Annotated in this window: 58 protein-coding genes (1 of these 58 running past the window's edge); 21 read left to right on the forward strand and 37 right to left on the reverse strand. The window is 35.7% G+C overall.

Annotation, left to right across the window (positions count from 1 at the left end; translation table 11 throughout):
- Positions 1–187: 187 nt before the first annotated feature.
- The 4 genes from FFX44_RS08125 to FFX44_RS08140 all read right to left on the reverse strand — a co-directional run bounded on the left by FFX44_RS08125 (position 188) and on the right by FFX44_RS08140 (position 4748).
- Positions 188–1006, reverse strand: a complete 819-nt coding sequence (locus FFX44_RS08125; protein WP_289979853.1) for an SPFH domain-containing protein — start codon at positions 1004–1006, stop codon at positions 188–190.
- 23 nt (positions 1007–1029) lie between these two features.
- Entirely contained in the window at positions 1030–1374 is a 345-nt protein-coding gene (locus FFX44_RS08130; protein ID WP_289979854.1) for an Arc family DNA-binding protein, read from the reverse strand.
- 76 nt (positions 1375–1450) lie between these two features.
- Positions 1451–4342 carry a DEAD/DEAH box helicase gene (locus FFX44_RS08135; RefSeq protein ID WP_289979855.1) on the reverse strand — a complete coding sequence of 964 codons (2892 nt, stop codon included), beginning with the start codon at positions 4340–4342 and terminating at the stop codon, positions 1451–1453.
- Positions 4335–4748 (reverse strand): (deoxy)nucleoside triphosphate pyrophosphohydrolase, encoded by a 414-nt coding sequence (locus tag FFX44_RS08140; RefSeq protein WP_289979857.1) that lies wholly within the window; start codon positions 4746–4748, stop codon positions 4335–4337. Before FFX44_RS08140 ends, FFX44_RS08135 begins: the two co-directional genes overlap by 8 nt.
- Positions 4749–4971: 223 nt before the next feature.
- Between FFX44_RS08140 and lepB the strand changes: the two genes are divergently transcribed.
- Positions 4972–5568 (forward strand): signal peptidase I, encoded by a 597-nt coding sequence (lepB, locus tag FFX44_RS08145; protein WP_289979858.1) that lies wholly within the window; start codon positions 4972–4974, stop codon positions 5566–5568.
- Between the two features lie 4 nt (positions 5569–5572).
- Here lepB and FFX44_RS08150 read toward each other — a convergent pair whose 3' ends face one another.
- Positions 5573–5950, reverse strand: coding sequence for a MerR family transcriptional regulator (locus FFX44_RS08150; RefSeq protein ID WP_289979860.1), 378 nt, complete (start codon positions 5948–5950; stop codon positions 5573–5575).
- A gap of 87 nt (positions 5951–6037) precedes the next feature.
- Here FFX44_RS08150 and FFX44_RS08155 point away from each other — a divergent pair, with 87 nt between their 5' ends.
- On the forward strand, positions 6038–6403 hold the full coding sequence (locus tag FFX44_RS08155; protein WP_289979861.1) for a carboxymuconolactone decarboxylase family protein: 366 nt from the start codon (positions 6038–6040) through the stop codon (positions 6401–6403).
- 148 nt (positions 6404–6551) lie between these two features.
- On the opposite strand, the gene FFX44_RS08160 is transcribed toward FFX44_RS08155, so the two are convergent.
- Entirely contained in the window at positions 6552–7178 is a 627-nt protein-coding gene (locus tag FFX44_RS08160; RefSeq protein WP_289979862.1) for a pyridoxamine 5'-phosphate oxidase family protein, read from the reverse strand.
- Between the two features lie 126 nt (positions 7179–7304).
- The gene (locus FFX44_RS08165; protein WP_289979864.1) at positions 7305–8501 is read right to left on the reverse strand and encodes an MFS transporter; all 1197 of its coding nucleotides are present in this window, start codon (positions 8499–8501) and stop codon (positions 7305–7307) included.
- A gap of 54 nt (positions 8502–8555) precedes the next feature.
- On the opposite strand from FFX44_RS08165, the gene FFX44_RS08170 reads away from it, so the two are divergent.
- Positions 8556–9491, forward strand: a complete 936-nt coding sequence (locus FFX44_RS08170) for an Rgg/GadR/MutR family transcriptional regulator (protein WP_289979866.1) — start codon at positions 8556–8558, stop codon at positions 9489–9491.
- Positions 9492–9494: 3 nt separating this feature from the next.
- On the opposite strand, the gene FFX44_RS08175 is transcribed toward FFX44_RS08170, so the two are convergent.
- Positions 9495–10049, reverse strand: coding sequence for a TetR/AcrR family transcriptional regulator (locus tag FFX44_RS08175; protein WP_289979867.1), 555 nt, complete (start codon positions 10047–10049; stop codon positions 9495–9497).
- 92 nt (positions 10050–10141) lie between these two features.
- Here FFX44_RS08175 and FFX44_RS08180 point away from each other — a divergent pair, with 92 nt between their 5' ends.
- The 4 genes from FFX44_RS08180 (at position 10142) to FFX44_RS08195 (ending at position 12519) form a co-directional block, all read left to right on the forward strand.
- Positions 10142–10627, forward strand: coding sequence for an HXXEE domain-containing protein (locus tag FFX44_RS08180; protein ID WP_289979869.1), 486 nt, complete (start codon positions 10142–10144; stop codon positions 10625–10627).
- Between the two features lie 389 nt (positions 10628–11016).
- On the forward strand, positions 11017–11505 hold the full coding sequence (locus FFX44_RS08185; protein WP_289979871.1) for a GNAT family N-acetyltransferase: 489 nt from the start codon (positions 11017–11019) through the stop codon (positions 11503–11505).
- An 84-nt stretch (positions 11506–11589) separates the two neighbouring features.
- Positions 11590–12132, forward strand: a complete 543-nt coding sequence (locus FFX44_RS08190; RefSeq protein ID WP_289979872.1) for a GNAT family protein — start codon at positions 11590–11592, stop codon at positions 12130–12132.
- A 132-nt stretch (positions 12133–12264) separates the two neighbouring features.
- Positions 12265–12519 (forward strand): DUF3781 domain-containing protein, encoded by a 255-nt coding sequence (locus FFX44_RS08195; protein ID WP_289979874.1) that lies wholly within the window; start codon positions 12265–12267, stop codon positions 12517–12519.
- Positions 12520–12611: 92 nt separating this feature from the next.
- On the opposite strand, the gene FFX44_RS08200 is transcribed toward FFX44_RS08195, so the two are convergent.
- From FFX44_RS08200 to FFX44_RS08215, 4 genes are read right to left on the reverse strand one after another with little or no spacing between them, the layout of a single operon-like run.
- A complete protein-coding gene (locus FFX44_RS08200) occupies positions 12612–13457 on the reverse strand; it encodes a carbohydrate ABC transporter permease (protein WP_289979876.1) in 846 nt (281 codons plus the stop codon).
- Positions 13454–14329, reverse strand: coding sequence for a sugar ABC transporter permease (locus FFX44_RS08205; protein WP_289979878.1), 876 nt, complete (start codon positions 14327–14329; stop codon positions 13454–13456). The genes FFX44_RS08200 and FFX44_RS08205 overlap by 4 nt, the downstream gene beginning before the upstream one ends.
- 4 nt (positions 14330–14333) lie before the next feature.
- Entirely contained in the window at positions 14334–15602 is a 1269-nt protein-coding gene (locus tag FFX44_RS08210) for an extracellular solute-binding protein (protein WP_289979879.1), read from the reverse strand.
- Between the two features lie 6 nt (positions 15603–15608).
- Positions 15609–16613 (reverse strand): LacI family DNA-binding transcriptional regulator, encoded by a 1005-nt coding sequence (locus FFX44_RS08215; protein WP_289979881.1) that lies wholly within the window; start codon positions 16611–16613, stop codon positions 15609–15611.
- A gap of 192 nt (positions 16614–16805) precedes the next feature.
- Between FFX44_RS08215 and FFX44_RS08220 the strand changes: the two genes are divergently transcribed.
- Positions 16806–18482: an alpha-glucosidase gene (locus tag FFX44_RS08220; protein ID WP_289979882.1), complete on the forward strand. Its 1677-nt coding sequence runs from the start codon at positions 16806–16808 to the stop codon at positions 18480–18482.
- Positions 18483–18491: 9 nt separating this feature from the next.
- Positions 18492–19472 (forward strand): LacI family DNA-binding transcriptional regulator, encoded by a 981-nt coding sequence (locus FFX44_RS08225; protein WP_289979886.1) that lies wholly within the window; start codon positions 18492–18494, stop codon positions 19470–19472.
- Between the two features lie 170 nt (positions 19473–19642).
- On the opposite strand, the gene FFX44_RS08230 is transcribed toward FFX44_RS08225, so the two are convergent.
- Positions 19643–20755, reverse strand: a complete 1113-nt coding sequence (locus FFX44_RS08230; RefSeq protein ID WP_289979889.1) for an ABC transporter ATP-binding protein — start codon at positions 20753–20755, stop codon at positions 19643–19645.
- A 331-nt stretch (positions 20756–21086) separates the two neighbouring features.
- On the opposite strand from FFX44_RS08230, the gene FFX44_RS08235 reads away from it, so the two are divergent.
- Together FFX44_RS08235 and FFX44_RS08240 are read left to right on the forward strand one after the other, a co-directional pair.
- Positions 21087–21971: a helix-turn-helix domain-containing protein gene (locus tag FFX44_RS08235; protein WP_289979890.1), complete on the forward strand. Its 885-nt coding sequence runs from the start codon at positions 21087–21089 to the stop codon at positions 21969–21971.
- 224 nt (positions 21972–22195) lie between these two features.
- Complete coding sequence (locus FFX44_RS08240) at positions 22196–22687, forward strand: GNAT family N-acetyltransferase (protein WP_289979892.1); 492 nt, start codon at positions 22196–22198, stop codon at positions 22685–22687.
- A gap of 145 nt (positions 22688–22832) precedes the next feature.
- On the opposite strand, the gene FFX44_RS08245 is transcribed toward FFX44_RS08240, so the two are convergent.
- The gene (locus FFX44_RS08245; protein WP_289979894.1) at positions 22833–23756 is read right to left on the reverse strand and encodes an NAD-dependent epimerase/dehydratase family protein; all 924 of its coding nucleotides are present in this window, start codon (positions 23754–23756) and stop codon (positions 22833–22835) included.
- 115 nt (positions 23757–23871) lie between these two features.
- On the opposite strand from FFX44_RS08245, the gene FFX44_RS08250 reads away from it, so the two are divergent.
- Positions 23872–24204, forward strand: coding sequence for a helix-turn-helix domain-containing protein (locus FFX44_RS08250; RefSeq protein ID WP_289979897.1), 333 nt, complete (start codon positions 23872–23874; stop codon positions 24202–24204).
- Positions 24205–24348: 144 nt separating this feature from the next.
- Here the strand turns inward: FFX44_RS08250 and FFX44_RS08255 are convergent, their stop codons facing one another.
- The 3 genes from FFX44_RS08255 to pfkB are packed head-to-tail and all read right to left on the reverse strand — an operon-like array spanning position 24349 to position 28292.
- Positions 24349–25323 carry a tagatose 1,6-diphosphate aldolase gene (locus tag FFX44_RS08255; RefSeq protein WP_289979899.1) on the reverse strand — a complete coding sequence of 325 codons (975 nt, stop codon included), beginning with the start codon at positions 25321–25323 and terminating at the stop codon, positions 24349–24351.
- A 22-nt stretch (positions 25324–25345) separates the two neighbouring features.
- Positions 25346–27316 carry a fructose-specific PTS transporter subunit EIIC gene (locus FFX44_RS08260; RefSeq protein ID WP_289979901.1) on the reverse strand — a complete coding sequence of 657 codons (1971 nt, stop codon included), beginning with the start codon at positions 27314–27316 and terminating at the stop codon, positions 25346–25348.
- 37 nt (positions 27317–27353) lie between these two features.
- On the reverse strand, positions 27354–28292 hold the full coding sequence (gene pfkB / locus FFX44_RS08265; protein ID WP_289979903.1) for a 1-phosphofructokinase: 939 nt from the start codon (positions 28290–28292) through the stop codon (positions 27354–27356).
- 138 nt (positions 28293–28430) lie between these two features.
- On the opposite strand from pfkB, the gene FFX44_RS08270 reads away from it, so the two are divergent.
- On the forward strand, positions 28431–29177 hold the full coding sequence (locus FFX44_RS08270) for a MurR/RpiR family transcriptional regulator (protein WP_289979905.1): 747 nt from the start codon (positions 28431–28433) through the stop codon (positions 29175–29177).
- 124 nt (positions 29178–29301) lie between these two features.
- On the opposite strand, the gene FFX44_RS08275 is transcribed toward FFX44_RS08270, so the two are convergent.
- The 5 genes from FFX44_RS08275 to FFX44_RS08295 form a co-directional block, all read right to left on the reverse strand.
- The gene (locus FFX44_RS08275) at positions 29302–29931 is read right to left on the reverse strand and encodes a glutathione S-transferase N-terminal domain-containing protein (protein WP_289979907.1); all 630 of its coding nucleotides are present in this window, start codon (positions 29929–29931) and stop codon (positions 29302–29304) included.
- A 54-nt stretch (positions 29932–29985) separates the two neighbouring features.
- Positions 29986–30273 (reverse strand): metalloregulator ArsR/SmtB family transcription factor, encoded by a 288-nt coding sequence (locus tag FFX44_RS08280; RefSeq protein ID WP_289979908.1) that lies wholly within the window; start codon positions 30271–30273, stop codon positions 29986–29988.
- Positions 30274–30361: 88 nt separating this feature from the next.
- Complete coding sequence (locus FFX44_RS08285; RefSeq protein ID WP_289979910.1) at positions 30362–30973, reverse strand: helix-turn-helix transcriptional regulator; 612 nt, start codon at positions 30971–30973, stop codon at positions 30362–30364.
- A 112-nt stretch (positions 30974–31085) separates the two neighbouring features.
- On the reverse strand, positions 31086–31517 hold the full coding sequence (locus tag FFX44_RS08290; RefSeq protein ID WP_289979912.1) for an SRPBCC family protein: 432 nt from the start codon (positions 31515–31517) through the stop codon (positions 31086–31088).
- 74 nt (positions 31518–31591) lie between these two features.
- Positions 31592–32419, reverse strand: a complete 828-nt coding sequence (locus FFX44_RS08295; RefSeq protein WP_289979915.1) for a helix-turn-helix transcriptional regulator — start codon at positions 32417–32419, stop codon at positions 31592–31594.
- A 169-nt stretch (positions 32420–32588) separates the two neighbouring features.
- Between FFX44_RS08295 and FFX44_RS08300 the strand changes: the two genes are divergently transcribed.
- The 5 genes from FFX44_RS08300 (at position 32589) to FFX44_RS08320 (ending at position 40269) form a co-directional block, all read left to right on the forward strand.
- Positions 32589–33326, forward strand: a complete 738-nt coding sequence (locus FFX44_RS08300; RefSeq protein WP_289979917.1) for a helix-turn-helix transcriptional regulator — start codon at positions 32589–32591, stop codon at positions 33324–33326.
- A gap of 164 nt (positions 33327–33490) precedes the next feature.
- Positions 33491–34651 (forward strand): glycosyltransferase family A protein, encoded by a 1161-nt coding sequence (locus FFX44_RS08305; protein WP_289979918.1) that lies wholly within the window; start codon positions 33491–33493, stop codon positions 34649–34651.
- 431 nt (positions 34652–35082) lie between these two features.
- Positions 35083–37320, forward strand: coding sequence for a LysM peptidoglycan-binding domain-containing protein (locus FFX44_RS08310; protein ID WP_289979919.1), 2238 nt, complete (start codon positions 35083–35085; stop codon positions 37318–37320).
- Between the two features lie 365 nt (positions 37321–37685).
- A complete protein-coding gene (locus tag FFX44_RS08315) occupies positions 37686–38849 on the forward strand; it encodes an ArgE/DapE family deacylase (protein WP_289979921.1) in 1164 nt (387 codons plus the stop codon).
- A gap of 82 nt (positions 38850–38931) precedes the next feature.
- On the forward strand, positions 38932–40269 hold the full coding sequence (locus tag FFX44_RS08320) for an NAD(P)/FAD-dependent oxidoreductase (protein ID WP_289979922.1): 1338 nt from the start codon (positions 38932–38934) through the stop codon (positions 40267–40269).
- Positions 40270–40909: 640 nt separating this feature from the next.
- Here FFX44_RS08320 and FFX44_RS08325 read toward each other — a convergent pair.
- The 5 genes from FFX44_RS08325 to FFX44_RS08345 form a co-directional block, all read right to left on the reverse strand.
- Positions 40910–41935, reverse strand: a complete 1026-nt coding sequence (locus FFX44_RS08325; protein WP_289979924.1) for a polysaccharide pyruvyl transferase family protein — start codon at positions 41933–41935, stop codon at positions 40910–40912.
- 28 nt (positions 41936–41963) lie between these two features.
- The gene (locus FFX44_RS08330; RefSeq protein ID WP_289979926.1) at positions 41964–43337 is read right to left on the reverse strand and encodes a sugar porter family MFS transporter; all 1374 of its coding nucleotides are present in this window, start codon (positions 43335–43337) and stop codon (positions 41964–41966) included.
- A gap of 234 nt (positions 43338–43571) precedes the next feature.
- The gene (locus FFX44_RS08335; protein ID WP_289979927.1) at positions 43572–44444 is read right to left on the reverse strand and encodes a VOC family protein; all 873 of its coding nucleotides are present in this window, start codon (positions 44442–44444) and stop codon (positions 43572–43574) included.
- A gap of 151 nt (positions 44445–44595) precedes the next feature.
- Positions 44596–45138 (reverse strand): phosphoribosyltransferase family protein, encoded by a 543-nt coding sequence (locus tag FFX44_RS08340; protein ID WP_289979930.1) that lies wholly within the window; start codon positions 45136–45138, stop codon positions 44596–44598.
- A gap of 3 nt (positions 45139–45141) precedes the next feature.
- Complete coding sequence (locus FFX44_RS08345) at positions 45142–46221, reverse strand: NCS2 family permease (protein WP_289979932.1); 1080 nt, start codon at positions 46219–46221, stop codon at positions 45142–45144.
- 209 nt (positions 46222–46430) lie between these two features.
- Between FFX44_RS08345 and FFX44_RS08350 the strand changes: the two genes are divergently transcribed.
- The 3 genes from FFX44_RS08350 (at position 46431) to FFX44_RS08360 (ending at position 49277) form a co-directional block, all read left to right on the forward strand.
- Entirely contained in the window at positions 46431–47687 is a 1257-nt protein-coding gene (locus tag FFX44_RS08350) for an MFS transporter (protein ID WP_289979935.1), read from the forward strand.
- Positions 47688–47856: 169 nt separating this feature from the next.
- Positions 47857–48387, forward strand: a complete 531-nt coding sequence (locus FFX44_RS08355; protein ID WP_289979937.1) for an RNA polymerase sigma factor — start codon at positions 47857–47859, stop codon at positions 48385–48387.
- Positions 48384–49277: an RsiV family protein gene (locus FFX44_RS08360; protein WP_289979938.1), complete on the forward strand. Its 894-nt coding sequence runs from the start codon at positions 48384–48386 to the stop codon at positions 49275–49277. The genes FFX44_RS08355 and FFX44_RS08360 overlap by 4 nt, the downstream gene beginning before the upstream one ends.
- A gap of 92 nt (positions 49278–49369) precedes the next feature.
- Here the strand turns inward: FFX44_RS08360 and FFX44_RS08365 are convergent, their stop codons facing one another.
- From FFX44_RS08365 to FFX44_RS08410, 10 genes are all read right to left on the reverse strand, one after another.
- Positions 49370–50080: a DUF1129 family protein gene (locus tag FFX44_RS08365; protein ID WP_289979939.1), complete on the reverse strand. Its 711-nt coding sequence runs from the start codon at positions 50078–50080 to the stop codon at positions 49370–49372.
- Between the two features lie 27 nt (positions 50081–50107).
- Positions 50108–51208, reverse strand: a complete 1101-nt coding sequence (gene ychF, locus FFX44_RS08370) for a redox-regulated ATPase YchF (RefSeq protein ID WP_289979940.1) — start codon at positions 51206–51208, stop codon at positions 50108–50110.
- Between the two features lie 18 nt (positions 51209–51226).
- Positions 51227–51427 (reverse strand): DUF951 domain-containing protein, encoded by a 201-nt coding sequence (locus FFX44_RS08375; RefSeq protein ID WP_289979941.1) that lies wholly within the window; start codon positions 51425–51427, stop codon positions 51227–51229.
- Between the two features lie 26 nt (positions 51428–51453).
- On the reverse strand, positions 51454–52335 hold the full coding sequence (locus FFX44_RS08380) for a ParB/RepB/Spo0J family partition protein (RefSeq protein ID WP_289979942.1): 882 nt from the start codon (positions 52333–52335) through the stop codon (positions 51454–51456).
- Positions 52325–53092 (reverse strand): AAA family ATPase, encoded by a 768-nt coding sequence (locus tag FFX44_RS08385; protein WP_289979943.1) that lies wholly within the window; start codon positions 53090–53092, stop codon positions 52325–52327. Before FFX44_RS08385 ends, FFX44_RS08380 begins: the two co-directional genes overlap by 11 nt.
- Before the next feature lie 37 nt (positions 53093–53129).
- On the reverse strand, positions 53130–53966 hold the full coding sequence (noc, locus tag FFX44_RS08390) for a nucleoid occlusion protein (protein WP_289979944.1): 837 nt from the start codon (positions 53964–53966) through the stop codon (positions 53130–53132).
- 30 nt (positions 53967–53996) lie between these two features.
- Positions 53997–54725 carry a 16S rRNA (guanine(527)-N(7))-methyltransferase RsmG gene (rsmG, locus tag FFX44_RS08395; protein ID WP_289979945.1) on the reverse strand — a complete coding sequence of 243 codons (729 nt, stop codon included), beginning with the start codon at positions 54723–54725 and terminating at the stop codon, positions 53997–53999.
- Positions 54726–54915: 190 nt separating this feature from the next.
- The gene (locus FFX44_RS08400) at positions 54916–57075 is read right to left on the reverse strand and encodes a glycosyltransferase (RefSeq protein WP_289979946.1); all 2160 of its coding nucleotides are present in this window, start codon (positions 57073–57075) and stop codon (positions 54916–54918) included.
- A 16-nt stretch (positions 57076–57091) separates the two neighbouring features.
- Complete coding sequence (fliS, locus tag FFX44_RS08405; protein ID WP_289979947.1) at positions 57092–57481, reverse strand: flagellar export chaperone FliS; 390 nt, start codon at positions 57479–57481, stop codon at positions 57092–57094.
- 24 nt (positions 57482–57505) lie between these two features.
- Positions 57506–57671 carry the 3' portion of a hypothetical protein gene (locus FFX44_RS08410; protein WP_289979949.1) on the reverse strand. It continues 164 nt past the right edge of the window, so only the last 166 of its 330 coding nucleotides appear in the window; its start codon lies off the right edge, out of view; the stop codon is at positions 57506–57508.

Genomic DNA, 57671 nt, shown 5'->3' on the forward strand with positions numbered 1-57671 from the left:
TAATGAATTTTCACCATTTAAATATTCTTTAACAACTTTCAGCTTAAAACTGTAGGTATAATTACGTGTCAAAAAAGCACCTCCAAAACTTGATTTACACGTCCAAGTTTTGTAAGGCACTTCACTTATGGCACACTCCCTGTCTTAATTAATTTTTTAACCATATCCAGTAACTGGAACTAACTTCTTAGATATTATTTTCCTGATCTAGCATCTTCTTAATAACTGGAACCTGGCCCAAAGTCGTCACTTCATCTTTTGACATAACCACTAAGTTAGTCTTTGATTGTGCTAATTCGGTAAATGCATGAATACTTTGATCCTTGAAATAATTTTCATTGACAGCTGTCAAGCTTTCTTGAATTTTATTGATGCGATAATTCTCTGCATCAGCCTGTGTCCTAGTTGCCTGAGCTTGTGCCTGCGCAGTTTCAACAAGCGCACGGTTACGAGCATCAGTTGTCAACTTGATGTTTTGTGCCTCACCTTGGGCACGTGCAATTGTCGCGATTCGTTCACGATCGGCAGTCAATTGTTTATCCATTGCTTCTTGGATAGAAGTCGATGGTGTCAGCTCATCAATATTTACTCGGTCAACATTAATTCCATAGACATTGGTTAAGTCTCCAATTGCAGCAGCCAAATCCGCATTGATCTTGGAAGTCGAACCCAGCGCATCTGTCAATTCAAGGCGTCCAATAATATCACGCAGGTGTCCTCTTACTAACTGAGCCATTGATTCAACTGAATCTGTATTTTCATAAACGTACTTTTTAGCATCTGTAACATGATAGTTCAAGGTAACACTCGCTTGAATATCTGCATTATCCTTTGTGATTACAGAATACTGTGATAACTGCAACGGACGCATTGCCAAGTTAACTGTCTGGATCCTTTGAAAAATAGGAATATAAAAGTGTAATCCTGCATCGACGCTGTGACTATACTTTCCCAATGTTTCCACAAGACCTTGACAATTTTGATTTACAATCTTTATTCCGAACATTTGAATTCCCCCATACTCGTAATTTAATGTACCATTGGGCGTAGTGTCAAAATATTCCCATTAGCCTCAATTACGATATAATTTATTTTCGAATCGAATTCCAGATTACTTTCAATCAAGTAACGATAATAGATTCCGTTTACTTGCACAAGTCCATTGTCTGGATCAATTTGTCTGTTCTCTACAACTTGCCCGATAAATTGGCGCTTTTCTAACGAAACGGCCGCCTGCTCCTTACCATTTAAAAAATCTTCAATAATTGTCTGCAGCAGGCTATTCACACTGCGATTTTGTTCCTTTGCTTTTGCTTCAAGTCTACTTTTTAGTTCTTTGGGTAACCTCAACAAAAAAGTCGCTATATCATCCATTGGACTCACCTCACAATCTTTTCATCTATCGATAACACTATGATATCATACTAATATCATAAAGCAATAAATATTTTTATTTTTTTGTGATATTTATAAAATGACCATACTTTATTGGTTCATTCAACTTCAAATTCAACGAAACGACAGCCTTAGGACGCTTACCAGCTTGACTAATCATCTGTTCCTTTACAGAATCCAAAGCAGCCTGAGCCTTCCCTAAATAATAGAATTTTTTCCCTTCGGCATCACTCTTCTTAAGAAATAGTTGAATTTGCACCTTAAAATCACCATTGTGGTCTCGCTCTAATAGCTGCTGAACTTCTTTTGAATCAATATGTCGTGGACTTCTGGTATACCATTTGATTAAACCAGTATTGAAGAATTCATTTTCATAGCGTGCACTACGATTCTTTGTTGGATCATCTTTTTCATATGTGATAAAGATTGGGCAAGCATCTCTTCCTACACGATAGCCATACATTGGAGCACTCACATCTTTGCTCCAATTCAAGAGTCGACAGACATCTTTGCGAGAATATTTTTGATAATATGCGAAAGGTTGCTTGGCATTAAAATTATTTGCTTTATACAATCCAGTTGCGATAACATCCATAAACATACGCTTAAAGTCACTTATTCCTTGTAAACTAGCATTAATCACAGAATTAAACCCGTACTTTCCATTTGAATGCTCTACAATAGCTTGCTTCCCGTATTTCTCAGCCTTATTTTCTCTCCCAGATTTGATATCAAAAAAGTGCAGGCTCAAAATGTCATCAACCGATTGCAATACAGCAGCATCTAAATAACAATTATTTTGTTGCAAGGCTTCTGTAAAGTCCTTATCTGTTACCTCTTTTTCCAGTAACAGCCTTAATAGTAAAAGTTCATGTCTTCTCATCCCATTTACCAATTCCTTAGTTGCAAAACTCAATACTTTTGCTTCATACTCGGTTAACTTGACTTGCTCTTTCATCTTAATTAAAAAGCTCGCGTAACTATCAAGTTGATTATTCTCAGCAAAGACTTCAGCATCAATTCCACCGTATTTTTGAAAATCCAGTAATAAGGGAATTCTGCCTAGTCTTTGTTTGAGTTCCTGATAATCTGCACGCAAAGTTGCAAAAGCATCTAACTTCGCAACCTGAATCGCCTCATATATCCGCTGTCTCGCAACTTCAGTAAAGTTAATTGTTGATAATCCTAGAATTGGCTGCATTGTTAAATCTGCACGTGCGCTATCCTTACTGCGTGAGATATCTCCTGTCAGCGCTGTGGGAATTAAATAATTATTCTTATAGTTTCCGATGAAATCAATAATTGTTAAGAACTCTTTACCGATATACTTACGTAACCCTCGACCCAACTGCTGAATAAAAACAATGCTTGATTGCGTATTCCTAAGCATCACAACTTGATTCAAACATGGAATGTCAATTCCCTCGTTGAAGATATCTACCGTCACGATATATTCGATTTGACCATGCTCAAGCTGGGTAACTACTTGGTTACGCCGCGCAATTGAATCACTCCCATCTAGACTAATTGCTGGGTGCCCATTCTTCGCCAAAAGCTGGGCAATCTCCTTTGATTCAAGCACATTACTGCAAAAAATAAGTCCATGAACTCGTTTGCCTGAATATCCATAGTACTCAAGTTGTTTTAGCACGTAACTAACACGTTCCTTTGCAACTAATAATCTTAGTGGAGACTTATCATCAATCAACTTGCCATCATACTCATAATCTTGCAGTCCCACATAATGAAATGGCGTCAGCATCTGTTCTTCCAAAGCATCTTGGAGCCGAATCTCATAGGCAATATTGTAATCAAATAGTTGATAAATGCTGAAATCATCTGTTCTCTCAGGTGTCGCTGTCATCCCTAAACAAAAAGCTGGGGTAAAATAATCCAAGATGCGGCGATATGTCTCAGACCCACTTCGGTGCGCCTCGTCAATCAAGAGATAATCAAATTGATTTGGTGCAAATCGCTTTAAGACATCTGTCTTGGAGAGTGTCTGCAAAGTCGCAAATAAGTACTTGGCTTGTCTTTCATTCCGATTCCCAGATAAGATTCCATAGTCACTATCTTTTCCACCTAAAACACGTTTAAAACTATCCAGTGCCTTTTGTAGAATTTGTTCACGGTGAACTACAAATAACATCTTATTTGGATTAACTTGCTTTACATCAAGCGCAGCTAAAAATGTTTTCCCCGTCCCTGTTGCGGAGATTACCAAACCTCTTCTTTCATTTGTTGCACGCAATTTTGCTAATTCAATTAGCGCTTCTGTCTGCATCTTATTAGGAACAATTGGTGCTTTTTCTTTGACTTCAACCGAATTAATTATCGTTCGTTTTTGCTGGGTATCATTATAGACATGCCGATATTCTTCAATCCATTGATTAGTGAGCTCGACTGCTTGTTGCCACTCAATATCCAGCTGATTCATAATCTGCTTGGTCACTGCACCATCCTTGAGTGCCGAAAAATGCAAATTCCATTCAACGTTGTGCAATAATGCTGCACGCGTCAAATTTGAGCTACCGATAATCATCGAATAATAGTCGTTATGTTCAAAAAGGTAGCCTTTAGCATGGAAGCCTTCTTGCGTAACAATTCTAACCGTAATATTTGGAATCTTAAGTAGTTCCTCAAAGACCTTCGGCTGATTAAATGCCAAATAATTCGAAGTCAGAATTCTTCCTGAGATTCCCTTAACTGCTAAGTCAGCTAACACGACTTTCAAAGGCGTTAGTGCATCTTCGGTAATAAATGCCAGTGCAAAAGAAAAACTCCGACAAGTCTGTAATTCATACCGGAGATGTTCCCACATCGTATCATTCGGTTGATTGCTTACCAGCTGTGGCAATAATTCGCTAGTAGCCCCAGGTTGACTATCATCCAAGAATCCAACTGTTGCTGCCAGCAAAAGATTCTGCTTAATATCTTCATTATTCATCAAATTCCACCTTATTTAAATCCCACTTGCTTAATTTCGCGAGTACCTTCTGATTTGCTGGCAACCACTTCTTATTTTCTAACTGCTGAATTGGCAACCATCCGTATTCCTCATAAATCTTTGGTTCGCCCTCTTTGCTTTCTAGTCGTGCAAAATAAAAATACAGTTTTACATCCCCAAATTGATAATGGTATGCATACTCTGGGACTACCATTGAACCAATAGTAATTTCTGCTCCAATTTCTTCCATTACTTCCCGTTTAAGTGCTTCTTTTATTCCTTCATCTTTTTCAATCTTGCCACCTGGAAATTCCCAGTAGCCAGCTAATTTCTTAGATTTTCTTTTACCTACAAAAATCTGTTTCTTCCGATTTAAGATTACAGCACATACAATTTCTATCTTCATTTATTCCCACCCTAGCTCTTGCTAACTCCATATTTAATTACAGCTATTCTTCCTATATTCTAATTTTTTATTGCATAATAAGCTAGACAAACAGATAGACTGTGTCCTAGAATTAAAAACAGAAGCTATACACATATGGTACGTTTTTAAGTAAAGTTTGAAGTTATTAGCTGAAGAATCTTGGTCTATGAAATCTATATAACATCAATGAGGAGGAAAACCAGTGTCTATTTTTAAGAATATTATGAGTTGGGTATGGCCTATCTTAATCGGCTTATTACTTGCTTTTTTTGTTAAGACTTTCCTATTCAGCTCTGCCAATGTTGTTGGCGATTCTATGGCTCCCAATCTGCAGGCTGGGGAACGTGTCATCATGTTAAAAGCCGCAAAAATCAAACGGAATTCAATCATTATTTTCAATGCTTACGGTGTTGATACTCAGGAACCTAATGTTACTCCTAAAACGAAATATATTAAGCGTATAATTGGGCTGCCCGGTGATAAAATCGAGTATCAGAATAATGGCAAGTTGTATGTAAACAACAAACTAGTCTCACAATCATATATTACCAAAAAGCAACAATCTAGCGGAACACTGACACTTTCGACTGCCTTATCACCTGCTTCAGGAGTAACCTTGGGTACAAATAAAAGCTTTACCGTTCCAAAAGGTAAGTATTTTGTTCTCGGTGATAATCGCAAAATCTCAAACGATAGCCGCTATTATGGCTTTGTCCCAAAAGCAAAAATTTTGGGTGTAGTAAAAGCCTTTATTTGGAATAAACACCATAAGTTAATCAATTCTTTCAATAGTAATTAACCAACTAAGATTTCTTGTAGTCAGCCATTAATTGTGCATAGTATCTTTTTTTATTCTGTAAAAAGTCAATGTGTGTCTGAATTTTCTGTTGCTGTGCATGCAATATTTGTTCTTGTTGTTCCAAGATACTTATTCTTTCCTTAACTGTTTCATCTCCTTGTTCTCGTAGCTTAGAGTATTCAATAATTTTTGCAAGTGGCATTCCGGTTGCCTTTGCGCGACTAATAAATTCAATCCATCGCAAGTCTTTATCCGTAAAAACACGGTAGTTATTACCATTGCGTGCAGGTTTCAGAAGACCTAAGTCCTCATAATAGCGTAGTGTTGGAATTGAAAGTCTAGTTATACTTGAAATTTCAGAGATCTTATATGTTTTAATCATCTTATAACTTCCTTTTAAAAATTCTACTTGCTATCAAGTTAACTTGATAGTTTATAGTGATTTTATCACATAGAAGGAGGAATTATTTTGGATAAATACGAAAATGGATTACAGATACGCGAGGAAGTTATTGGACGAAAAGCAAGCCAGTTAGTAACGGACAGCCTAGCAGACATTGCTCCTATCTTAAACCAAAAAACACTTCTGGCTTTTGATGAAGCAAAAACCCGAGGTATCTTAGACATGAAGCAGCGCGAAATGATTACAATTACTACATTACTGACACAAGGTGATACATCCAGTCAGCTTCGCATTCATATTCAAGGAGCTTTAAATGTCGAAATGACACGTGCTGAGATAATCGAAACTTTCGTTCATTGCTTACCTTATGTTGGTTTTCCGAGAGTACTAAATGCAATTTCAGTTGCCAAAGAGGTTTTTAATAAAGATTAAAAAAGTGATAAAAGACTGAACCAAAGTGAAACACCCCATAATATCTAGATCTCAAAAAATCTAATTATTATGGGGTGTTTTTTATGATCAAATATATAAATAAATTTAAAGTTTATGCTATTTTTTGAACTTCAAATAGACCTTTAGATTATGAAAATGTTACTACTAATGGACTAGATTGAAATGATTCAATTAAAGCCGAGTGAATAGTTAACTTGATAATAACATTATTCTTGAGATCTTCGGATAGCTCTTTTATCTCTGGGTGCACAGCGATTTCGGTAAGCATTTCATTGCCTCCAATAATCTCTGGCTTAATATTATTTGAGCTAATTCTTATTCCTGTTTTCTCATCAAACCAAGTTGTGATTGCTGCGGCTTCATTTTGAATAATATTCCTAACACGGTTTGTCTTACTATCAGTCATGATATAGAAGATATTATCCTCTGTTCTTGACTGCTTAAAAGTAATGACACTTGAAGTTACTCTATTATTTTCGGAAACCGTGGATAAAACAATGATATTATCCAATTTACTCAAAGCATTATTAAATTCACTATTACTTTTGGGATTTCCATCCTTGCTAAATTTTTTACGCTGTTTAAGAACTGTCAGTATAGTTAAGGGGATTACTAAAATAATATAACCTACCACAGATAAGGCAAGTGATTGTGCGAAGTATCCTTTAATACCAAAGTAAGAAACCACCGACATTGCCATGAAAATTGTCAGTAAGAATATTAAAAACAGCTGTATAAATCTTTTGGCGTACATCTTACATCACCTTCCATTTTTAATTGGACTCAAGTTCATCAGAATTAAATATAGAAAACATCGAAGTATCTTTGTCTATTTTAACATCAATTATGTTCAACACATTAATTGTATTTAAACAAAGACTCATTCCTTGCCTAATGGTGAAAATTTCGCCCCTACCCCTGTTAAAGTTCGCAAACTACCTGCCAATAAAATAACCATAAACATTGATTGACCATGTGCCAATAATACTCCACCAAACCATGAACCAACAGGAATTGAAGCGTAAGAAACCATCCGCGTAACCGAAACAACTCTTCCCAAAATCTGTTTTGGAACTGTCCTTTGCCTTAAAGTAAAATAAGTAATAACATTAATTGTCCCAAAAAAACTGATGATGCCTAAAACCACACCAATATAAAAATAGTTAGTACTTACTAATAAGAGCAAAGTGCTCAAACCAGCCAAAATAGTGCTAGATGATAATAAAACACCTGTCTTAAAATGATTAACAATCTTGCTTCCACCAAAACCAGCAATCAATGATCCAGCTCCTCCTATCGACATCGCTAAAGTTGCCTCAAAAAGTGGATAATTCAATAACTTAGTCATGTAGTAAATAAAATTTGCTTCAAACATATTCAATGCAAAGTTAGTAAAAAAAAACATAACTGAACCACTAAAAATTACTTTTTCCCGCAAGCTATAACTAGCTCCCTCAATGACATCAACGGTCAACTTCTTAATTGCAAAATTAATCTGAACTTCTTTATTCTTGTCTCTTGGAAGCTGTACCAATATCACTACGGTTAACAAAAAAGAAAATAAATCAATCCATAAGGCATTGTAGTCACCTAGCAATGTTACCAGTGATCCGCCCACTAATGGTCCCATGATTGATAATGTGTTATCAATTGTTTGAATAGTCGCATTAGCTTCAGCAAATTTTTTATCTTCCACTATTTCTGGAATGATGCTCTGGAAGCTTGGATGGATCAACGGGTCAATGGAAGATAAAATAAAAACTGCTACATATAATAAACTAAAGTTAATTTCTTTCTCCATTAAGGTGAACAACAATAAAGGCACAACCAGTGCAGCAAAGAGATTTCCAATAATCAGAATCTTCTTTTTAGCATAATTATCAGCAAAACTACCACCCAATAATGAGAAAACTATCCACGGAATAAATGAAATACCAAAAACAGTGGCAGCATGATAAGCCGAACCTGTTTTGGAAAGAATAATAATTGGTAATGCTAAGCGATACAGCCAATCACCAATTGATGAGATTAAAAAGGCCATACAAAGATAACTAAAATTACGATTTTTTATAAACAAAATATTTACCCCTTAAATAATTAATAATTGCTTTTATAGTACAAGAAGCTTAAAATGAAAAATAAAAAAGTTGCATATAGGTTAAAAAACATGAAAATAGGCCAAATATTCAAGTATTTTAGACGAACAAAACACATTACTCTCAAAGAGGCCAGCCAAGGAATTGTTTCTATTCCTTTTTTATCACGTTTTGAAAATGGATTAACGGATATTTCTTTCAGTCATTTACTAGAATTGCTGAACAGAATTAATGTCCAATTGTCAGAATTTGAATTTCTTTATCAACAAAAAAATCCGACTAAAAATGACTTATTACCCGCTTTTCAGCAAGCATATCAAGCTGGAAATATTGATATGCTAAAAAAATATTTATCTGAATGGCAAGAAAAACAAGGCATGTTCGCTAACTTACAGACCATTCAACTAAAAATGATGTTGGTAACCTTGGGTGAAGGCGAACTCACAAAAAAGGAAATTACAATCTTGGTAACCTATTTTCAGAAAATTGATAATTGGACTTTCTTTGAGCTCTATTTATTTGGCCACGCTCTTTCATTTCTAGAATTGCCAATCATGCTTAATTTATTCAATGAGTTGCAAAAAAAAGAAATTATCTATGACGATTTCCGCCACGATAATTTCTCAATTCTTTTTTATATCTATAATAATGTTATTTTGCATTTACTAGCCAACAATTACTTTAACCAAGCGCATACATTGGTCAACCACCTAGAAAATCATTTTTGTGCCCGTGATAAAGATTACTACCATAAAACACGACTCTTTAATTTAAAAGGACTGACATTGTATTTACTAGGACAAAAAGAAGCTGGTCTTAAATTGCTAAAAAAAGCTAATCTGATTACCTACTTAACAAATCACGAGGTAAATTTTCTAAAGAATGAAAAAATATACCTTGCAAAGTATCTAACTGTACAAGAATTAACTGACGTTTTTGATTTCTCGCAGATTTCTTATCTAAAGGAGTAGTCGCTACTTGTTCATCTGAAATAAGATCTCTCTCAAAGCCGTATTTAGTGCCTCACTAATTTGCTGTGGATTTTTAGGTAATCTATCCTTAAAAATGGTATCTAGGAGTACACAAAATCCACCAATTGAGTAGATAATTGCGTAATAATATTGATTATCTGCCCTTTTTTGTCTCCATGGAACTCTGATGTTCAAAAGCGTAGCCGCAATCGTTGAAATATGACGAGTTAGTAGTGGAACAAGTAAATTATGGCGGGCTAGCATCACTACTCTCTGACGATGTGGCCAAAGAAAGTTGATAAAACATTTAGAAATATCTTCTGGTTTCATTGGTACACCCGATAAATACTCCTGATAACTATGTAAATATTTTGCTAACATTTCATCCAAAATGGATGTCTTGCTACCAAAATACCGGTAATAGGTTCTGCGTGAATATCCCGATTCCAGAGTTAACTGCTTGATTGTAATATCTTCGAATTGTTCATGCTCAAGTAAACAAAATAGTGCCTCGACAAATGCGTTCTTTGATTGCTCAATCATCTTATCTCTAGTCATGGCACAATCTCCCCTTTTTTATGGCACATACGTTACTTGTATTTATTATGCATGAAAATCATAATACACTACAAGTATAGGAGGTTATCAAAATGACAATCTGGTCTTCGTACTGGTTATTACCATTATTATTTATGTTCCACGATTTTGAAGAATTAGTTTTTGTACCCCACTGGCTGCAAAGAAATGACCCAACTATTTATGGCCGTACATTATTTGGTGGAGTAAATCGCTCGGATATCTTGTCCGCTGGAATTTGGGAAGAGTTCTGTATTTACTTAGCACTCTCTGTCATCGCTTACTGGTTCAATTATCCGCTATTAATAGTTGCTGCTACACTCCCTTATTTCTTTCATCTCATAATGCACATCGGCTTTTCACTGATTAAGCATGCTTATGTCCCTGGCGTTGTAACAGCTCTTATTGAAATTCCTGTGACTATTGCCTATTTACTTATCTTAACTAAACTGACATACTCACCATTTTGGCAATGGCTGCTTATTATTTTCATGATGTTTGTTTTCTTCATAGGTAATCTTAAACTTATTCATTGGCTAATGGCCAAAGTGAATTTGTAAAAAATACCAAGTACCTATCATAATGGGAGTGCTTCATGCAATTCGTTCGGCTAATTCTTTCTGTGATACATTATTTACATCTTTCAATATAATTACAAACATTTTATTTTATCACATCCAAGTTCATCTAAACTATCTTGTCCGGGAAATCTCCACCTAAAAGATTTCTACAAATAGTATTCTTACTATGCAAAGTAGTTCAGTGACATCCAGATTGGTATGCAATGATTCCTAATATCTGTAATCAAGATGTTTAGGAATCATTTTTTCATAAACCGCACTTTAGCAATTTCAGTCTATTTATCATTAAAGAAGTTATCTATTCAAACCATCTCCTAAAAAGCATATAATTAGCCTAAATATTTATCACTTAGGGAGATGTATAAATAATGATTATCCACCGAGCTTTCAAAGACACGGATGCCGTTGAAGTTGCTAATTTGGTCAAAAAAACTATGTTGACTACCAATATTAAAGACTATTCCAAGGAATACTTGGAAAATGATTTGAAAAAATTGACAGCTTTAGACTTTATTGAAAAGGCTAAATATTTTCATTGCTACGTATTTTCAGATAATACTGCTGAAAATAAAATTATCGGTGTAGGTTCAATTGGAGCTTACTGGGGTAAAAAAGATGAAAGTAGTTTCTTCAATATTTTCGTATTGCCGGAATATCAAGGCAAAGGAATTGGCAGACAAATTATTCAAACATTGGAACAAGATACATTCTTTAAAAGAGCTAGAAGAATTGAAGTTCCAGCTTCAATTACAGGACTAAAATTCTATCAAAAAATGGGTTATTCCTTTAAAAACGGCATTGATATAATTGATGATGAAGGCCTCTATCGACTTGAAAAATTTAATCGGACTGAATAAGTTAAATACTACTTCTATTTTTGTTATAACAATTGTTCAACAAGACCTACCAATTTTAAATCAAATTTAAGGAGAGGTTCAATTATGGATATTAAAATACTTGATTCAAATGATTTTTTATCTTTCAAAAGAATTAGACTGTTTGCTTTGAAAAATGATCCTATGGCTTTTGGCTCTAGCTATGAAGAAGAATCGCAAAAGACTGATAGTTACTTTAAAAACAAAATTAAACAAGAAAAAAATAAATTTACAATTGGTTTTTTTGAATCAGGTCAGCTAGTCAATATCGCTTCTTTTACACAACAAAATAATTTAAAGGAGCAGCATAAGGGTGAAATTACCTCTGTTTATTGCTTGAACAATTATAGAAATCAGGGACTTACTAAAAAAGTACTCACTATTTTATTGGATAAAGCATTCTTAATCCCAGAATTAAAAGTTTTAAAAATTACTGTTTTATCTGAAAATAAACCAGCAAAAAAGTTATACAGCAGTCTTGGTTTTAAAAAATATGGTCGAGAGCCTTATTCATTATTTGACGGTGAAAAGTACTATGATGAGGACTTAATGTACCTAAATTATGAAGCCTTTATAACCCAACAAAATATCATTACTAGTGTAAAATAACTATCATTCTATCGAATTAAAATTTAAGCATAAATTGTTACACGACAACACTCCGAATGAATGCAATATCCTAAGATTCATTTCAGTGTAGCCTAATTGTATTTTAAATTAAAAATACTGGAGTCAGGAAAAATGGATAAATTAATAAGCACCATTATTACGCAAATTTGTTATACAACTTTGGTATACGGACGAATAAATAAAAAATTATATCTCAACTTATCAAACAGTGAAATCAAAGATTTGATAAGTACAACAATATTAAACGCTACTAATATTGAACATATCAGAAAAAATTACTATGTTTATAATTATCCAGCCAACATCAGAATTACAGTTAATGCACATAACTTTCGGGTTATCACAGCTGATAAGTTGGACAAATAACTGAATAAACATTTAGTTCGTTTAGTAGCACCAACAAAAAAGGACCTGATACCAGTTAATTACCAGAATCAGATCCTAACAATTTAAACTTTCTACTTAACTGCTCCACTGACTACCCCAGAAATGATATATCGCTGGAAAAAGATATACATCAATAACACTGGAGCAAGAACTAAGACGTAAGAAGCAAATGCTAGGTTATAGTTAGTTGAAAATTGTCCTTGAAAAACATACTGTGCTAACTGTAAGGTTTGATCTTTCGGATTACTCAACAATACTAGGGGCATCAAAAAGTCATTCCAAGTCCACATAAATGATAAAATAGCCACTGTCGCGTGCATTGGTTTCATCAGTGGGAAAATAACTTTAAAAAATACTTGCAAAGGTGTTGCACCATCTATAACTGCAGCTTCTTCAAGTGCAGTTGGTATTTGTTTAATAAAGCCTGAATAGAGAAAGGTGTTCATTGGAAGTCCGAAAACAATATATAAAAATGTAATCCCAAAGACATTGTCCATATGAAAGGCACTAACTTCTTTAACTAATGGAAGCATTATTACATTGAAAGGAATAAACATTGCACTAATGAAATAATAGTACAAGACATTAAAGAACTTACTTTTTTTACGATTTCTTGTAATTGCATATGCTGCCATTGAGTTAGTTAAAATTGTAAAAACAATATTTACAATTGTAATGAAGAAAGTGTTTAAAAACATTCGCGAATAATCTGTCATTTTCCATGCTTCAGAGAAGTTGCTCCATTGAATATGTTTTGGCAATGATAAAACATTACCCATATCACTCGGATTTTTCAATGAAATTACTAGTGCCATATAAAGTGGACCTAGAATAACAAATATCGCTATTACCATTAAAATAGCAGTTAAGGTGTAATTAGGTTTATTTAAGCGTTTCTTCATTAATGTTTTTTTCATTGCAACCTCTCCTCGCGTTTATTCAAAATATTCAATTGCAATAATGAAATCGCTGCAACAATAATGAATAAAACTACCGCATTAGCAGATTGAATTGCAAACTGTGAACTTTGGAAACCTTGTGTGTAGATTAAGACTGAGATTGATGTTGTACTATTTCCGGGACCACCTGAAGTCATTGCCATAATCTGATCAAATACCATTAAATAACCTTTAACGGACAGAACCAAATTAATTGTAAAGAATGGGGCAATCAACGGAAAAGTAATTTTCCAAAAGCGTTTCCATGGAGTTGTTCCATCAATTAAGGCTGCTTCATAGATTTCATCATCAACTGATTGCAATCCCGAAAGATAAATTAAGATATTAAAAGCCATTCCTTGCCAAATAGTTACGATTAAAATACCAACCCAAGCATGGTCAGTTCCCAAAATATTAGTACTAATACTCGACCAATCAAGTGCTTTCCCAAAATTAGGAATCATTGTGCCAAAAATAAAATTGAAAATAAAACCGACAATTAACATCCCCATCATATAAGGAAGAAAGTAAAGTGCTCTTAAAACTTTCTTATATTTAATATTTGCATTTAGCCCCACTGCCAGTGCTAGTGAAATAGCATTAACAAAAATGGTAGCAAATAGTGCAAACTTAAAGGTAAACCAATATGCCTGGCTAATTTGGCTGTTCGAAAACATATAAAGGTAATTCCTTAATCCAACAAAATGCCAACCACCATAACCTGGCCAATCAGTAAAGCTGTAAAATACACCACGTAAAAAAGGTACCGTATGAAAGATAAAAAATAAAATTGCCAGTGGCAGAACCATCAAGTAAGGTGTAATATCACGTTTTTTCTTTAACCTTTCCATAAAATCATTCCTTAATGTTTGCAGAATTAAATGCTTTGTCTGCATTTTCTAATGATTGCGTTATGTTCTTTGAAGCACTCATGCCGGACTTAGCATTAACGCCAGTTTGAGTTAAAACTTTTGTTAAATCTAAAGCACTTGGATAGTAATGATCTGGATAGTTGACAACCTGTCCTTTTTCCAACTGTGAACTAATTCCAGAGACAAGTTTGCTATTTTGTGTAACACCCTTAATGGCTGAAAAAGCAAATTGTTCTTTAGTATATTGCTTAGCATTCCCATTTTCCATTAAAAATTTAACAAATTTTTCAGCGGCTTTAGCATGTTCTGTCTTGTTAGAAATTGCAAGTGCTACATCTACTCCAGAAGTTACTTTATTTTGAGCGGCTTTTTCATTAACAGGTAACATAAACATTCCTAAATCTGCATTCTTGTTTAACTGTGTAATTCCCGGAATAACAAAATTACCATTAACCATCATTGCCGCCTTGTCTTTAGCAAATGCAGCAACACCATCGTTATAAGAAGTTCCAGTATAGTCGTTTTGACCATAATTTAATAATTCCAAATATTTAGCCATGACTTGTTTATGAGTTTTGGCAAAAGTAGTTTTGTTATCCAACCTTTTATTAATCCAATTTTTTGAAATCATATTGGCTGACAATTGGTTAAATACTGCTAAAGTAGTCCAACTATCTTTAAAGGTAAATTCAATCGGTGTAATATTCTTAGATTTGAGAATTTTACAATCATTGATAAATTCACTCCAAGTTGTCGGTGTTTCCGTAATACCAGCTTGAGCAAAAAGTTTTTTATTATAAATAACCCCCGAAGCATTTATTGCGTAAGGAACAGCATATAATTTGTTACCGGAATACAGCGAAGTAATCATTTTCCGATAAACTGGTTGTGTTTTGCTAACATAAGATTGCCTACTTAAATCTTTCAAGACATGTGCTTTTTCTAGTTGTAAAAAGTTGGCATCCCCACCAACAGCCATCACATCAGGAATAGAATTCTTGGATAAGTAACTTTTCAAAACGGTTCCTGCATTAGACGGAGAAGATAACTTGACACTAATATTTGGATTTTGCTTTTCAAATTTACTAATCAGTTTTTTGTAGGTTGAAGCGTTTTCGGTTTTAGTTGAAAAAAATTGCAAAGTTGTTTTTCCATTTGATGAACTTGATGAACTACAACCAGTAAGAAGTAAACTGGCAGCTGCGATTCCAATAACCCCTGATAGAATATATTTGAATTTTTCCTTAAACATATTTGATTACCCTCTTTTTTCTTTTGTTGTCTGACCTAACTCCAAGCTAAAATTCAGTAACTGACTTTTCATTACTTTCCCGTCATTAATACATGCAATCAACTCTGAGCAACTTTGAATACCCATTTGAAAAAAAGGTTGTTTAATTGTTGTCAAAGTTGGAGATACCATTTTGGCTAAACTTGTCCCATCATAACCAGTAATCGAAAGTTCCTTAGGAATTATAATATTGTTCGCAGCAGCCTCAGAAATTGCACCTAAAGCACACTCGTCACTAACACAGCAAATACAACTAATATCAATTGCGTCCTTCAAATAGTTTCGAACAGCTTTTCTACCAGAAGTGAAATCAAAAACCCCAGTTTGAATCCATTCATCCTGAAATTTAATTCCAGCATCAATCAAGGCTTTTTTATACCCTGCAAAACGCGGTTGTCCCGCAACTTTATCTTGTAAATTAGGCCCTGCTAATCCAATCCTTCGGTGTCCAATACTAATTAAATAATTCGTAATTGCATACATTGCTGAATAATCGTCAACCTTGATATAGGGTAAATCTGAATCTGGGACCATAGTCGAAACCAAAATAGTTTTAATATCATTTTTTTCTAAATATGCCGTTTCTACTTGGCTCAACTGGCTTGAAATTATTATCAGTCCATCCACTTTGAACTCATTCATTCTAATGATTTTCTGCAAAATATACTTACTAGCCGATCCAGTATGTGAAATAATAACATCAAAATTCAATTGTTCAGCAACTTCTTCAATTCCATCAATAATCGGATTAGAGAAGCTTGTTGGCACCGTAGGCATAATTACGCCTATAGTTTGGCTTCTTTTCCTAACAAGTGAACGAGCTAATGAATTTTTTGTATAATTCAGCTCTTTTGAAACCGCTTTCACTTTTTGGTAAGTAACCTCTGAATATCCTCCTAAGTCATTTATAACCCTTGAAACTGTCGCAATTGATACTCCTGCTGCTTTTGCAATATCTTTAATGGTGGCCATCCAATCACCTAAACTTTCATTCAGCGTAAACGTTTACGTCAATAAAATAACATTACACTAAAAAATTGTCAAGCATTTTAAATAAATACTTTTTATTTTTTGAAATCGCTTGCAAAAAAATAAATGGCGCTTATAATTCTAATTATTAATAAGCTTGGAACGTTCCAAGTTAATATTTTGGAGGTAATATATATGCAAGCAAAGTGGTGGCAAAAAGCAGTTGTGTATCAAGTCTATCCTCGGAGTTTTCAAGATAGCAATCATGATGGTATTGGAGATTTGCAAGGAATTATTCAGCGTCTGCCTTACATCAAAAAACTTGGGGTTGATGTAATCTGGCTCAATCCTGTTTATAAAACTTCTAACATTGATGGTGGATATGATATTTCTGACTATCAAGTAATTAATCCTGATTTTGGTGATTTATCCGACTTTCAGCAATTAATTACTACAGCTCACAAAATGGACTTAAAAATTATTATGGACTTAGTTGTTAATCATAGTTCTTCTGAACATCATTGGTTCCAAGAATCCAAAAAAAGCAAATCAAATCCTTATCGCGATTACTACATCTGGAGAGATCCCGTTGATGGGCACGAACCTAACAACTGGGGCTCATTCTTTTCTGGACCTGCATGGACATTTGATTCCGCTACAGGTCAGTATTATTTACATTTATTTGCAAAGGAACAGCCAGATTTAAACTGGGCAAATCCGCAAGTTCGTACATCAGTTTTTGATATGATGAATTGGTGGGCCTTACAAGGAATTGATGGCTTTCGCATGGATGTAATTTCAATGTTGTCAAAACCAACAGATTTGCCCGATGGTCCTAAGACACCCGGAGCTTTATATGGTGATGGTGGAGCCTTAGTTGCTAATGGCAAACATGAACATGAGTATCTTCAAGAAATGAATCAAGAAGTTTTAAGCAAATATAATTGGTTAACTGTTGGCGAAACTGCGGGAGTAACAATTGACGAGGCACAAAAATACGCTGATTTAAAAGGTTCTGAATTGAATATGGTTTTTCAGTTTGAACATATGGGGCTTGATGGCAATTCTGATCCTCGGCTTGGAAAATGGAGTGACCAGAAAACTTCATTAACAGTTTTACGAGATAATCTGGCGAAGTGGCAAACTGCACTAGCAAATAAAGCGTGGAACAGTTTATTTTGGAATAATCATGATCAGCCACGAGTTGTTTCTCGATTTGGAAATGATAGCGAAGAATATCGTGTCTTATCTGCAAAAATGCTTGCTGCAATGTTACATGGTATGCAAGGAACACCCTATATCTATCAAGGCGAAGAAATTGGGATGATTAATACCAACTTCAAATCTCTTGACGAAGTGGTTGACGTAGAAGCTCGTAATGCTTATCATGAGTTAGTTGAAAAAGAGAAAGTGGTTTCCTCAAAAAAGTTACTACATTATTTTTCACAAAGGTCTCGCGATAACGCTCGAACCCCAATGCCATGGAATAATTCTGCACATGCAGGTTTTACTTCCACTCAACCTTGGATGGCATTGAATCCCAATTATTCACAAATTAACGTTGCTGCTGCTCTTTCAGATAAAAACTCAGTCTTTTATTTTTATCAGAAATTAATCAAGATGCGATATGAGTTGGCAGTAATTACTGATGGGGATTTTAAATTAGTTGCTGGAAACAACAGTGACCCAGATGTTTTTGCTTATACCCGAAATAACGCGGACCAACATTTACTTGTTATTTGCAACTATACTCAAAAACAATTAACTCGTCATTATGAATTACCGGCTCAGGCAAGATTGATTGTTCAAAATTACTCAGAAATAGTTGCTGATCAATTGCGACCGTATGAGACTAAAATTTATTTATGGTAGGTTAGTCGTATGACAAATATTAATGATGTTGCTCATTTAGCTGGAGTTTCACGTGGTTCAGTCTCAAATTATCTGAATGGTGCTAAAATGCGAGAAGTGACCTTCAGGAAGATTGCCCAAGCAATTGCTGAACTAGACTATTTGCCAAACGGCACTGCGCAAGCTCTTAAAAAAAAGCAAACTAGATATGCTGTATTAATTTTACCCGAAATTAATACTCCTTTTTTTGCAGACTTAACTGAAAAAATTCAAGCTGAATTTCGAAAAAAAGACTTTTCGTTAATATTGTGTACCTCAAGCAATCAATCTACTTTAGAAATTAAATATTTAGAAATGGCTCAAGTCCAAAAAGTCGCTGGGATTATCACAATGTCTTATTCAGATATTCGCCCTTGGTTAAATGCCAATATTCCGCTTGTAACTCTAGAGCATAGTCTAACGGAGCAGATACCCTTAGTAACTTCCGATAATTATACTGGGGGGCGTATTGCCTCTCAAAAATTACGGGCTTTAGGGGTAAAAAAGCCTTTGTTTTTGGGAACTAAACCTATTGAAAATTCTTCTTGGGAAAGACGACAAGGGTTCATTGATGATTGTGAGTTTCATCAATATACTGCGCAGCAAGTGCTTTTATCCTCTAATAACTCTTTAGCTATGTTAAAAAACTTTATTGCTGAGAACTTTTCTCCCTCCAAAAATAATTTTGACGGTATTTTTGCAGAAAGCGATGCGCTTGCCTACTCTTGTTGGCATATTTTACAGCAAAAAAACATTCTAATTCCTGCACAAGTCCAAATTATTGGATTTGATGGTGCTCCTTGTTATGGAAATCAACCTTTGTTACTCTCATCAATTAAACAGTCAACTGTTCTGTTAGCTAAAGTCGCTGTTGAAAATTTGTTTAGCTTAATCGAACATAGTCCAGTTCCCAACAAAAAGGTACTCCCCGTTTCTTTTGTTGAGGGTATTACAACCAAAGAACCCTTATAATATATTAATTCAGTTAAATAGATATATATGTAGTTTTTAATTAGGGCTGAGTCGAAGTTAATTTTGATTCAGTCCTCTATTTATCACGAATAAATATGTTATATAAGTAAAAAACCTCTTTGAATTTATTGTTTTCAAAGAAGGTTTTTAGTTTGTTCTCTTAATATTTACTACAAAATTGCAAGTTCTGTTTTGATATCAAAGAAATGAGCCTTATTTAAATCAAATCCCATGTCAACCGTTTCTCCAGGTTTCATATAATCACGAGCATCAACTTTTGAAACAAACTCTGTCTGTCCAACCTTACTATAAAGCATTGACTCCGCACCTAATAGTTCGGAAACAATAACCTCAGCATGAATTTTAGCCTGTGGGAAAGTTTCAATAAATGTTCCTTCGGTATGAATATCTTCTGGCCGAACACCCAAGGTCATTTTGCTACCTTCATACCCCTTATCTTTCAATACCTTGTATACCCCTTCCGGAACACCTAAATTTAAGTTATCTTGTTCATCAATCACAAAACCGTCTTTCAAAATTACATTAAAGAAGTTCATCGAAGGTGAGCCGATAAAACTAGCTACAAAACGATTATAAGGTTTATAATAAACCTCTTGCGGTGTCCCTACCTGTTGAATTTTACCATCACGCATGATAACAATGCGGTCAGCCATGGTCATTGCTTCCGTCTGATCATGTGTAACGTAGATTGTGGTTGTGTTTAAGCGGCGGTGCAGTTTCGCAATCTCAGATCTCATTGATACCCGCAGCTTTGCATCTAAGTTAGATAACGGTTCATCCATTAAGAAGATTGGTGCATCACGAACAATTGCCCGACCTAAAGCCACCCGCTGTCGCTGACCGCCAGATAACGCAGCGGGTTTTCTTGCTAAAAACTCTGTTAATCCTAAAATGTTAGCAGAATCTTTAACGCGCTTATCAATATCTTCTTTACGATATTTTCTGAGTTTCAACCCAAAAGCCATGTTATCATAGACTGTCATATGTGGATATAATGCATAGTTCTGAAAAACCATTGCGATATCACGATCTTTAGGTGCCCAATCATTAACTACTTTTTCATTAATCAACAATTTACCTTTCGTGATATCCTCCAATCCAGCAATCATTCTTAGGGTTGTTGATTTCCCACATCCGGATGGTCCAACAAAAACAATAAATTCGCGATCCTTAATATCTAAATTAAAATCAGTAACAGCGTAAGAGTCTTTTTCAGCATTATCATATTCCTTGTAAATATGTTCTAATTTAAGTTCCGTCATAATTTCACCTTTCCTTTTCCACTTATTTCTATTATTATTTTACTGTAAGCGTTTACTCGAAGACAGCTTGAACTGCACAAAATTATTAGTGCAAAATTGTGCATTCTGCCAAAAGTAAAATCAGATGGCAATGTGACACAAGTCGGGAAAATTTGAGTACTAACTCGAAATTACGAACATAGCGAGTACTTTGCTATGAGTAATTCGAAGTTAAACGGAGAATTTTGACTTATGGAACACATTTATCCGGAATAATTAGCGAAGCTGGGTCAAAATTCAACTTTTGGCACAGCCCCCATACTAAAATATTGATATAATTGGAGGATGAATTATGGAACTAACAGAACTTTTGCACCTCTATCCACAAACCTTTATTACTACTGAACAATTATTAACTGATAAATATCTAATTTTCCCCCTAGAAAAGTACTTTGTTAACTTTTTTAGGGATAGTTTATCTCAAACGGAAAGACATCTGCTCGAGACTCTTTTTCGACAAGGTCAAATTACTTTAAATTCAATATCGCCAATTAATGATCCTTGGAGAGCTTACTTAACAAGTCCCGGTACTACGATGCCTGAAACTGATAAATTAGTTCGCCAAATTTCATTTCACTTAGAATTTAAAACAACCGACTTTAAAATTTCCGATTGGTTAACTGCTTTGTCCCAAATATTACCAAATAATTATTTGACAGCTTACTCTTTGAATGAATCAACTGGAATTTTAATTGAAAGCTGCACGAGTCAAAGTTCATCTTTAAGTGAATTAGATGGTATCAGGCAAATGCTAGACGAAGATTTTTCTACTAAATCACACATGTTCATCGGAAACTTCTGGGAACCTTTGGGTGATCTCAAGAGGATTCTCCAGGCCGAAGAGCAAGTATTTGAAAGCGAATGGTCATATTTCCACGGACAAACTTTTAAATTACAACATGTCTTATTTCATTGTTTATATTGTCAAGCTCTACCAACTCAGCTAGTTGATGCCTACTATAAGTATCTTCTAAATTACCCAGAAGTAATTGAAGTCATTCCACAACTTTATCGCCAACAAGGTAATGTTAGTTTGGCTGCCAAAAAACTCTATTTACATCGAAATACTATTCAATATCGAATTGAAAAGTTTTACCATGAAACTAGAATTTCCCTCAAACAAATGGATGACTTAGTTTTCTGTTACTTTTTGTTGACTGCACATTCAAATAATTAATTCTTCTATAATTTACAATAATTATCCAACCAGCAGTTCTTCTTCAAAGTTAATTAAATACTACCTTTATTTTGTTATAATACTTGACTAATAGGGCTTTTCTATTTTAAATCAGGTTAAGTAAACATCAGAATCACAGTTAATACACATAACTTTTCTATTCTATCAGCTGTGATAACCCAAAAGTTATGCACAACAATAATTACTTTAAGGAGCATTTTAAAATGACAATTATCTTTGACAAAGCCCGTGAACAAGACTTACAGCAAATCATGGAAATCGAAAATTCTGGCTTTTCTAAAGCTGAAGCTGCAACTAAAGAAAGTATGTTAGAAAGAATTAAAATAATTCCCGATACTTTCATTGTGGCTTACGATGAAAAGCAGCAGCCACTAGGTTATATTGTGGGCCCGGCATCAACCAAACGCTATCTTTCAGATGAACTCTTTGAAAAATCTACTCCAAATTCCCCACTAGCTCCCTACCAAACAATTCTTAGCTTAGCCGTAGCACCAAATAAACAAAAAATGGGACTCGCGGGACGGTTATTAGCACAATTAGCCACAGTAGCTAAAAATCAAGGACGTCACTTAATAACACTGACTTGCCTAGAAGAATTAGTCCCTTTTTACGAAAAATACGGTTATCGAGTTGACGGAGTTTCTGACTCTAAACATGCTGGCGAAATTTGGTATAACATGACCCGTTTATTTTAAGATAGATAAAGGGCGTGTGACATAAATCAAAAAAATTTAAGTAATAACTCAACATTATGAACATAGCGAGTACTTTGCTATGAGTAATTCGAAGTTAGATGGAATAAATAGTGATGTTGGAACAAAATTTAACTTTTGGTCACCCCTATCTATTCTCAATAATTGATTTTAAATAATAAATTTCTTTTTCTGCCGCCTGTTGCAGTGAATACCTAGGATAAAATCCTTGTTCTCTTATTTGCAAGTCGTTCCACACGCGAGTTGTTGCAAAGGTCTTATATTCATAGGATTGCATATTCTGTTTATCAGTTGTCTCCGGAATATGCTTATAATTTGTTTTTTGCCCCATGATATTATCCATCGTATTTTTCACTTGTATCCACGTTGCATCAAAGCCTTTTACTAAATAAATGCCCGCAAGCTTTTTTTCACCTATTAATGTCATAGCTTGCCCAATATCACGTGTATCAATAAATGAAGTTCTAGCAGCACCTCGGCCAACAATCGGAAATTCTCCTGTTTGATTAAGCTCAAACATCTTGGCAAAGAAAGAATGTTCCCCACGCTCTCCAATGGTACTTGCTGGGCGAACAATCGTAGTCACCATTTTCTTCGTTTTCCCAGCATTTATAACTACTTTTTCACGTTCTTGTTGAAGAATTTGTGTTGGTGTTTTTATAAGTGGCTGGTAGTCTTCATCAATAATTCCTTCTTTTTCAAAACCATAAATAGTAATAGAACTTAATTGAACAAAATGATGGACTCCCTCATTCAATGCAACGTCAACTAACACCTTTGTTAAAGAAATCTCTATAGCATTTCCTCCATTTTTAGACAGTGCTTTGGTTGATGCTGTACAATTATAAACAATATCTTGGCTTTTCATTGCAGCACTTATTTGCGATAAATCATTATAATTGACTCGTACAACATGTATTCCTTGTTCTTCTAGAAAAGAGGCGTTACTTGTTGGGCGGACAACGGCTGTCACATTATGTTTAGCCTGAAATAAAGAACTGACAACATGACTTCCAATAAAACCACTAGCTCCGAATACAACTACTTTCATCTTTTAACCACTCCATTCGTTATTTATTAACTATCTTAAATGAAGTAGTATAGATAATATAGTACTGACTTTTCTTATATGTACTAACAAAAACTAAAGTATTGGGGGTAATTTTATGACTATTGATCAACCAGAATATCCATGCCCAATTGAGAAAACTATCCACACAGTTGGCGGAAAATGGACTTTTTTAATTTTAAGGAATATGTTCCAAGGCGAAAAACGCTTTAATCAATTACAAAGAAATTTGGATAGTATCAGTCCTCGTACACTATCTTCTCGTCTAAAAGAACTAGAGAATGCTCATATTATTACTCGCCGTGTCTTCCCAGAAACACCACCACATGTTGAGTATAGTCTGACCGCAAAGGGTGAAGATTTACGCCCGATTTTTGAAGCAATGCAAACTTGGGGAAATAAATGGGAGATTATGAAACATAAATTATAAAGCTTTTGTAATATATATCAAAAAAGAGTAAGCAGATAAGTTTGCCTACTCTTTTTTGATGACATTTCTTAATAAAGAATATCTATGATTTTAATTGCTTAATATTTAAAAGCTTATTAATTTTTATTCGTTAAAAAGCCTATCTCATTTAAACAATGGTGTTGCATTTTGTCTCAAAACAACATTTAATTTTTCTATATTCCTTCGTCCCTCGTTCTCCAACCATTGTTCTCCAGCCTTTTCTCCCTTTCGAGCAAAAGGCTCAATTGCTCCTCTCCACGTTGCTCTTCCACACAATACGCCATTAAACTTTGATCCAGCTTTCGCAGCAAAATTCAAAGTTTCTTGAAACAATTCTGCGCTGACACCCGCACTCAGAAAAATAAACGGAACTCCTTTAGCTGCTTCTGTTTGTTTTTTAAAATAAAAAGCCGCTTCTTCCGCAGTATACACGGAGTTGTCTACATCGTTAAAACCAGCTACGAATTTCATATTTACAGGAACTTCAACTTTTAATACGTCCACTTGGTAACGTTCATCAGCAAATTCTTTTACCATTTCAATAACTTTATGTGGCTTAAGTTGAGCATAATCACGCCCTTGAGTATCATTAACATTTGCATCATATGACATCAACTCCAGGAAAAAGGGTAACCCAACGTTAGCACTCTCAGCACCAATACGTTCGATAAAAGCTTGCTTCTTGCGATTAATTTTTTCATCTTCATCAATGTCATAATATAACATAAATTTAATCGCATCAGCGCCAGCCTTTTTCAACCGCAGTGCCGACCAATCTGCTAATATATCTGGCATTCTACCACGCGTATTTACATCATACCCTGTTTTTTCGTAAGCCATAAGTAATCCAGAATTGGCTGATCTCATCTTCGAGGCTGACAATCCATACTCAGGATCAAGTAAAATGGCTGATGCATAAGGTGTTAATTTTCTTGAAACTAAGTTCTTAAATTCAATTACATCTGTCTCATTATTTTTTCCTCCTGCTGCAATCGCTAACATTTTTTTTAAAGAACCGCGTTGATCAATTGCTAAAGCAGAAATTACTCCATCACCATTAATTATTTTTTTTAAATACAACTTTTTTGTTTCATTCATCTTCATTCCTCCATTAGTTTTTCTATCTATTGTTTTTAAATAGATTTATAATCTCATCACTATTACGACTATTCTTCAGTTTAGTAACGAAATCTTGATGAGTTAGTAACTTTGCCGTGCTTGATAAATAATGCAAATGTGCCCCTTTATCTTGCTCAGGAATTAAAAAAGAAATAATCAAATCAACAGGTTTCCCATCAAATGTATTCCACTCAACAGGAGTTTTTAACTTTAAAATTATCATACTGGAACTCCTAATAGCTGAATCTTGAGCATGTGGAATTGCTATCCCATTCTCCATGCCGGTTGAACCTTCTTCTTCACGTTTAATATATTTTTGAAATACACTTTCTGTTGAATTGCTAATTCCTCTCTCACCAGCTTTTTCAGCCAGATAATGCAATGCTTCTTGCTGATTTTTAGCAGAAACATTAAAATAAATATTTTCTTTTTCTAAAATTACACTTAAATTATTATCGTTTTCCTTGTTATAATTTTCACTACTTGAATGTAAAATCTGTTCAACAGGACCGCTGTCCTCAACTTCACCAGTTAGTAGCCCCATACCACCACTGGCAGCAACAACTCCACCATGTTTTTTAACTTGGCGTCTAGCGATAATCGCTAATAACACACCTGAAGCAATTGCTCCTATGACAATATATATTACCCAAAGTAGAGGATGATTTACCAGCGGTAATACAATAAACCCACCATGTGGTGCAGGAACTTGAATTTTTGACATATATGATAAAACAGCCGCAATAGAGGATCCAACCATGAATGCTGGAATATTCAATAATGGATTTTTAGCAGCAAACGGAATCGCTCCTTCAGTAATATGTGTTGAACCCAATAAAAAGTTAACATAACCTGCACTACGCTCATCTTTTGAATATGACTTTGGACTCATCAAAACTGCAAAACCAGTTGCCAATGGTGGAGCTATACATGCAGCCGAAACTCCTGCCATAAAGTAATAATTTCCTTGTGCTAATAAAGCAGTGCCTGTTAAATAAGCAGCTTTATTAATTGGTCCACCAAAATCTGAAGCGGCCATGCATCCCACAATAATGCCTAATATCAGAGGATCAGAGTTTTGCATCCCTTTCAAAAAGTCCATCATTCCAAGATTAATTGTCTTCATTGGAGTTGAAATAAACCACATAATTAATCCTGAGATAAAAACCCCTAGCACTGGATACAGAAATATTGCTTTAAGTCCACGAAACTCTTTGTCAGGTAACGGTTTCAAAACCTTTTGTAATAAAACAATAGTGTATCCTGCTAAGTAGCCACCTACTATTGCGCCTAAAAATCCAGTCCCATTATTAAAAGCTATCATCCCAGTTGCAAAACCAACAATTAATCCTGAACGCTTGCTAATTGCCTCAGCGATATAGGCGCAGAAAACTGGAACCATTAAATTCATAGTTGTACTTCCAATTGTATTCAACATGTATGCAAATTGATTATATTGCGAAGATTTTGGATCTGCTGAGTATATTCCCCAAAAGAAAGAAATAGCTATCAATACCCCTCCAGCAACAACCAAAGGCAACATATGTGAGACACCATTCATCAACGAGGTATATATTTTTGTAATTATACTTCCATTTGTCTGCTGTATTTCACTAGTATTCACTGCATTTTTAGTTGCTTTATCAGCTTTATAAATTGGTGTAGTTGCTGCCAAAGCACGTTCAATTAATTTATCTGGCTCATGAATCCCTCGTGCAACAGGTACAATCACAACTTTTTTCCCAGCAAAACGATCTGCATCCACATCAATATCAGCTGCAATTACAACCGCATCAGCTGCAGTAATATCAGCCGCCGATAGTTGATTTTCTACTCCAGTTTGTCCATGCGTTTCAACTTTAATCGTCAAATTTTTCCTAACAGCTGCTTGTTCTAGTGCTTCCTGAGCCATATAAGTATGGGCAATTCCAGTAGCACATCCAGTTGCTGCAATAATGTTATATTTTGGCATAGGTATTCCTCCATTTTTTTCCACATAATTTACAGTGTTAAAATTTTAAAAAATCATCCATAATTTGAATCTCTTCTTCCAATTTTGCTGCTGCAGTAAAATCTGTAATCCATTCCCTTCTTGCCGCGTCACTTCCTGCAGCAATTGCTTTTTTCAATGCCGTTGCATTATCAATACCTTTAGTTAAATTACCGATAAAGGTCCCTAACATTGAGTCACCCGCTCCTGCAGTATTCAAAATATTTATTTTAGGAGCATTACCATAAAGAATCTTATCTTTTGAAACTAATATTGCACCTTCCCCACCAAGTGAAATCAGCACTAGTTGAGCACCTTGCTTAATTAACTCACGTCCTAATTTTGCTAAATCCTCAGGGGGCAAAGGGCTTTTAATATTAAACCAACTTTTAATTTCATCTTCATTTGGCTTAATAATCCACGGGTGATATTTAAGGACCTCCATTACTTGCTTATAACTAGTATCAATAACAATTTTTGCATCCTTAATGACTGCAATCTCTGCAAACTTAGTAAGAATATCTGGCTCAATTCCTTGTGAAAAACTGCCAGAAATACAAATAACATCATTTCGTTTTAACTTAGTTTCCAAATACTGTAGTAATTTTGCTTGTTCGTGTATTCCAACTACAGGTCCCGGATTTACTAATTTATATTCTTTGTCTCCTTCTTTTACTCTCGTGAAAACATTGATTCTTGTAGTACCCTGACTCTCAGTAAAATAATGCTGAATATGATTTTGCTGAAGTTCATCCTGAATATATTTAGCTGTGAAACCATTTCCAACTCCTATTGCAGTACTTTCGACACTAAGTTCTTTTAAAATAAATGACACATTAATTCCCTTACCATTCGCCTGAATATCATACTTTTTTGTCCGATTAACTATATTTGGTTCCATTTTTTCTGTATCAATAAATAAATCAATAGCTGGATTAAGTGTGATTGTATAGATCAATTAGCTCATCCTCCTTCTTGTTTAATTACCTCTTCACACTTTATATTTTAAATAGATTTTCTTGAAAATGTTTTCAAGAATGAGTTATGATGGGGTTATATTATGAAAAACGTTTACAATTTATTAAAGGAGAAAAAAATGGAGAAGAAATTAAGCAGTGCTGAGCGCTACCTCTGGAATTTGCTTCAAAATCATACTAATCAAATCAGTGATATGTCCATCGTTAAATTAAGTGAATATGCCAATGTTTCAACTGCAACAATCGTTCGTACTTTGAAAAAAAAAGGGTATTCTGGATATACTGATTTTCGCCATGAATTATTAAGTACAGAAAAAAGCGGCCCTAAGTATGATATCTTAGTGCACGCCGACAGTTTAATTCGTTCTGTTATTTTGAAAAATGAAATTGAACTTAACAATACTCTTAAGAATTTAAAAATTGATATCATTGAAGATACCATAAACCAAATTAAGAATGCCAAAATGGTTTATATTTTCGCGCGAGGACTATCTGAATCCATTGGTCAAGAATTACAAATGAAATTACAGCTAGTTGATAAATATGCAGAATTACAAACCGATCCTAATATCATCAAAACTGTTTCAAAAAAGATATCAACTAATTGTGTTGCTATCCTTATTTCATTGAATGGAGAAACACCCGAACTGGTAGAAGCCGCAAAAATCTTAGAGAAAAAAGACATCACGAAAATCGTTTTTACAACCGATTCCAGTTCATCAATTGCTTCTCTATCTGATTTACTCTTCTGTGGTTTTAAGTCTGAAACTACTTATTTCCCAAATTATGAAGTTCGCTCACGTCTTCCTTTACAGATTATGACTCGAATTTTAATGGATTCATATGTCGTTCGTATAAAGAAATAACTATATGACTACAAAAATTTACTTTTAACAAAATGAAACTTAAACAAAAGAATTACTTATCTCGTATAATTTTTGTTGGTCAATTATTAAAAAGAACACAGATAAAGAAGGCTGGATTAATCAGCTAGTCTTGCAACGAATGCGGCTTCCCCTCTTGCTGCAACACATCTTGAACAGCAAGCCTTTTTCTCATAGTAGTATCAAATCTTTGCAAGTTCCCTAAGCCATTGAACTCATATTCTAACCTGTAAAGCCAATTAGTCATAACAAATAAATAAGTATCAGGTACGGAAAAATGGCTATTAACCAAGTACTCTTGTTGTCCTAATTGGGTATCAACAAATTTAAGCCTTGGAAAAACTCGTTTGTACACTAACTCTTTAGATTCAATTGTGTTTGGCAGCCAATTGCCCTTTCTGAAAGGCGAAATAAAGTTTTTATGCAATTCAGTTGCAATATAATTCAACCATGTTCTTTGCTGCCAATAGGTTGTACTCCCATATTCACCAATCAAGTTTTGTGCAGGAACTTTATGAGCAATATATTCTAAAACAACTGCACATTCAGTTAGAATTTCACCATTATCTAACTCAAGAGCAGGTACATATGATTTAGAATTAATTAAGTTATAATCACCATTATTCCATGTTTTCATATCTAAATTTACTTTCTCAAGACCATATTTCAAACCGCTTTCCTCTAATAAAATATGTACTGCTAACGAGCTTGCTCCTGAAGCATAAAATAATTTCATAGTATCTCTCCTCTTATTTCTATAATTATCGAAATACGTTCTTAAAAAAAAGACTCATAATGAGTCCAAAAGATTAGGCAAGTACTGCCTAAATGTCGCTTTATTTAACGACAAATACTTAGTCTGTGCCTGCTGCCTTGTCGTCGTTAGTCCTGCCTTGCGTAGCGCTTTAAAGTGATATGAAACGGTCGATGGAGCAATCTGCAATAATTCACTAACTTGACTACAGGTCAACTCTTTATCACTATTCCTCAGGATTTTAATAATCTTAATCCGATTGGGCTCACTCAAGGCTCGAAACAACTCAGCTACCTTTTCTTCTTTGTTTATTTCGATATTCATAAAAACAGTGTACACTCTTACTTCTTCAAATTCAATGAAATAATATCAATACATTAAAAAGAATCCCATGCCTTTTGTAGTTGTTAACCTATTTTTTTCTGTTTTCCAATAAAATTACACCAACGAACACTACCGCTGCAAATAGAAATTGAAGACCAACTGACATCATTTTAAACATCAAGAGTATCGCACCTATAATTACAAATAATGTCGGTAAAATAAGTGCATACTTCTTTCCTTTGTCACCAGATATGTACTTCTGCCACTCATATTTTAATCCAAGCGAATATGCCTTATCAAAATTATTCAAATCACTCAAAGCCGAAATGGTACATAATAAAATTAATAGGATAAATAAAGATAATCCTCCACTAATTTTAAATAAGTCAAACAAATTTCCTAATAAGACTACAAGTAAGATTACATCAATTAATAAGAGGTTCCGACGAACTGGTCTCAGTTCTTCTGAAACTTCTTTCTTCTCCAAACTTTCACGCATTCCGACATCCTCCTTCAATAAAATATCTAATGAAATATGGTAATAATCGCTTAATTTGATGAGACTTGAAATATCAGGATAAGTCTTCTCATTCTCCCAGCTAGAGATAGTTTGTCTGGTAATAAAAAAATCATTTGCAACTTGTTCTTGGGTCAAATCCATTTCTATCCTTGCCCGCTTTAACCGCTCACCAAATTTCATTAAATCTCCTCCTATGTTCACTCTTAATTGTGCCTATACAAAAAGAAAAGGGCAAGCAGAGATTCATTGCTTCCTCTTTTCTTCTTGTTAAACTTCTAAATTATCATTAAGCTCAAGAATTTCTTCTTACAATTTTGCTTTCTATAAAAGCAGCTAAATTGTTCAAATTAGTATTAAATGAATACTTTGCAATTGGTGCTAATAATTTTAAAGGTAAGAATATATCTGCTTGTTTTTCTACATAGACATCTTCTTGAATCGTTGTTTGCCTATCCTGACCTGATAACAAAAATACAATTCGATACTCAAGTCTGCCGCCTTTACTATTGTATGTCACACTATTATTACCCTTTTCCACTGTAATAGTTTCTTGTTGATTCAAAGCAGGTGCTACCCGTGTAATACTGAAATCATGATTTCCCTTCTCTACCGTTGTAATTTCTGGAATCCACTTCAGTAAGTTTTCTGGGCTTTCTAAAATTTTCCTAACCTCTTCTTCCTCTGCATTAACTAAAACAACATTTGAAAATAATTTTTGATCCATAATCAAGACCTCCTCATAAGTATGGTCTTAATTTAGCGTATCTTGATAATTTTTAAAAATCAGAATACTGATATTTAGAAATCATCAAAGACTCTTTCATCAAAAAGGTTCTTGAAAAGGTCACTGCGTTTCTGTGCTTCTAACTGCTGATCCAAATTCTCGCTGTTTTTTGCAATCTGTGCAAGAAGACAGTAGCAATTAGCAAGCATATAATGAGAATTATGTGTGGTACTGAATCTAATACCTGCTTGAATCCACTTTAAGGCATCCTTATTATTATCAAATTCTAAATAGATTAATGCTGCAATGTAAAAAACAATATTTAAGTTTTCCTCATAAAAAACTTTATCAACTTTTTCAGTAGCTTGTCTCAAAAGATCTAATGCTCGTGTTTGTTGACTTGCTTTTGCCTCTGTCAAAGCTAAAGAAATAAGAGCTACCCGAGTTAGAGTTGTCCTAGTCAACTGCTCTTCGCCACTGGCAATCGCTAATTGCAGATTTTGCCTGGCATTACTCAAATTTGAATCCACATGCCAACAAGCAACACCTAGATAATAATAATATGCTTGGCTTTGTTCCGCCGTTTGGATTTGATCAAAAGTTTCAGAATTCATTAAAAAGGCCTTTAATTCAACATATTTATGCTGATTACATAAATAAGAAAGCTTATTATTAAAGTTTTGGCTACTAGAAATATCAAAATCACTAGCTAAGCTAACGTCATTCAAGTTAATTGCTAATTTTTTACAAAGTGCCAGTAACAACGCTGCATTCGGAGTATATTTTCCATGTTCAATTGCAGATAACATTGATTGTGAGCAAACGTTACTAGCAACCTCTTTTTGAGAAAGTTTTTGCTTCTCGCGAATTTTCTTTAAAGAAACTCCAAGTTGATTTTTCATGACTGCCTCCAACTATAATTAAAATCCGTTATCTTTTTCGAAATTATTGTACCATACCCCCTCACAATCATTTAAGGTTCACACCAAAATAATTACAGATGTAACATGATAATTGCGTTACATTTAAACCATTTGGTATTAATTTAAATTTATCAAGGAGGTTATATCTATGGAATTCCATAATATTTTGCGCAATAAAAGAAAAGATTTCAATCTAACTCAACAAGAACTTGCAGACCAGTTACATGTCACACGGCAAACCCTTTCGCGCTGGGAAAACGACCTAAGCTATCCAAATCTTGACACACTAATTCAACTCGGTGAAATTCTTGATATTCCTCTTGATAATTTACTTAAAGGTGGAGAAAATCAAATGGTAAAACAGCTTAGTAATGATGTTCGGGATAAGAGAAAATATGGGCTTTACTTGCGAATACTTCTTAGCTTTTTAATTCTATTAATCGTTTGGCTCGTAATCTTAGGATATGGTCGAGCTACCCAAAATCAGTGGATTGATTTCTCTAATCCATTCTTGAAAACCCAGTACGGTTATGCAATATTACCCGGGAAAGTTTCTGAGAAAAAGCAATGGTCAGATGTTATTGATTCAGGAAGTAAGGATAGTCATGGGGAACTCGTCTCTGTCCCACAAAAGGTTGATGCCTTCGTTTCTGATTCCCCACTTGGAAGCGGAAGTTGGCTTAAATTCAGTACTGGAAGGTACAATAAAAATGAACGCTGGGCTCTCATTGCTCATAAGGGTTCATATGTCTACTCAATTCGCTTATTATCCTATAAACAGATTCCTCTTTTGATGCGTGAACAAGTAGGCACTTTTTATGTTTCATATAATTCAAAGAGCGAACCTCGTTTAGCAAGACGATTCACTTGGTGGCCATTTAATTAATCATTTATAAATATCATTCTTATCCACTTTTTAATAAAAAGCCTAAGAAAAGGTCTTTGAAATTTCAAAAAAACAGATTAATATTAGAATTGAATCCAATTTCAAAATACATGTTTGTTTTTTTGATCTCTTTTTTCAATTTTAATAAAAGGTAGGTTTTGCTGTTGAACAAATATCTCTTTAAGTTAACTCATATTTCTTTGCTTCAATTTTGCATGGTATTTCTACAAAAGCTTTCATTTAATAACAAACAAATTTGTACTTTATTGGAAACATTCAGCACGCAAAATCGAAGACTACCAAATTACGAACAGGCTATTCAGTATCTAGACAAACTAAATCCGGATTCTCAAAATTCAGCTATCAAAGCATGCACCTTAGAAGATAATAATTATCACTATGATTTAAAAATAATTGTTGCTGCCTATAATGCTGCAAGCACAATTGAAGAATGTATATCATCCATCTTGAATCAAAAAACAAAATATTCCTTGTTAGTTGAGATTATTGATGATGGTTCAACTGATAAAACCAAACAATTATTAAAAAAATACACTAATAACGATAATATAATCGTTACCAGCCAAAAAAACCAAGGATTTTCAGGAGCTAGAAATACTGGTTTAAAAATAATTAATGCAAAATACCTTTGTTTTGTTGATTCAGATGATCTTTTAGAAGATTGTTTTGCAGAGACTTTGCTGGACAAAGCATTCGCAGAACAAGCCGATATCGTTGCTGGGGGTTATCAGCAATTCAATCATTCTGGAGTCATAAGTGAATTTGATTATCAAAACAAAAATGAGTTTAATCCTTACGAATTGTATGGCTACCCTTGGGGCAAAATCTATCGTGTTGATTTATTCAATAAAATTGACTTCCCTGAAGATTATTGGTTTGAGGATACAATATTGATTTACCTAATTTATGGTCAAAGCCAAACGACTTGTACTGTTGCAGATCTCGTCTACAGATATCGCAGCAATCAAAATGGAATCACTGCAATAGCTGCAACAAAGCCAAAAGCAATTGACTCGCTATGGGTGACCCGGCAGTTATTGTTCGATAGAAAAAAATTAGGCCTCGATTTTAATGAAGAAATCTACAAAGTTACTTTACAGCAAATCTGTACTAATTTTATTAGATGTCGCTTCCTTGGTGGCCAAGTTCAAAGAGCTGTCTTCGTTGTCCAACAGCAGCTTATTAATGATTACTTTGAAAATTCTGAACTTAAAGAAGATGGTTACTTAAAAATGATAGAAAAAGCCATTAAATCTAATAATTATCTAGCATTTACAGTCTATGCTTACTCAACAGCAGCTTAAAAATTATTTTTATCACTCAATTGGTCAATCATACCAAACTAGTAAAAAGCGAAAGCGAAAGTGAGTGCTTATAAATGGATAATTATGAATTTATTACGGATATAACTAATTACAAATTTTACACTAATGCAAATACTCGCCAAGTTTTGCAGCAACAATTTCCTTCAAAAAAAAATCGCGAGTATCAACTTTCGGCGACAGAATTTATTGAGTTTTTGAATTGTTTGTCTATTTATAATTATCATATGAATTCAAAATTATTTTTGAACATCTTATCTAAGAAATACTTAAATATAGGCAATCGAATTATAAAGTAATCCTTTATTTTACATTAAGATTACAGTCCTTCTTATAAGCCATCTGACAAATATTCTGTGTTATTCTTAGAGTTGGGGATGTTTATTAGAGAAAAAATACTTATAGGAGGAAATATGGATAAACATCATAACGAAAAGATTCATTATAAAATGTATAAATCCGGTAAATACTGGATATACAGCATGGTAGCAATTTCATCTATCGTTATCGGTTTACAACTAAAACCGATTCATACATTGAAAGTCAAGGCTGATAGTATTGCTTCAGTTAATAGTTCCATTACAAGCAGCGGTACTTCCAGCAGCTCTAGTTCTGATAGTTCTTCTAGTACAAGCTCTGACTCGAGTTCAATGGTTGGGGATAGTTCGAGTTCTGATACTAGTCAATCTTCTGATACGGCCAGCACTTCTAGCTCTCAAAGTAATGCTGACATTGTGTCCACTGCCACTTCTGCTAGTGCAAGTTCTGCTTCAGCTTCTGGGGATAGCTCAAGCTCTGACACTAGCCAAGCTGCTGATACAAGCAGTACGTCAAGTTCGCAAAGTGATACAGATACAGATACCACCTCTACTGCAACTTCTTCCAGTGTGGATGCTGCTTCAGCTTCTGAAGCTAGCTCAAGCTCTGACACTAGTCAAACCGCTGATACAAGCAGTACGTCAAGTTCGCAAAGTGATACGGGCACCGCTTCCACTGCCACTTCTGCTAGTCCAAGTTCTGCTTCAGCTTCTGAAGCTAGCTCAAGCTCTGACACTAGTCAAGCCGCTGATACAAGTAGTACGTCAAGTTCACAAAGTGATACGGACACCGCTTCCACTGCCACTTCTGCTAGTGTAAGTTCAAGTTCTACTGTTACAGTAACTTCTAGTTCTACTACAAGTAAGGCTTCCAAAGCAACTACCAGTACCTCTAGTACTAGCACAACGGGAACACTGACAGATAGTGAACTTGAAGCTGCAATTGCTAAAATTGAAGCAGCTAATACTTCTACTTACAGTTCAAAAGTTTCTTCTTTCCTTAACAAAATTATTTCTGGTGCGATTGAAGGATGGATTAAATATAAAATTCTCCCATCTGTGACCGCAGCTCAAGCGATTCTTGAAAGCAGTTGGGGGACATCGACATTGGCTACTACATACCACAATTTATTTGGTATCAAGGCCGGTAGTTCTTGGACTGGAACAACGGTAACATTGAAAACTTCTGAATATTACAGTGGATCGTATCACACCGTATATGCTAAATTTCGTGTATACGATAGTGACAACGACAGTATTACTGATCATGCTGAATTGTTAGCGAATAGTTCGCGCTATAGTAATTTAGTCGGTGAAACAGATTCTGATACAGTTGCAACATTAATCTATGAAGATGGTTATGCAACTGATACTAGTTACACTTCGAAATTAGAAGAAATAATAGCAGAATATGACTTGACTGCTTGGGACGAATTGGCATTTGAATACAGTGGAACAACCAGTTCATCGACTGATTCTTCATCTAGTTCAACGTCATCATCTAGCTCAAGCTCATCAACTAGTTCAAGTACAACAGCCTCTTCATCGACTAGTTCCAGCTCGTCGTCAACTTACACTGTTAAATCAGGAGATACTTTGTCTAAGATTGCGAATACCTACAGTACGACCGTCAGCAAGTTAGTCTCACTTAATAGTCTTAGTGATGCAGACAAAATCTATGTTGGACAGGTTTTGAAGTTGAGCAGCAGTTCATCATCGACGACATCATCTAGCTCATCAACTAGTTCGAGTTCGTCGTCTTCTAGTTCAAGTTCATCATCTACTTACACTGTTAAGTCAGGTGATTCCTTGTCCAAGATTGCAAAAGCTTATGGTACAACTGTTAGCAAGCTTGCTTCTTTAAACAGTATTTCTAACACAAGTCTGATTTACGTTGGACAAGTCTTGAAGCTCAGTAGCAGTTCGTCATCATCGACGACATCATCTAGCTCATCAACTAGTTCGAGTTCGTCGTCTTCTAGTTCAAGTTCATCATCTACTTACACCGTTAAGTCAGGTGATTCCTTGTCCAAGATTGCAAAAGCTTATGGTACGACTGTTAGCAAGCTTGCTTCTTTAAACAGTATTTCTAACACAAGTCTGATTTACGTTGGACAAGTTCTGAAGCTAGGTAGCAGTTCATCATCAGCAACGACATCGTCAAGCTCAAGTTCGTCTACTAGTTCAAGTTCATCGTCCACCTATACTGTCAAATCAGGGGACACTTTATCTGCACTCGCAAAAGCTTACGGTACAACTGTTAGCAAGCTTGCTTCTTTAAATAGTATCTCTAACACAAGTCTGATTTACGTTGGACAGACATTAAAGGTCTAAGTATTGCCTGTTTGAATTTCTAAAGAGTCCCAATATTCTAAACAAACTAAAACTAGTTCTGACATTAATTGATGAAAATCAGCCAATGCCAGAACTTTTTGTTTAATATGTTAAATTTATTTCATCCTATCTGTTCTAAAAGAAGGAAAGGGTAGATGAAATACAAGATATAAAAAACGCTTATTTTACATGAAAATCAACAAGTTTACGTATCATTCAAACACCAGATACCATCTATGAATAATGTTTACTTCCGTATATATCTACTATTTTTTAAAAAACACAGTTATAAAATTAATTTTTATTCATCTTTATGCTATAATAGCAACATCATATGAATATAAAGGATGATTTGGTGATTAAAAATGGATAAAAAAACAAAAATCGAAATTTTAAAAAATATTTTGGCAATTGAATCAGTTAATGATAATGAAACGGCGGTCGCTGACTATATCGCTTCCTTATTCACTGATTACCCAGACATAAAAATCGAAAAAGTTCCTTATGCTCCCAACCGTGATAATTTAGTAATATCGATTGGTAATTCAGGCCCCATCTTAGGATATTCTGGTCACATGGATGTCGTTGCCCCTGGCAATCTGGCTGACTGGTCAACCCCACCTTTTGAACCAACTATCATAGATAACCGAATTTTCGGTCGTGGTGCGACTGATATGAAAGGCGGTTTGTCAGCCTTAGTTGTTGCGTTGCTCGAACTACTTGAAAAAAAGATTGAGCTTCCGGGTCGAGTTCGACTTCTAGCAACAGTCGGTGAAGAAACAGGTGAATATGGGGCCGCTCAGCTAACCAAGCTAGGTTATGCAGACAACTTGGCTGGCTTGTTAATTGCAGAACCAACAGACAACATGCAACGAATTGTTTATACGGCTCGGGGCGTGATTGACTACAAAGTAACCTCTAAAGGAAAATCTGCTCATAGTGCTCGTCCGCAATATGGCATCAATGCGATTGATAATTTAATTGAATTCTACAAACTTGCAAAGACTCGGCTAGCAAAATTCACTGCAACTGATGAAGTTCTTGGCGGTGTTACGCATAATATTACAGTTATCAACGGTGGCGAACAAGTCAATAATATTCCTTCATATGCAGAACTTTTAGGAAACATACGGACAATTCCGCAATACCCAAATAAATTGTTTTACGCAGAACTTGAAAAAATTATTGCTGAATTAAATGAACAAACAAATTTCAATCTAGCAATCACATATAGTTTCCCAGAAGAAGCTATTCCCGGTAGCCCAGATTCCCCAATAATTAAAATTGCAACGCAAGTTCATTCCAAATATTGGAGTCAACCAGTAGCTATTACCGGAAGTCTGGGTGCTAATGACGGTGCCGAATTCTTGCAAGCAAAGGGATCCTTCAACAATATCGTTATTGGACCAGGCTCCAATACTTCGCACCAAAGTAATGAGTACGTTGACGTTGATTCTTACTTAAAAGCAATTGATTTTTACCAAGATTTCGCACTAACTTTTTTAAGTAAACAAACAGCAAATAACTAGGCATTTATTTTGTTTAAGATCTCGCACTGCGATATGGTTATATTAACTGGTAATCATTCGTTTAAAATGAGGAGGTCTTTTTATGTCCACAAATTCTTATGACTATGATGTCTTATATCTTGGCAGTGGTCATGGTACATTCGACGGTGCAATTCCACTTGCTGCACAAGGTGTCAAAGTTGCCGTTGTTGAAAGCGGACTCGTTGGTGGCACCTGTCCTAATAGGGGATGCAATGCAAAAATTACACTTGAAGCTCCTGTTGCCCTTGCCAATCAAGTAAGTGATATGCAGGGACTTGTTAGTCCGATTCTAGATTTGAATTGGCAAAACACGATTGCACACAAGCATGAAGTAATTGATGCTCTACCTGAATTTATCGCTAATTTAATGCAAGATAATGGGATTACCTTGATTAAAGGTCGGGGACATTTTATCGATTCGCACACTATTATAGTAAATGGGAAGAAAATCTCAGCAGAAAAATTCGTTATTGCAACGGGAATGCATCCTCACCAATTAGACTTACCTGGACGCCAAATTGTAAATGACAGTAGTGCTTTTATGAATTTAAAAAAATTGCCTAAGCGAATCGCGATCATTGGTGCGGGATACATCGGAATGGAGTTTGCCTCAATCGCATCTGCGTTTGGCTCTCAAGTCACAGTCATTTTGCGTGCAGATAAAGCATTAAGAAAATTCCATCCGCCTTTTGTAGAAAAAATAATTGCTAAGCTTAGTCAAGCTGGTGTAATTTTTATCAAAAACGCAACTGTTAACTCATTTTCAGATGATTTTGACAGTAAGACTATCCATTACAATGATACTGAAAAAGTTAAAGCTGATTGGATTTTGGACGCAACTGGACGAACTCCCAACACAACAAGTCTTGGGCTAGAAGGCATCGGAGTAGATTATGACAAGGATGGAGTTATTGTAAATGACTACTTGCAGACGACTGTCCCCCATATTTATGCAAGTGGGGATGTTTTAAAGAAAACCCAGCCCAAGCTCACTCCCACTGCCATTTTTGAATCGCTTTATCTGATGAAAACCTTCACTGGTGCAACGAGTCAACCAATTGATTATCCAGCAATTCCTTCAACTGTCTTCACTATTCCTCGAATTGCAAAAGTCGGTGTGACACCGGAAGAAGCAGCAAAAAATGACAGTCTAACCGTTTCCACAAATAATATTTTGGATAATTGGTACCGCCATGTTGAAAAAGAAACATTCGGAGAAAACAAATTAGTCTACACTAAATCACATCAACTCGTGGGTGCAACAGAGATAAGTAATCATGCGGAAGATGTTATTAATACCTTGTTGCCGGCAATTGAGCTTAAGTTAACACCTGAGCAGATTGAAAGAATTATCCCTATTTTTCCAACAATTGGATCAGCTGCCTGGGAAAATCTGTAATATATCTGCTAAGTTTTTCTGATTCGTAAAACTAGAATATACAAAGAAATAAGGGAGTATAAAGTTGAGAAAATTTGAATACTAATTCGAAATTAGGCGAAGAATTAGTACTTATAAAACACTTTTATACACAACAAATAGAGAGGTTAAGCCAAACTTTTGGCCCAACCTCTTATTTTATTATCTAGAAAAAAATTGATCCTCAAATTATGTCTTTACTAACTTTTAAATTAAAGGTATAATAATGAAATAAATCACATAGGAGGAGTATATATGGACAACAGCCAAAAACTAACATTCGATTGGAAATATGCACTCCATGCCAATCTAATCCTTGCATTTTTTGTTTTTGTACTGAATTTTTCAACAAATAATACAGCACTCTTATTATCATTGATTCCGATAGTTTTCCTACTCTTCCTACGTCACTTATTCGAGAAAAAACATGATACCTATAAATTAAAAAATCGGATTTTCTATAAGCCTATCTCCATTACTTGCCTCTTTTTCTTCATCATTGGTGAATTAATACTCGCCTTTAACTATCAGACTTCCCAGAATTTGGTGTTGTTATTTTCGTATGCCTTTTCCTGCTCTTTTATTAGGGATGGATTCTCCTCTGAAAAATTATAAGCCATTATTAGAAACCATACTTATTTGAATTTAACTGAATTATATGTTTTAGTTGATTAAAATCATCCTTGATGTTGTATTCATGAATCTCAACTTGTTTAAGCTCATTGATTTGCCGTTGAAGCAGCTCAACATCATCTTCATCCGTATAACTAACCCAGTTAATATGCTCTAACCAATCAAAATAGGCGTGCTTTCCTTTACCATAGCTATTTCCAAATAGCAGACATGGAGTTCCTGTCAGTACAGAAAATACCATCGCATGCCATCTATCAGTCACGATAATCTCTTGTTTTGCAAAAAGCTCCAATTCTTCTCTGAATAATTTTTCGCGGTTAGCTGGAGTAATACGATTGACAGTATCGAGAACCGTATCTGTTTCATCAACACTGCTATTCTTACTAAGAAGAGCTCTTAGAGCATCAACAGTTGTTTGCTTAACAACTTTCTCACTATCATGTCGTAGCACAATCAGTGCGCTTGATCTCTTTACCTCATGTTTTACAGATTTCATGTACAGAACCATATCGGGAGTAAACAAGACCTTATTTTCAAAAGTTGTCTGCATTCGATGATAGCTTTGTGCATCCCTTGCAATTAAAAAAAGATGCGGATTCTTTGCATAGGCCTCTTGGCTTAGCTTTTCTTCAGCCTTACCATGTTCATTATCTTCAAAATGTATTGATTGCGGAAACGAAATCGTCAGATTATCAACAAATGTGGCAAACACTTTGCGCCGAGCTTCCTCATGATCAGTGTACAAGCTGCCCATATTGCCTCCACCAACAAACGAAACAATATCTCCTGGTCTAATAGCCTTTTTAACTACTTCAATCCCCTCATCATTATCATCTTCTAAAATTTCAATAAATTGATATTCTGGAAATTCACGTTCGATATACTTTTTCTGTGCTAAAGATACCGCTTGATCGCCTAAATTAGTGTAGGTAGGTACACCAAAAGAATAGAATTTTGGTAACCTATTAACGGGTAATTCATTAATTACTTCAGTTCCAATGTAGAATTCAACCATATTATCTCCTACTTTCTTTAACTGACAGTTATTTTATTTCTTTACCTGCATCGTATGCTTTTTGTAATTTATTATGCTTTAACACAAGTGTTGAAAACATAATGCTTACGCCATTTGAGACTGCAAATATAAAGAAGACGACTGCAATCCCGACTACAGATATAAGAACTGGAAAAATTAGGCTAATCACAAAGTTAGAAAGCCAGACTGTTGCAGTTGAAACAGACATTAATCGTGACTTAATCCTGTTTGGAAAAATCTCAGTCAAGATTAACCAAGTAACCGGACTAACTATTCCTTGATGACATGCAAGAAAGAGCGCTAAAAATAATAGAATCAAAATATTAGTAATTAATTGTGAAAATAACGCAGTTTTCATCGTTATCCCAAGTAAAAGCAAGAACAAAACATTGCCTGCTAAGCCAACTACAAGCATCTTTTTGTGGTTATACTTGTCAATCATTCTTGTACCTATGATACTTGCGATAAGCGAAACAAAACCAATCAAAATATTTGCATACAATGAATCACCTTGCCCCATTCCTACTTTCTCCATCAATATAGTGCCATAATACATCACTGCATTAACACCCGAGATTTGCTGAATCAACGCAACCAACATTCCACAAATCAATAAATAGCACAAACTCTTGTTCTTAAAAATATCCTTCCAAGAAACCCTAGGTTCATCTTCTTCTGCGGAATCCTCCTTCAATTTATTATAAGCTAATTTGTTGAAACCCAATTTTTTAAAAATACCTTTGGCTTTCTTATATTGTTTCTCAGCCATAATCCAGATTGGACTATTAGCAATCTTGAATGATCCAATCCAGAGAATTACCGCAGGAATGCTTGCAGAAAAGACCATCACTCGCCAGATTGGCGACCAGTCACCCCAAACATTGCCCAAAATTGCGTTAACGATAAAAGCTGTCAACTGACCTAAAACAATTGCAATTGCATTTTTATTAACATTTACCGTTCTGACAGCCTTAGGGGAAATCTCTGCCAAGTACATCGGAGAAATTCCTGATGCTGCACCAACAGCAACACCCAAAACAAATCTAAAAGAAGTCATCAGCCAAAAATTTGGTGCAAACGCACATAAAATTGTAGAAATCGTGAATATAACAGCAATAAGTCTTAATGTCCGCCGTCGCCCGATATGGTCCGCAACCTGTCCACATCCTAGTGCCCCAATGCAGGCTCCCAGAATTAGCGAACTTGAAACTATTCCTTGTAACGTTGGACTTAAATCAAGTTCAGCCTTTTTACTCATAAATGCTAGTGCTCCATTGATAACTCCTGTATCATACCCAAATAAAAAACCACCTAGTGAAATAATATAAACACAGTATCTTAAAAAACTAGTCTGACTTTTATCCTGACTACCACTATCCATCAATACTCGCCTCTCTATTATAAAAGCCCTACTTAATACAACACTAAAATATAAAGCTTACTATACTTAATTCTAGAGCAAATAATTTTCGTTGTACATAATTATGGAATTTCTCAAATTTATATATAAAATAAAAAGACCTATGCTTTCCACTCGCACAGACCTCTTTCTTCGTTATTGTTCTATATTATTAATCAATAATACATTCTACAGATCAGCGGCTAAGTATCCCACTCATTCAACTTGAATCTGAATCTTTATTTCATTTGAATCCATCAACCATAGATTACCTGTGCTATCCTTATCAAAGGCATATCCAATCACATTCAGATGTTCCTCAATTCGTGAAACTTCCTCTTTATCGGGTGCAAAAAAAGTATAGTAATCAAGTCCTAAATCATTTTCTGCCATTCCAGGGATATTATGACCATTCCAAATATTTGACCCAATATGATGATGATAATCACCTGTTGCAAAGAACTTCGCTTGTTGACCGAAATCAGTCTTCAATGATAATCCCAAAACATCGATATAGAAGTCTTGCGTTTTGTCTAGGTCAGCAACCTTCAAGTGTACATGGCCTACGGTCGTTCCGCTTGGAAAGCCTTGCCAGTTCCGATCAGCTGCACCGACTACACCTTCAGCATCCATTTCGATAGTGATTGCTGGAATTTCACCATCTGGCTGAACATCCCAAACATCACGTGGCTTATCATGATAGACTTCAATTCCATTGCCTTCTGGATCAGTAAGATAGATTGCTTCGCTATAGCCATGATCACTAGCTCCAATAACGGGTGCTTTGCTAGTCATATACTTGATAAGTGCATTGCCTAAATCTTTACGTGTTGGTAAATGAAATGCAACGTGATACAATCCGGTTTTACGTGTCAAAGGTAATGGATTCTCAATCTCTCTCAGTATCAACAATGGTTTTTTATCATTGTTTGCACCTAAAACACTTTTCATATGACCTTGAGACAACACATTTAACCCAACGACCCGAGAATAAAATTCTGTTTGTTTCACAAGGTTTGCGACCTTCAATGCAACGGTTCCAGTATGCGTCTTCTCCGATAACTGAAATTGCGGAATAATAGCTGCCATAATTACTTCCTCCTAATTCTTACTCTAGATAACAAATATCATTAAATCAATAAGTTATCTTCATTATACGTGCTTATTAAAAGTAAGCAACATTTTATTCTTTTCTGCCACACAGCTTTCATTATCAAATCAGCAAATTTTACCTCGTTATCTAGTCAAACAATGGCAATTCTTCTAAATATAAAATATCCTTGCGTTCACTAGCCTTGCCTTCTGCCAAAATAGCAGCTTGTAATATTACCTGTCCACCTGCATTCTCAACTAGCTTCTTCGCAGTAATCATTGAGCCCCCACTGCTAATCACATCATCTAGGAGCAATATTCTCTTGCCAGCAATTATTTGCGCATCTGTACCATCTAATACCAGAACCTGTTCCTGACTAGATGTAATCGCATTGACCGCCAAAACACGCGGATTTTTCATATAATCCTTAACTTTTTTCCTAAGTACAATATATCGCTTTTTCCCCATACACTGGCTTAATTCTTGTGCTAATGGGACTCCCTTACTCTCCATCGTTACTACGTAATCAAACGGTTCGTTAATCCTTTTGCTCAGCTCTTGAGCAGCATAATGAGTTAATTCTGCATCCCCCAGTAATACAAAAGAAGCAATTGTAAGAGTTGGATTTAACCTAATCAACGGCAATTTGCGTGTGAGTTTTCCTAACTCTAGTTCGTAATATTTTGGCATCTGCTAGACCCCCAATCCAATCAGTGGCAATAAGAATTTCAAAAAGGCTCCGGTCGTTATTCCAACAAATGGATCAAAAATTGCAGTTACAACTAACGTAATTCCAGCTACAAGACTATTCGCACCATTCAACGCAGCTGCGGCATTCTCCGGGAAAATAACAACTGCGCCTAAAATAAATAAGAAACCTGCAATTGATGAACTTGGAACAAACTTCCCAATTTTTGGCAACCATCCAGCAAATAAAATAATCGCCATGATGAGCATCATCATTATTCCTGCAATTACGGGTTCAGGCGCACTCGCTGTCGCTGAAATAATTGTTTCTACTGGTGCTCCTCCTAAAAGACTAGTTCCCATATCTGCAAGTGACTGTGTAATTGTCAGTAGATTCAAGTCTACCGGATTCGGTTTAATGCCAGTCATCTGTCCTGTGATCAATCCATAAGAAAGATTTGCTCCAATATTAAGGCATGCCAAGCCAAGCGCCCCACGAACAATCCTTACATTGAAGATTGGTTTCAAAAATCTAAATCTGCGTTCCGTCACACTAGTTGGTAGTTCCTTGCGATAATGTTCTACAAAAACTGCAAAAACACTTGAGACAATTACTGATAAAACAATTGTCCATACTAAGTCCTTTGAAATTATGTATGTGATGGCTGCAATCATAATCGAAATCCAGCCCGTCTTGCTCTTACTTCCTTTATTCATATCGACAGCTATCTTAGCAAGCATTAGCCCTACACCTGCCATCATTCCATCAATGATATTATTACCTAGCACTGACACAATTTTAGGCAACAATCCCGTGAAACCAATAACAGCCATAATTATTGAACCGCCAAAAATAATAGATGTCCGTTCGCGCAAGTCCTTCCCCAGATTTCCAGTTAAAGCTAGCGACTCAGCCTGAAATGAGATTGGTGCAACTGAACCAAAGACCCCATTAACTGCTGAAGCAAAAACAAATGAAAAAGTTGTGGGAAAAACAGCAAATCCAAGACCCATTGCCATAATACCTTGTGGAATACCATTCAATACTACTCCGATTGCCGCTATTAAATCTGATAACAAGTGCATAAGCATCCTCCAATAAGCATATATTATTCATCTTACACCTAAATATAATTCGTATACCATGAAAATATTATAATAAAAAACAATGTTTTTCAATATATTTTTCAAAAAAAGAAACTTTAAGACTAAAATCAAAATAAAGCTTCCTTTTAATTAGTCAACACGATATCATTATGATTGTGTCATTATATTCTTAGAAGAGGAGCGCTACCATGAGGAGTTTTAAATTCAGGGCAACTGTCCTTATTTTGATTGCCTTTGTTTTAGGATGCAGTGAATTCATTGTTGTTGGAATCTTGAATGACCTTGCACATCAATTTGATAAATCAGTAACCACCGTTGGTTATTTAGTAACAATCTTTGCTTTTGTTTATGCCTTCTCAACTCCTATATTAACTGCACTAATTGCAAAGTTCCGTTATTTTTGGTCATTATTTTGGTTTATGATTATTTTTATTTTAAGCAATCTGATGAGCTTTATTGCACCTAATTATAATTTCCTAATAGTTTCGCGGATTATGACCGCACTTGTTTCGGGCATCATCATTTCGCTTGCCTTAATATTCGCCAATCTGATTGCTCCCCTTGAGAAGCGTGCGTGGTTGGTTTCGTGGGTCTTCTCCGGATTTAGTATTGCATCGGTTTTTGGCGTACCATTAAGTACGTGGATCAGCACTACTTTTAACTGGCGGATTTCTTTTGCTGTAATTACACTTGCCAGTATCGTAACATTAATACTTTTTACTTTAAGTATGCCTAAAGCACCCGTTGCAAAGAACAGCAAGTTGCTTGAACAGCTCACTCTTGTACGTGATTCTCGCATCTGGTTGGGTTCTTTACTGGTAATGCTCAGTGCCAGCGGTATTTATGTATTCTATACTTACTTGCGCCCAATCCTAACAACCGAGCTGGGTTTCTCAACCGACAGTCTAAGTATCCTATTGTTTGTCTTTGGTTTAATGTCCATCATCAGTAATCAAGCAAGTGGATATCTTGCAGAAAATGATGGACTTTTACGGATGCCGCTTGTATATTCTTGTCAGGTAATCCTATTTATTTTGATGATATTCCTACCTTATGTAAAGTGGTTAGGGCTCTTGTTAATTCTTCTTTTGGGAATCACGATGTATCTATTGAATGCACCCGTTCAAGTGCACTTCTTTAGTGTTGCAGAAAAGGAGTATCCGCAGTCATTAGTTCTTTCGTCTTCTTTAAATTCCATCTTCTTTAACTTTGGAATTTCTCTTGGCTCTGCAACCGGTGGGATACTAGTTACAAATCATGGATTAGCCGTAATTGGGCCTGGAGCAAGTGGCTTTGCACTTCTAGCAATCATAACTGCAATTCTTTTAAATAGGGAAATTAAACGGCATAATAGGATAAAGCCCGGCATAACAGTGGAAGTTGATGAAGGGTATGACATAAATCAGGGAAATATGAGTGATTCGAAGTTAAATGGCAAAGTTTGACTTACGAAACACGTTTATTTACAAAGAGTGGGGTTGGGTCAAAAGATATCATTTGACCCAATCCTTTTTGGTATCCCACTAAAGATGTTTCAAAAGTCAGATTATTTTAAATTTCTTGAAACTTTTCATATCATTAAAACGTCTAATATATTAAGAACCACGAAAGTCGGTGAACGTTATCTTTAATAGACTGCAAAGAAGAAAAAAACTAAAGAACAGTGTCAACGAGCTTGAACAACTTGTTTCCCATGAATACGAAAAAATGTATCGTATTGCATTCAGCTACACACATCATCATGATGATGCACTTGATCTTATTCAAACGAGCTTCAACAAAGTCTTATTGTCATTACAAAAAAACAATAACATTCAAAATATCCAAGGATGGTATTATCGAATATTAATTAATACTTGTAAAGATGCCTGGCGAAAGAAACAACATGAACCAACTAGTGTTGATATTTCGGTAGAAAAAGTTACTCAAAGTAACTCTATAGTGACTAGAATGGAGCTTAATGAAATTATTTCGAAATTAGATTCTCCTGAAAAAGAAATTATTGTATTAAAATTTTTTGAAGGATTTACATTAGAAGAAACTGCAATTATTTTAGATATGAATGTAAATACCGTTAAAACAAAAATGTATCGCGCGTTAAATCACCTACGTGAAATTCTCGAAAATAAGGAGGGAACTCTTTGAAAACAACAAAAGATATACTTAGTTCATTTAGAAAGACATATGTTTCAATCTCTGTCTCTGAAGATACTAAGAAACAAATTATTAACACTTTTGCTTCCGAGGAAAAAAAGTTTTTCCATAAATTACGTTTAATATTTTGGGAACGTTTTGCAGCTGGGACAATTAGTTTTTTTGCAATTTGTTTACTCCTGACAATCGTAGTTCCACCTGTTCGAAGCTTTGCAGCTGAATTACCAATCATTGGCAAGTTTGTCAAAATTTTAACTGGCTCTAACTATCATGATAATACAAACAATCATAACGTTAATATCAAAACTCCTTATATTGATTCAAAGAATAAGGCAATCGCATCCTTAAATAAAAAATATCTTGCAAATTCGAAGAAAAAATATCAGGCAATTGAAAAAGACTTTAGGATTAATAAAAATAAAAGAATTAGTGTCACAAGTAACTATAAAAAACTCGTGGATGATCGTCGCTTTTTAGTACTTGAGCGCCAGTCGACCAAAACAATGGCAGACTCAGAAACAACATTACTGTACGATACAGTTGATAAACAGGCAGGAACAGTTGTAACTCTGCCGTTGCTCTTCAAATCCAAGCATTATATCACAGCAATTAGCAATCAAATTGAAAAACAAATTAAGGAGCAGGTCAAATCATCAGACAGTAAATACTATTGGACAAAAAAGGACTTAGCTGAAGGAATAGGTTCAAAAGGTGCTATCCTAAATGCTGAGCACAGCTTTTATATCAATAAAAATCATCAATTAGTTATTGTCTTCCAACAATTCGAAATTGCTCCTGGTTATATGGGAACACCAAAGTTCACGATACCTACTAGTTCTATCAAGAATTTGCTAGTAAATCCTAATTATTTGAATAAATAAAAAGCTTTCACTAAATCAAGAATTGGTAATTAACCAAATAATTGATAAGTGGAAGCTTTTTAGTGTGTAACCGAGACAAACTAATAATCCTTTTAAAATGGTGTACTCTTAATGTCATACTTCTTCTTTAAGAAATAACGTAAACCAAACACTAAGGCTGCCAAAACGACATAAACAACAGGTTCAAGCGTCTGATTAATTATACCGGGAACATTCACAACAAGTGTGTAGGCTGATACCCAAATGACAACCAATGCAAGTGATAATAACATTGTTTTCCAAAAGGGCAATTTCTTGCCACTAGTTCTGCGGTCGCCTGCAACACGGTAGAAATATGCCATCGCGACACCAGCAATAACGGATGTGACAATCAATGTCAGAAAACCGCCATTAATCTGGGACGAATTTGGCGAGAATTGTTGCAAAATCGCATACATGATACAGAACATCATAAACATCATCAATCCATTATCCAGAGCAATCTTCCAAAATGGCGTTGCTGTAGGAGCTTTCTTTGGTCCCTTGACAATCTCATCAACTTTTTCATTCACAGTTCCGTAAAGCTTTGTTGCAGTAATACCTTGACGCTGTTTTTCTTTAAGTTCTTCAGTCATTGACTGCAGAGCATCTTCAATCTTTTGGCTTGCAACATCCTTTTCTTCAAGAACTTTTTTAATTTTGAACAAATACTCTGCATTGCGCTTCGTTAGTTCAGCAGTATCCTTCTTCTCAACTTTTCCTGTTACCTTCTCTGTCTCGGGAAGAGTTTGTTTGCTTCCAGTTTCTTTATTATTTTCTGCCAAGATAATCCCCATCCTTTTACATAATTACTATACGTTAAATCTAAATTCAATAATATCGCCATCTTGGACCACATATTCTTTTCCTTCAGAGCGGAGACGCCCGGCTTCACGTACAGCGGCAACACTGCCTTGTTGGTCTAAATCTGTAAATGAAAATGTTTCGGCGCGAATAAAGCCGCGTTCAAAGTCCGAATGAATTATTCCTGCAACTTGAGGTGCCTTCATTCCCTGCCTAAATGTCCAAGCACGTGTTTCTTTGCCGCCAGCAGTGAAGAATGTAGCTAGACCCAACAGTTTATACGCTGCCTTAATCAACCGATCTAGACCGGATTCCTCAACCCCTTCTGCTTCCAGAAAGTCTTGCTTATCTGCATCATCTAATTGAGCAATCTCTTCTTCTGTTTTTGCACTAACTGCCAGCATCTGTGAACCTTCTGCTTCGGCAAATTGCTGAATCTGCTGCACATAACCGTTAGAGCTAGGGTCTGCCATATCTTCTTCAGCAATATTAGCAACATACAGAACTGGTTTAGACGTTAAGAGGAACAAGCCCTTAACAATTTTTTGCTCTTCTTCGTCAAATTCAAGTGAACGAACAGACTTTCCTGCTTCTAGAACCGGTTTGATTTTTTGTAACACACTGAATTCAGCAACTGCCTCTTTATCCTTCGTCCGTGCGACCTTCTCGACCCTGGCATAACGCTTGTTAACACTTTCTAAATCTGCCAAAATCAATTCTAGGTTAATCGTGTCAATATCATCTAAGGGATCAATCTTATTGCTGACATGCGTAATGTTGTCATCGTCAAAAGCACGAACAACATGTACAATTGCATCAACTTGACGAATGTTCTCTAGGAATTTATTACCCAGACCTTCACCTTTACTTGCCCCTTTAACAATTCCTGCAATATCAGTAAATTCAAAGGTTGTTCGAATAATTTTCTTTGCTGGGATAAGTTCATCAATTCTTGCTAAACGCTGATCGGGCACTTCAACCATCCCTACATTAGGATCGATTGTAGCAAAAGGGTAATTAGCCATCTCCGCTCCTGCGTTAGTAATCGCATTGAATAATGTTGATTTCCCAACATTAGGTAATCCCACAATTCCAGCTGTTAATGCCATAATTTATTTCACTCTTTCTTATTCTTCAATATTTGCTTTTTTCAGTATCTTCTTTAACTTACGATTGAATTCTCGGCGAGGCAGCATTACCAAATGGCCGCAGCCCGTACATTTAATCTTAATATCCATTCCTAACCTAATGATTTCCCAACTATTAGTACCACAAGGATGCGGCTTTTTCATCTCAACAATATCACGCAATTCATATTCAGCTTGCATTCTCATACCTCCATCTATTCTAATAGTTAATCGAGACTTATTCCAAGTATATCCATAATTCGATTGAAATCAGATGTCGATAAGTAATCAATCTCAATCTTGCCTTTACCTTGCCTAGAACTCGTTTTAACTGCAACTTTTGTGCCAAACTTCTCACGCAATGCATTCTCACTTTGTTCATAATAAACTGCATTTGGGTCTTTTTTTACTTTTTTAATAGTTTTTTTCTCGTTACCGTTCATCTTAGCAACCAATTGTTCAAGCTGGCGCACGGTTAGATTCTCTTCAACCGTCTGCTTCGCAACAGGTATCACCTGCTTTTTGTCTTTTAAGGCTAGTAAGGTTCGGGCTTGCCCCATTGATAACTCTTCGCGTTGCAGCATATCCTTAACTTCCTTTGGTAATCCAAGCAATCTTAGATAATTAGCAATATAAGGTCTGCTCTTTCCAAGACGCTCAGAAACTTGTTCCTGTGTAAGCTGCAGCTTGTTCATCAAGGTATTGTAGGCCTGTGCTTCTTCAAGCGGTGTCAAATCTTCGCGCTGCAGATTTTCAAGAATTGCAATCTCCATCATACTTGCCTCATCAATCTCACGAATAATTGCAGGAATATTCTTCTTTTCTGCCAACTTAGAAGCTCGGAAGCGCCGTTCACCAGAGATGATCTCATACCCCTTGACACTTGACTTACGCACAATGATTGGCTGAAAAACACCAGATTTTTTAATTGAGACAGAGAGTTCAGATAACGCATCCTCATCAAATATCTTGCGAGGCTGATAGGGATTTGGACGAATATCGCCCAAGGCTAATTCTGTAACAACTTCTTTGCCATCATCGACTTGTTCTAAATCTTGGAAGAGCGCTTCGATTCCTCTACCAAGTCCCTTATTATTTTTATTCACCATGATTAGCTAATACCTCCTTCGCTAATGCCATATATTCCTTGGCACCTCGTGATGCGGGGTCATAATCAACAATTGCAAGCCCATAACTTGGTGCTTCCGACAAGCGGACATTTCTTGGGATCACGGTTTGGTAGACCTTGTCTTTGAAGAACTTCTGCACTTCCTCAACAACCTGCGAGCCAAGATTGGTTCGTGCATCCAGCATTGTCATCAAAACACCCTCGATAGCAAGTTGCGGATTAAAATGTTTCTGTACAAGCTTGATAGTGTTCATCAGTTGACTCAAGCCTTCTAGCGCATAGTACTCACTTTGGACTGGAATCAAGATTGAATCACTAGCACTAAATGCGTTAATTGTTAGCAGGCCAAGAGAAGGGGGACAGTCAATCAAAATATAATCATAGTCCGCTCGAATCTGCTTAATAGCATCTAGGAGTCGCGATTCACGTGCCATCTGTGATGTTAATTCAATCTCCGCACCCGATAATTGAATCGTTGCAGGAACAATATCAAGTCCCGCATGACTTGTAGCAATAATCGTATCAGCAATTGGATACTCGTTGACTAACACATCATAAATATCTTTTTCAATCTCTGCCTTTTTAATTCCAACACCGCTTGTTGCATTTCCCTGTGCATCTGAATCGATCAATAAAACTTTCTTGCCGAGATCTGCGAGGCAAGCCCCCAAGTTGACACTTGTTGTTGTCTTGCCTACACCGCCCTTTTGGTTGGCAAGTGCTATTACAATCCCCATGTTTTCTGACCCTCCTATGATTTTATTTATCATACTGTTATTTTTTATCAACTGGAATGTCAATTACAATCCGATGAAAACCGGGAACATCTTCTTCGTGTGTCTTAACCCTCATTCCGTTTTCTTTAATCAGCTTAACTGACTTTTTAATCGTGTTTACTGCAATTCGCGTATCATGAAGTGCCTGATTGCGCTGCGGCTTCTTCTTAGTTGACTTAACCGGCTGTTCCTTCTTCTCCAATTCCTTAAGAACAAGCTCTTCCGTCTCCTTGACTGTTAACTGCTTGTCAATAACCTGCTTGATTACCTCAATCTGCTGCTCATCTTCCAAGCTTAACACGCTGCGTCCATGACGCTCCAAAATCTTGCGCTGCATAATTACACGCTGCACATAAGGCGCCAGCTTAAGTAATCTCAGCTTATTAGCAACAAACGATTGGCTCTTACCAAGTGCCTTTGCCAATTCTGTTTGCGTCAACTTATTTAACTCCATCAGTTCGTGATATGCTTTGGCCTCTTCAATCGCAGTCAGGCTTTCACGCTGCAGGTTCTCAATCACAGCGAGGGATGCAGCTTCAGTATCTGTCATTTCCTTAACGATTGCAGAGATCTTTTCCCATTGTAATAACGATACCGCTCTGAAGCGCCGTTCGCCAGCAATGATCTCAAACTTATTTTCCTGATACTCTCTTACGATAATTGGTTGCAGCAAACCGTGATCACGAATCGTATTGGCCAATTCAACAATCTTTTCTTCTTCAAAAACCTTCCGTGGTTGAAATCTATTGGGTACAATCCGTGAAAGTTCGATTTCTCTTACCGTTTGTGTTTGGACTTCTGGTTTTTTATCTTTATTCCAAAATGAAAATGCCACTCTCAATCCCTCCTCGAATCTCCATCTATTCTACCCTACTAGAGGCTTCTTTCCAGGTGTTCCTGCTTTTCTTGGATATTTTGCTGGTGTTTTTTTGATTTTATCAATCTTAATAAGATGTCGTTCATCACCTGTGATGGGCAGTGTCAATTTATCGTCTTTGATGAACTTACCGCCTAATGTCTTAATTGCAAATTGTGCTTCATCAAGTTCCGTCCCTGCTTTTTGAGCTTTGAGTGCAACAAAGCTTCCACCCACTTTCACTAGAGGCAGACATAACTCGGTCAAAACATTGAGACGTGCAACAGCTCGGGCAGTCACAATGTCGAAACTTTCGCGAAATTGACTCTTCTTGCCCGCGAATTCTTCAGCCCGAGCATGGAAGAAAGACACGCCGGTCAATCCAAGATTATCGGCTAACTTCTCCAAGAACAAGATTCGTTTGTTCAACGAATCCACAATTGTGATCTCAAGATTCGGAAAAGCTATTCTCAAGGGAATCGACGGAAAACCAGCCCCAGCGCCGACATCACATAGAGTTAACGATTCTACTTGTAACTGTGGAATCGCTACACCCGTCAAGAGTGAATCGAAGAAGTGTTTTAGATACACTTCATTTTTTTCAGTGATTGCTGTTAGATTCGTATGTGCATTAAAATCTACCAGTAACTGGAAGTATTGTTCATACTGTTCCATTTGATGGTCATCTAATTTTATTCCTAGGTCCAAAAGAGCCTGTTTAAATTCTGTTGGATTCATATTGCTCCTCTTGATATCTGCTTGTATTTTGTGAAACACAATTGTTTCACGAACTACTATTAGTTTATGATACTTTTACGCTTATTTCAAGGTCTCCTGCACAACAATCTTGGTGATTTTTTGTTTGCAAAATAAAAAACCTGCCAAAATTGGCAAGTTGATTTACCTTTACTTCACAAATTGTTTTTTCTTATAATAATCTCTCATACAACTCATTAAGGCGGTCAACATCCCTGTCCTCTGGCAGTAACTCTTTCAACTGATTAATCATCGACAATACACCTTGTGTTTTTCCTTGGCGAATCATATCCAAGATTTGTGCCTTAACTTGATTGCCCAGTCGCTGCATCTCGGCAGCAATCTGCTTTTGTTTTATTTCAAGTCCTTGATACTTCTTGACAAGATGATCGACAATTGTTTTTGCTTCTTCATAGCAATTCAAACCCCATCTAAGGTTAGCAAAATATAATGAATAATTACCATCATTTTGTTCTTCCAAAGCTCGTGCAAGAAAGACCGCAAATCTTGTTTCTGCAGGTAATAAATTAGACGGTTCACCCGCCAAAAGCTCCTCATGATAGAGATACTGTGCACAACTCACAACACTTCGGGCATAAAATGGTAATTGTTCTTCAATACTTTCTGGCAGAACTTCTGCACTGAAGACAAATTCATGGTACAACAACTGCAATAACGATTCTCTGCGCTGTGATTTCGGCCAGACACTCATAATCTTTCGTGCAAATTCAGGAATCTCATCTTTTTTCGAACTCATTTGATGAACTACTGCAAGTGAAGCCTGATACCAGTCCTCTTGACTTATCTTATCAATTGCAAAAGCTGGATCAATTCTCTTATTAATTAATTCAGCGAATAATTCTTCCTTAGGCAATGCACATGTTACTTTCTTTTTTCTGAGCGTTCTTAAAAGCACTTCAAATTCTCCGTTATTGCGTGCAATCAATAGTCGCTGCAGCAAAACAAAGTCATCATCTGAGTTCAACTTGGCAACAAATGCCACAAGCTGCTGTGCTTCAATACTGTCTTTTTGTTTTAAGATTACAATATCGCGTCCAAAAACATCTGGCAGTCGCCCATCATCGTTCAGCAACATATCATGCAATTGCTGTAATCCCTTTGAATCATTCTCCAAAAACAATGCTTCTAGTACGGTTCCAAGCAAGCGCGCAGTACTATCAAAGTCATCCTTCCACGGAATATATCTGGCAAAATGAATAATTGTCCGATAATTCTTCTCAATCATTGACTTGATAAAGATCTTCACAATCATCTTTATTCCCATCTCAACACTGACGAGTGCTCTAAAATAAAAAGAGGATTGGTTAACGAATTCACTTTGATGTGCAACAAGCCAGCGTACATTGACCATATAATCCTCTAAGCAACTGCTTGCTTGTGCAAATTCTTCCAAGCTCAACAAAGTAACAAAGATTAATTGATCAAGGACACATTTTTGATATTGGTTCAGCTTAAACCTGTCAGCATACTCATCTTTGATATCAAGCGCTTCTTGCCAGCATTCATTGCGCAAACGTACCTGAATCATATAACACATAAGAGTGAATGAATCATTTTTGTTTGTCGGATTCTTATTATCCTCTGCAAAGAAGTTCGTTAGTCCTTCCTCAGCAGTCTCAAAAACAACATCCCGTTCTTCCTTCGTATCCTTCTTCATGCCTGCAACCAACTGTGCCCACAAATGCATGTCGTAAGGATTACTTTCGAGTCCCTCACGCATGATATCTTCATTACGTTCAAGCTTATTCTCAAGGCTTTTGCCCACATATCCAAAATGATGCATGAAGACTTTTGTCGCCTTGGTTGGAATGTAGATGGGTGACAAATACTCATGAATTGGGCTCTTGAATTCCGTGTTTTCAGTCAAACGAACGCAACGTGTTTCAATATTCTTAGAATAATTTGTGCCTTCTAAGTCTAAATAATTCCTACGAATATACGAAAGCGAACCATACTTCGAATATTCCTTTTCATTATTGAAAAATGCGATTAACTCTGAAACATCATCGAACCATTCATCATCATCTAGAAACAAGAACCATTTGCCCCGTCCACGCTTCAGACCAACATTGCGTGCCGCAGCAAAGTCATTATTCCATTCATAGGGGACTACCAAATCAGCATACTCTGTTGCAACTTGTAGTGACCCGTCACTTTCTTCGGCTCCAACAGTATCAACAACAATCAGTTCACTAGGGACTTGATTCAATATTGGCAACAATGAATCCATGCACTTCTGGACACTCTCCAAGTGATTAGAAACAAGCAAAGAGATTGTTAAGACCGGCTGACTCCATTTAATTCGCTCCATCGACTCATTCCTCTTATCAAATATTATTTTGCTGTGCCAGCACTTCTTGCCATGACTCAAGCAATTCACTCAGCATCTCAATAATTGGTCCAATTGGTTCCTTGGTCTTACCTAAATTCGCCTTAACCAGTTCACTATTCATAAAGTCGTATAAGTTAACCAGACTTGCGGGTAGTTCTCCAGCAACCTCTTGGTTAACACTTTGCTTTAATTCACTGATGATGTCCTGTGCCTTAATCAGTTCATGATGAGCACCATTATTGTCAGATTTATCCAGTGCGAATTCCGCACGCTTTAGACTCTTAATTGCACCCTCATACAAGAAAATAACCAGTTTTTCGGGTGAAGCTCCTAAAATCTGACTGCTTAGATAAACATCTTTGGCCTTACGTTTGTCTGTGTACATATTTTTTATACTCCTTTAGTACTACTATAAATCCATATCAATTAGTGATGGACCTTCTTCTTGTTGCAAATAGGTCATTACAGTGCTTTTTCGTGATTGATTTAACTTCTGAATATGATTCAATGCCGCTTGCTTTTTATCCTTAATCTGTGAGATAAGCTGTTCATAATTGTGCTGCAGTTGCTTATAC

It is taken from the genome of Lactobacillus sp. UCMA15818, assembly GCF_030400225.1.
Classification (GTDB): Bacteria; Bacillota; Bacilli; order Lactobacillales; family Lactobacillaceae; genus Liquorilactobacillus.

Excerpts from the sequence above, each read along its gene's own strand:
- FFX44_RS08125 (WP_289979853.1), bottom strand. The coding sequence starts at position 1,006 with ATGTTCGGAATAAAGATTGTAAATCAAAATTGTCAAGGTCTTGTGGAA.
- FFX44_RS08130 (WP_289979854.1), bottom strand. The coding sequence starts at position 1,374 with ATGGATGATATAGCGACTTTTTTGTTGAGGTTACCCAAAGAACTAAAA.
- FFX44_RS08135 (WP_289979855.1), bottom strand. The coding sequence starts at position 4,342 with ATGAATAATGAAGATATTAAGCAGAATCTTTTGCTGGCAGCAACAGTT.
- FFX44_RS08140 (WP_289979857.1), bottom strand. The coding sequence starts at position 4,748 with ATGAAGATAGAAATTGTATGTGCTGTAATCTTAAATCGGAAGAAACAG.
- FFX44_RS08150 (WP_289979860.1), bottom strand. The coding sequence starts at position 5,950 with ATGATTAAAACATATAAGATCTCTGAAATTTCAAGTATAACTAGACTT.
- FFX44_RS08160 (WP_289979862.1), bottom strand. The coding sequence starts at position 7,178 with ATGTACGCCAAAAGATTTATACAGCTGTTTTTAATATTCTTACTGACA.
- FFX44_RS08170 (WP_289979866.1), top strand. The coding sequence starts at position 8,556 with ATGAAAAATAAAAAAGTTGCATATAGGTTAAAAAACATGAAAATAGGC.
- FFX44_RS08175 (WP_289979867.1), bottom strand. The coding sequence starts at position 10,049 with ATGACTAGAGATAAGATGATTGAGCAATCAAAGAACGCATTTGTCGAG.
- FFX44_RS08180 (WP_289979869.1), top strand. The coding sequence starts at position 10,142 with ATGACAATCTGGTCTTCGTACTGGTTATTACCATTATTATTTATGTTC.
- FFX44_RS08185 (WP_289979871.1), top strand. The coding sequence starts at position 11,017 with ATGATTATCCACCGAGCTTTCAAAGACACGGATGCCGTTGAAGTTGCT.
- FFX44_RS08190 (WP_289979872.1), top strand. The coding sequence starts at position 11,590 with ATGGATATTAAAATACTTGATTCAAATGATTTTTTATCTTTCAAAAGA.
- FFX44_RS08195 (WP_289979874.1), top strand. The coding sequence starts at position 12,265 with ATGGATAAATTAATAAGCACCATTATTACGCAAATTTGTTATACAACT.
- FFX44_RS08200 (WP_289979876.1), bottom strand. The coding sequence starts at position 13,457 with ATGAAAAAAACATTAATGAAGAAACGCTTAAATAAACCTAATTACACC.
- FFX44_RS08205 (WP_289979878.1), bottom strand. The coding sequence starts at position 14,329 with ATGGAAAGGTTAAAGAAAAAACGTGATATTACACCTTACTTGATGGTT.
- FFX44_RS08210 (WP_289979879.1), bottom strand. The coding sequence starts at position 15,602 with ATGTTTAAGGAAAAATTCAAATATATTCTATCAGGGGTTATTGGAATC.
- FFX44_RS08215 (WP_289979881.1), bottom strand. The coding sequence starts at position 16,613 with ATGGCCACCATTAAAGATATTGCAAAAGCAGCAGGAGTATCAATTGCG.
- FFX44_RS08220 (WP_289979882.1), top strand. The coding sequence starts at position 16,806 with ATGCAAGCAAAGTGGTGGCAAAAAGCAGTTGTGTATCAAGTCTATCCT.
- FFX44_RS08225 (WP_289979886.1), top strand. The coding sequence starts at position 18,492 with ATGACAAATATTAATGATGTTGCTCATTTAGCTGGAGTTTCACGTGGT.
- FFX44_RS08230 (WP_289979889.1), bottom strand. The coding sequence starts at position 20,755 with ATGACGGAACTTAAATTAGAACATATTTACAAGGAATATGATAATGCT.
- FFX44_RS08235 (WP_289979890.1), top strand. The coding sequence starts at position 21,087 with ATGGAACTAACAGAACTTTTGCACCTCTATCCACAAACCTTTATTACT.
- FFX44_RS08240 (WP_289979892.1), top strand. The coding sequence starts at position 22,196 with ATGACAATTATCTTTGACAAAGCCCGTGAACAAGACTTACAGCAAATC.
- FFX44_RS08245 (WP_289979894.1), bottom strand. The coding sequence starts at position 23,756 with ATGAAAGTAGTTGTATTCGGAGCTAGTGGTTTTATTGGAAGTCATGTT.
- FFX44_RS08250 (WP_289979897.1), top strand. The coding sequence starts at position 23,872 with ATGACTATTGATCAACCAGAATATCCATGCCCAATTGAGAAAACTATC.
- FFX44_RS08255 (WP_289979899.1), bottom strand. The coding sequence starts at position 25,323 with ATGAATGAAACAAAAAAGTTGTATTTAAAAAAAATAATTAATGGTGAT.
- FFX44_RS08260 (WP_289979901.1), bottom strand. The coding sequence starts at position 27,316 with ATGCCAAAATATAACATTATTGCAGCAACTGGATGTGCTACTGGAATT.
- FFX44_RS08270 (WP_289979905.1), top strand. The coding sequence starts at position 28,431 with ATGGAGAAGAAATTAAGCAGTGCTGAGCGCTACCTCTGGAATTTGCTT.
- FFX44_RS08275 (WP_289979907.1), bottom strand. The coding sequence starts at position 29,931 with ATGAAATTATTTTATGCTTCAGGAGCAAGCTCGTTAGCAGTACATATT.
- FFX44_RS08280 (WP_289979908.1), bottom strand. The coding sequence starts at position 30,273 with ATGAATATCGAAATAAACAAAGAAGAAAAGGTAGCTGAGTTGTTTCGA.
- FFX44_RS08285 (WP_289979910.1), bottom strand. The coding sequence starts at position 30,973 with ATGAAATTTGGTGAGCGGTTAAAGCGGGCAAGGATAGAAATGGATTTG.
- FFX44_RS08290 (WP_289979912.1), bottom strand. The coding sequence starts at position 31,517 with ATGGATCAAAAATTATTTTCAAATGTTGTTTTAGTTAATGCAGAGGAA.
- FFX44_RS08295 (WP_289979915.1), bottom strand. The coding sequence starts at position 32,419 with ATGAAAAATCAACTTGGAGTTTCTTTAAAGAAAATTCGCGAGAAGCAA.
- FFX44_RS08300 (WP_289979917.1), top strand. The coding sequence starts at position 32,589 with ATGGAATTCCATAATATTTTGCGCAATAAAAGAAAAGATTTCAATCTA.
- FFX44_RS08310 (WP_289979919.1), top strand. The coding sequence starts at position 35,083 with ATGGATAAACATCATAACGAAAAGATTCATTATAAAATGTATAAATCC.
- FFX44_RS08315 (WP_289979921.1), top strand. The coding sequence starts at position 37,686 with ATGGATAAAAAAACAAAAATCGAAATTTTAAAAAATATTTTGGCAATT.
- FFX44_RS08320 (WP_289979922.1), top strand. The coding sequence starts at position 38,932 with ATGTCCACAAATTCTTATGACTATGATGTCTTATATCTTGGCAGTGGT.
- FFX44_RS08325 (WP_289979924.1), bottom strand. The coding sequence starts at position 41,935 with ATGGTTGAATTCTACATTGGAACTGAAGTAATTAATGAATTACCCGTT.
- FFX44_RS08330 (WP_289979926.1), bottom strand. The coding sequence starts at position 43,337 with ATGGATAGTGGTAGTCAGGATAAAAGTCAGACTAGTTTTTTAAGATAC.
- FFX44_RS08335 (WP_289979927.1), bottom strand. The coding sequence starts at position 44,444 with ATGGCAGCTATTATTCCGCAATTTCAGTTATCGGAGAAGACGCATACT.
- FFX44_RS08340 (WP_289979930.1), bottom strand. The coding sequence starts at position 45,138 with ATGCCAAAATATTACGAACTAGAGTTAGGAAAACTCACACGCAAATTG.
- FFX44_RS08345 (WP_289979932.1), bottom strand. The coding sequence starts at position 46,221 with ATGCACTTGTTATCAGATTTAATAGCGGCAATCGGAGTAGTATTGAAT.
- FFX44_RS08350 (WP_289979935.1), top strand. The coding sequence starts at position 46,431 with ATGAGGAGTTTTAAATTCAGGGCAACTGTCCTTATTTTGATTGCCTTT.
- ychF (WP_289979940.1), bottom strand. The coding sequence starts at position 51,208 with ATGGCATTAACAGCTGGAATTGTGGGATTACCTAATGTTGGGAAATCA.
- FFX44_RS08375 (WP_289979941.1), bottom strand. The coding sequence starts at position 51,427 with ATGCAAGCTGAATATGAATTGCGTGATATTGTTGAGATGAAAAAGCCG.
- FFX44_RS08380 (WP_289979942.1), bottom strand. The coding sequence starts at position 52,335 with ATGGTGAATAAAAATAATAAGGGACTTGGTAGAGGAATCGAAGCGCTC.
- FFX44_RS08385 (WP_289979943.1), bottom strand. The coding sequence starts at position 53,092 with ATGGGGATTGTAATAGCACTTGCCAACCAAAAGGGCGGTGTAGGCAAG.
- rsmG (WP_289979945.1), bottom strand. The coding sequence starts at position 54,725 with ATGAATCCAACAGAATTTAAACAGGCTCTTTTGGACCTAGGAATAAAA.
- FFX44_RS08400 (WP_289979946.1), bottom strand. The coding sequence starts at position 57,075 with ATGGAGCGAATTAAATGGAGTCAGCCGGTCTTAACAATCTCTTTGCTT.
- fliS (WP_289979947.1), bottom strand. The coding sequence starts at position 57,481 with ATGTACACAGACAAACGTAAGGCCAAAGATGTTTATCTAAGCAGTCAG.